The sequence below is a fragment of the Nitrospirillum amazonense genome (assembly GCF_007828045.1).
GTDB lineage: Bacteria > Pseudomonadota > Alphaproteobacteria > Azospirillales > Azospirillaceae > Nitrospirillum > Nitrospirillum amazonense_C.
Genome location: NZ_VITN01000016.1, coordinates 1 through 56719, shown reverse-complemented (window position 1 = coordinate 56719; position 56719 = coordinate 1). Strand labels below are relative to the sequence as shown.

52 protein-coding genes and 1 rRNA gene (1 of these 53 cut by a window edge) are annotated in these 56719 nt (G+C 68.4%); 33 read left to right on the top strand and 20 right to left on the bottom strand.

From position 1 onward, the window contains the following. Window positions 1–203: the 3' end of an energy transducer TonB family protein gene (locus FBZ89_RS21580; RefSeq protein ID WP_145752066.1), read on the top strand. The gene continues 520 nt to the left of window position 1, outside the view; 203 of the gene's 723 nt are visible here — the last part of the coding sequence; its start codon lies off the left edge, out of view; the stop codon is at window positions 201–203. Window positions 204–237: 34 nt separating this feature from the next. On the opposite strand, the gene FBZ89_RS21575 is transcribed toward FBZ89_RS21580, so the two are convergent. Together FBZ89_RS21575 and FBZ89_RS21570 are read right to left on the bottom strand one after the other, a co-directional pair. Then, the gene (locus FBZ89_RS21575; protein WP_145752064.1) at window positions 238–468 is read right to left on the bottom strand and encodes a hypothetical protein; all 231 of its coding nucleotides are present in this window, start codon (window positions 466–468) and stop codon (window positions 238–240) included. 63 nt (window positions 469–531) lie between these two features. Further along, a complete protein-coding gene (locus tag FBZ89_RS21570; protein WP_145752062.1) occupies window positions 532–1065 on the bottom strand; it encodes a hypothetical protein in 534 nt (177 codons plus the stop codon). Window positions 1066–1275: 210 nt separating this feature from the next. On the opposite strand from FBZ89_RS21570, the gene FBZ89_RS21565 reads away from it, so the two are divergent. Continuing rightward, on the top strand, window positions 1276–2088 hold the full coding sequence (locus FBZ89_RS21565; RefSeq protein ID WP_145752060.1) for a DUF2987 domain-containing protein: 813 nt from the start codon (window positions 1276–1278) through the stop codon (window positions 2086–2088). Between the two features lie 90 nt (window positions 2089–2178). On the opposite strand, the gene FBZ89_RS21560 is transcribed toward FBZ89_RS21565, so the two are convergent. After that, on the bottom strand, window positions 2179–3639 hold the full coding sequence (locus FBZ89_RS21560; protein ID WP_246172429.1) for a GH1 family beta-glucosidase: 1461 nt from the start codon (window positions 3637–3639) through the stop codon (window positions 2179–2181). 488 nt (window positions 3640–4127) lie between these two features. Here FBZ89_RS21560 and cysT point away from each other — a divergent pair, with 488 nt between their 5' ends. From cysT to FBZ89_RS21510, 10 genes are all read left to right on the top strand, one after another. Next, a complete protein-coding gene (gene cysT, locus FBZ89_RS21555) occupies window positions 4128–5003 on the top strand; it encodes a sulfate ABC transporter permease subunit CysT (RefSeq protein WP_145752057.1) in 876 nt (291 codons plus the stop codon). After that, window positions 4993–5850, top strand: a complete 858-nt coding sequence (gene cysW, locus FBZ89_RS21550; RefSeq protein ID WP_145752055.1) for a sulfate ABC transporter permease subunit CysW — start codon at window positions 4993–4995, stop codon at window positions 5848–5850. Before cysT ends, cysW begins: the two co-directional genes overlap by 11 nt. A 42-nt stretch (window positions 5851–5892) precedes the next feature. After that, complete coding sequence (locus FBZ89_RS21545; protein ID WP_145752053.1) at window positions 5893–6957, top strand: sulfate/molybdate ABC transporter ATP-binding protein; 1065 nt, start codon at window positions 5893–5895, stop codon at window positions 6955–6957. Between the two features lie 45 nt (window positions 6958–7002). Continuing rightward, complete coding sequence (locus FBZ89_RS21540) at window positions 7003–8274, top strand: glutamate-5-semialdehyde dehydrogenase (protein ID WP_145752051.1); 1272 nt, start codon at window positions 7003–7005, stop codon at window positions 8272–8274. A 20-nt stretch (window positions 8275–8294) separates the two neighbouring features. Continuing rightward, the gene (locus tag FBZ89_RS21535) at window positions 8295–8939 is read left to right on the top strand and encodes a nicotinate-nucleotide adenylyltransferase (RefSeq protein ID WP_040845919.1); all 645 of its coding nucleotides are present in this window, start codon (window positions 8295–8297) and stop codon (window positions 8937–8939) included. A gap of 264 nt (window positions 8940–9203) precedes the next feature. After that, window positions 9204–9593 carry a ribosome silencing factor gene (gene rsfS, locus FBZ89_RS21530; protein ID WP_145752049.1) on the top strand — a complete coding sequence of 130 codons (390 nt, stop codon included), beginning with the start codon at window positions 9204–9206 and terminating at the stop codon, window positions 9591–9593. A 118-nt stretch (window positions 9594–9711) separates the two neighbouring features. After that, window positions 9712–10170, top strand: coding sequence for a 23S rRNA (pseudouridine(1915)-N(3))-methyltransferase RlmH (gene rlmH, locus FBZ89_RS21525; protein WP_145752047.1), 459 nt, complete (start codon window positions 9712–9714; stop codon window positions 10168–10170). 106 nt (window positions 10171–10276) lie between these two features. Further along, on the top strand, window positions 10277–10795 hold the full coding sequence (locus tag FBZ89_RS21520) for a flavodoxin family protein (protein ID WP_145752045.1): 519 nt from the start codon (window positions 10277–10279) through the stop codon (window positions 10793–10795). A 48-nt stretch (window positions 10796–10843) separates the two neighbouring features. Then, window positions 10844–12109 (top strand): MgtC/SapB family protein, encoded by a 1266-nt coding sequence (locus FBZ89_RS21515; protein WP_145752044.1) that lies wholly within the window; start codon window positions 10844–10846, stop codon window positions 12107–12109. Window positions 12110–12241: 132 nt separating this feature from the next. Then, window positions 12242–12424, top strand: a complete 183-nt coding sequence (locus FBZ89_RS21510) for a YodC family protein (RefSeq protein WP_145752041.1) — start codon at window positions 12242–12244, stop codon at window positions 12422–12424. Window positions 12425–12624: 200 nt separating this feature from the next. Here FBZ89_RS21510 and FBZ89_RS21505 read toward each other — a convergent pair whose 3' ends face one another. From FBZ89_RS21505 to rocD, 5 genes are all read right to left on the bottom strand, one after another. Next, complete coding sequence (locus tag FBZ89_RS21505; RefSeq protein WP_145752040.1) at window positions 12625–12915, bottom strand: type II toxin-antitoxin system RelE/ParE family toxin; 291 nt, start codon at window positions 12913–12915, stop codon at window positions 12625–12627. Continuing rightward, a complete protein-coding gene (locus tag FBZ89_RS21500; RefSeq protein WP_145752038.1) occupies window positions 12912–13160 on the bottom strand; it encodes a CopG family ribbon-helix-helix protein in 249 nt (82 codons plus the stop codon). The genes FBZ89_RS21505 and FBZ89_RS21500 overlap by 4 nt, the downstream gene beginning before the upstream one ends. 81 nt (window positions 13161–13241) lie before the next feature. Further along, on the bottom strand, window positions 13242–13727 hold the full coding sequence (locus FBZ89_RS21495) for an Lrp/AsnC family transcriptional regulator (RefSeq protein ID WP_145752036.1): 486 nt from the start codon (window positions 13725–13727) through the stop codon (window positions 13242–13244). A 198-nt stretch (window positions 13728–13925) separates the two neighbouring features. Further along, entirely contained in the window at window positions 13926–14825 is a 900-nt protein-coding gene (locus FBZ89_RS21490; RefSeq protein WP_211115306.1) for a dimethylarginine dimethylaminohydrolase family protein, read from the bottom strand. Between the two features lie 36 nt (window positions 14826–14861). Continuing rightward, window positions 14862–16100 (bottom strand): ornithine--oxo-acid transaminase, encoded by a 1239-nt coding sequence (rocD, locus tag FBZ89_RS21485; RefSeq protein ID WP_145752035.1) that lies wholly within the window; start codon window positions 16098–16100, stop codon window positions 14862–14864. Window positions 16101–16406: 306 nt separating this feature from the next. Here rocD and gpmI point away from each other — a divergent pair, with 306 nt between their 5' ends. The 5 genes from gpmI to FBZ89_RS21460 all read left to right on the top strand — a co-directional run bounded on the left by gpmI (window position 16407) and on the right by FBZ89_RS21460 (window position 23012). Continuing rightward, entirely contained in the window at window positions 16407–17996 is a 1590-nt protein-coding gene (gpmI, locus tag FBZ89_RS21480; protein WP_145752033.1) for a 2,3-bisphosphoglycerate-independent phosphoglycerate mutase, read from the top strand. Window positions 17997–18025: 29 nt separating this feature from the next. Beyond that, complete coding sequence (locus tag FBZ89_RS21475) at window positions 18026–19336, top strand: murein hydrolase activator EnvC family protein (RefSeq protein ID WP_145752031.1); 1311 nt, start codon at window positions 18026–18028, stop codon at window positions 19334–19336. Window position 19337: 1 nt separating this feature from the next. Beyond that, window positions 19338–20807 carry a S41 family peptidase gene (locus FBZ89_RS21470; protein WP_145752029.1) on the top strand — a complete coding sequence of 490 codons (1470 nt, stop codon included), beginning with the start codon at window positions 19338–19340 and terminating at the stop codon, window positions 20805–20807. Between the two features lie 130 nt (window positions 20808–20937). Continuing rightward, window positions 20938–22257, top strand: coding sequence for a divergent polysaccharide deacetylase family protein (locus tag FBZ89_RS21465; RefSeq protein ID WP_145752028.1), 1320 nt, complete (start codon window positions 20938–20940; stop codon window positions 22255–22257). Between the two features lie 173 nt (window positions 22258–22430). Next, window positions 22431–23012, top strand: coding sequence for a DJ-1/PfpI family protein (locus FBZ89_RS21460; RefSeq protein ID WP_145752026.1), 582 nt, complete (start codon window positions 22431–22433; stop codon window positions 23010–23012). 67 nt (window positions 23013–23079) lie between these two features. Here the strand turns inward: FBZ89_RS21460 and FBZ89_RS21455 are convergent, their stop codons facing one another. Together FBZ89_RS21455 and phaR are read right to left on the bottom strand one after the other, a co-directional pair. Continuing rightward, window positions 23080–24090 carry an NADP-dependent oxidoreductase gene (locus FBZ89_RS21455; RefSeq protein WP_145752025.1) on the bottom strand — a complete coding sequence of 337 codons (1011 nt, stop codon included), beginning with the start codon at window positions 24088–24090 and terminating at the stop codon, window positions 23080–23082. 310 nt (window positions 24091–24400) lie between these two features. Further along, entirely contained in the window at window positions 24401–25015 is a 615-nt protein-coding gene (gene phaR, locus FBZ89_RS21450; RefSeq protein ID WP_145752023.1) for a polyhydroxyalkanoate synthesis repressor PhaR, read from the bottom strand. 499 nt (window positions 25016–25514) lie between these two features. Between phaR and FBZ89_RS21445 the strand changes: the two genes are divergently transcribed. Further along, a complete protein-coding gene (locus FBZ89_RS21445; protein ID WP_145752021.1) occupies window positions 25515–26804 on the top strand; it encodes an alpha/beta fold hydrolase in 1290 nt (429 codons plus the stop codon). Here FBZ89_RS21445 and FBZ89_RS21440 read toward each other — a convergent pair. Together FBZ89_RS21440 and FBZ89_RS21435 are read right to left on the bottom strand one after the other, a co-directional pair. After that, window positions 26789–27424, bottom strand: coding sequence for a glutathione S-transferase family protein (locus FBZ89_RS21440; protein ID WP_145752019.1), 636 nt, complete (start codon window positions 27422–27424; stop codon window positions 26789–26791). The genes FBZ89_RS21445 and FBZ89_RS21440 overlap by 16 nt on opposite strands. A 48-nt stretch (window positions 27425–27472) precedes the next feature. Further along, window positions 27473–27892 carry an HIT domain-containing protein gene (locus FBZ89_RS21435; protein ID WP_145752017.1) on the bottom strand — a complete coding sequence of 140 codons (420 nt, stop codon included), beginning with the start codon at window positions 27890–27892 and terminating at the stop codon, window positions 27473–27475. A 453-nt stretch (window positions 27893–28345) separates the two neighbouring features. Between FBZ89_RS21435 and FBZ89_RS21430 the strand changes: the two genes are divergently transcribed. From FBZ89_RS21430 to FBZ89_RS21420, 3 genes are all read left to right on the top strand, one after another. Continuing rightward, window positions 28346–30934 (top strand): glycosyltransferase, encoded by a 2589-nt coding sequence (locus FBZ89_RS21430; protein ID WP_246172427.1) that lies wholly within the window; start codon window positions 28346–28348, stop codon window positions 30932–30934. A 294-nt stretch (window positions 30935–31228) separates the two neighbouring features. Next, entirely contained in the window at window positions 31229–31735 is a 507-nt protein-coding gene (locus tag FBZ89_RS21425) for a nuclear transport factor 2 family protein (protein ID WP_145752014.1), read from the top strand. 116 nt (window positions 31736–31851) lie between these two features. Beyond that, on the top strand, window positions 31852–33240 hold the full coding sequence (locus FBZ89_RS21420) for a glycoside hydrolase family 27 protein (RefSeq protein WP_246172425.1): 1389 nt from the start codon (window positions 31852–31854) through the stop codon (window positions 33238–33240). Window positions 33241–33438: 198 nt separating this feature from the next. Here the strand turns inward: FBZ89_RS21420 and FBZ89_RS21415 are convergent, their stop codons facing one another. After that, on the bottom strand, window positions 33439–34221 hold the full coding sequence (locus FBZ89_RS21415) for a protein tyrosine phosphatase family protein (protein ID WP_246172423.1): 783 nt from the start codon (window positions 34219–34221) through the stop codon (window positions 33439–33441). A gap of 189 nt (window positions 34222–34410) precedes the next feature. Next, window positions 34411–34869 (bottom strand): hypothetical protein, encoded by a 459-nt coding sequence (locus FBZ89_RS21410; RefSeq protein ID WP_145752012.1) that lies wholly within the window; start codon window positions 34867–34869, stop codon window positions 34411–34413. A 298-nt stretch (window positions 34870–35167) separates the two neighbouring features. On the opposite strand from FBZ89_RS21410, the gene FBZ89_RS30965 reads away from it, so the two are divergent. Then, window positions 35168–36556 carry a hypothetical protein gene (locus tag FBZ89_RS30965; protein WP_186457496.1) on the top strand — a complete coding sequence of 463 codons (1389 nt, stop codon included), beginning with the start codon at window positions 35168–35170 and terminating at the stop codon, window positions 36554–36556. Between the two features lie 117 nt (window positions 36557–36673). On the opposite strand, the gene FBZ89_RS21400 is transcribed toward FBZ89_RS30965, so the two are convergent. Further along, window positions 36674–37420, bottom strand: a complete 747-nt coding sequence (locus FBZ89_RS21400) for a DUF1194 domain-containing protein (protein ID WP_145752010.1) — start codon at window positions 37418–37420, stop codon at window positions 36674–36676. Between the two features lie 45 nt (window positions 37421–37465). Then, complete coding sequence (mutY, locus tag FBZ89_RS21395; protein WP_145752008.1) at window positions 37466–38575, bottom strand: A/G-specific adenine glycosylase; 1110 nt, start codon at window positions 38573–38575, stop codon at window positions 37466–37468. A 135-nt stretch (window positions 38576–38710) separates the two neighbouring features. Here mutY and FBZ89_RS21390 point away from each other — a divergent pair, with 135 nt between their 5' ends. The 10 genes from FBZ89_RS21390 to FBZ89_RS21345 all read left to right on the top strand — a co-directional run bounded on the left by FBZ89_RS21390 (window position 38711) and on the right by FBZ89_RS21345 (window position 53224). After that, a complete protein-coding gene (locus FBZ89_RS21390) occupies window positions 38711–39202 on the top strand; it encodes a DUF721 domain-containing protein (RefSeq protein WP_088870846.1) in 492 nt (163 codons plus the stop codon). 73 nt (window positions 39203–39275) lie between these two features. Continuing rightward, entirely contained in the window at window positions 39276–40169 is an 894-nt protein-coding gene (locus tag FBZ89_RS21385; protein WP_145752007.1) for a thioredoxin domain-containing protein, read from the top strand. 128 nt (window positions 40170–40297) lie between these two features. Continuing rightward, window positions 40298–40984: a thioredoxin domain-containing protein gene (locus FBZ89_RS21380; protein WP_186457495.1), complete on the top strand. Its 687-nt coding sequence runs from the start codon at window positions 40298–40300 to the stop codon at window positions 40982–40984. A gap of 6 nt (window positions 40985–40990) precedes the next feature. Beyond that, window positions 40991–44530 (top strand): chromosome segregation protein SMC, encoded by a 3540-nt coding sequence (gene smc / locus FBZ89_RS21375; RefSeq protein ID WP_145752003.1) that lies wholly within the window; start codon window positions 40991–40993, stop codon window positions 44528–44530. 197 nt (window positions 44531–44727) lie between these two features. Beyond that, window positions 44728–45228 carry a hypothetical protein gene (locus FBZ89_RS21370; protein WP_145752001.1) on the top strand — a complete coding sequence of 167 codons (501 nt, stop codon included), beginning with the start codon at window positions 44728–44730 and terminating at the stop codon, window positions 45226–45228. Window positions 45229–45588: 360 nt separating this feature from the next. Next, entirely contained in the window at window positions 45589–46026 is a 438-nt protein-coding gene (locus FBZ89_RS21365) for a CBS domain-containing protein (RefSeq protein WP_145751999.1), read from the top strand. Between the two features lie 195 nt (window positions 46027–46221). Next, window positions 46222–46929, top strand: a complete 708-nt coding sequence (locus FBZ89_RS21360; protein ID WP_145751997.1) for a glutathione S-transferase N-terminal domain-containing protein — start codon at window positions 46222–46224, stop codon at window positions 46927–46929. Between the two features lie 1214 nt (window positions 46930–48143). Beyond that, entirely contained in the window at window positions 48144–50090 is a 1947-nt protein-coding gene (locus tag FBZ89_RS21355) for a PrkA family serine protein kinase (RefSeq protein ID WP_088870837.1), read from the top strand. 210 nt (window positions 50091–50300) lie between these two features. Further along, complete coding sequence (locus FBZ89_RS21350; protein ID WP_088870836.1) at window positions 50301–51626, top strand: YeaH/YhbH family protein; 1326 nt, start codon at window positions 50301–50303, stop codon at window positions 51624–51626. Between the two features lie 80 nt (window positions 51627–51706). Continuing rightward, the gene (locus FBZ89_RS21345) at window positions 51707–53224 is read left to right on the top strand and encodes a SpoVR family protein (protein WP_246172447.1); all 1518 of its coding nucleotides are present in this window, start codon (window positions 51707–51709) and stop codon (window positions 53222–53224) included. A gap of 49 nt (window positions 53225–53273) precedes the next feature. Here FBZ89_RS21345 and FBZ89_RS21340 read toward each other — a convergent pair whose 3' ends face one another. Beyond that, entirely contained in the window at window positions 53274–53789 is a 516-nt protein-coding gene (locus FBZ89_RS21340) for a hypothetical protein (protein WP_145751995.1), read from the bottom strand. A gap of 159 nt (window positions 53790–53948) precedes the next feature. Between FBZ89_RS21340 and FBZ89_RS21335 the strand changes: the two genes are divergently transcribed. Next, window positions 53949–54143, top strand: a complete 195-nt coding sequence (locus FBZ89_RS21335; protein WP_040842430.1) for a hypothetical protein — start codon at window positions 53949–53951, stop codon at window positions 54141–54143. 58 nt (window positions 54144–54201) lie between these two features. On the opposite strand, the gene FBZ89_RS21330 is transcribed toward FBZ89_RS21335, so the two are convergent. The 3 genes from FBZ89_RS21330 to FBZ89_RS21320 form a co-directional block, all read right to left on the bottom strand. Continuing rightward, complete coding sequence (locus tag FBZ89_RS21330; protein ID WP_186457494.1) at window positions 54202–55821, bottom strand: tetratricopeptide repeat protein; 1620 nt, start codon at window positions 55819–55821, stop codon at window positions 54202–54204. Window positions 55822–55956: 135 nt separating this feature from the next. Further along, window positions 55957–56394: a VOC family protein gene (locus tag FBZ89_RS21325; protein WP_145751992.1), complete on the bottom strand. Its 438-nt coding sequence runs from the start codon at window positions 56392–56394 to the stop codon at window positions 55957–55959. A gap of 226 nt (window positions 56395–56620) precedes the next feature. Beyond that, window positions 56621–56719 (bottom strand): 23S ribosomal RNA (locus tag FBZ89_RS21320); the annotation flags it as partial.

Below are 56719 nucleotides of genomic sequence, written 5' to 3'. Positions count from 1 at the left end.
CGGCGGGAACGGTGGTGCTGTCCATCTCGGTGGGCGCCGACGGTCACGTGCGCGACGCCACGATCCTGACCTCCAGCGGCAGCGCCGTGCTGGACGACATCGCGTTGCGCGCCGTCAGCCAAGCGGCGCCCCTGCCAGCACCGCCGGAGACGCTGCTGACGGACGGGCGGTTCAGCTTCACGGTGCCATTCCGCTTCCGCTAATGGGGCAAATGGGGAGGGCCGCCCAAAGGGGCGGTCAGGCCATGATATCCAGCAGGCGCTTGCTGTTGTCGTCCACCGTCTGGGCAACCTTGGTTAGGGCCTTGAAGGTCAAGGCGTCGCTGCTGAGGCTGACCACGTCGGTGGGATTGATGTCTCCGCCCCTGGACGCCGCGATGGCCGTGGCGTCCCGGTCCACGCGCGCGCTGCTGGACTGCAGGCCGGCGGCCACGGCGGCGTAGGGGTTGGGGGCAGAGATGCTGGTCATACCCCGGAATATAGCACCGCCACCAGCCTTGGCACAGGGGGCCGCGTCGGAAAGGCGCGGGGTTCAGCTTTGCGGCGGCACCACCAGCACGGTGACGGTGGCCGCCGGGCTGTTGGTCAGTTGCAACTGATAGGTGCCGGCAGCCAGGCCGAAATCCACCACCTTATGGATGCCGGAGCAGTTGGGGCCGTGCTTGTGGCTGGTGCTGTCCAGCGACTTGCCGTCCGCCACCACGTCGACCCAGGCTCCCCCATCGATGGCGATGCGGTAGGGACCAGCAGCGGGCACGGTGAAGGCCACGGTGCCGGCGTAGGTCTTCTCCCCCGCCGGCTTGGGCGGGGTAACGGCCAGGGTAACGCCTTCCTTCGCCGCCAGGGTCACCCGCGCCGGCGTGCCGGGCGTCAGGGCGGGGGCGCCGCCCGGGGCGATCGCGGCCGTCACCGGCACGGCGGCAAGGCCCCAGCCCTTGAGGTCCGCCGGCCATTCCACCGCGACACCCTTGCAGGACGGGTCGGCCGGGCCACCCATCTGGGCCCAGGCCGGCGCCACCAGTGCCATCATCACCGCCACCACCCCACTCGCAGTTCCCCGCAGCATGACCGATCCCTTCCCTGACGCGGCGCTATATTCAATCTGATATAGCGCCCATGTGTCCCCGCCTGACAAGGAAATCGCGCGGCGGCCCGCAGCGGCAAGTCGGCGCGACCACTAAAATTGACCGCCAACCGGTCCTATACTCGCCCCAATCACAACCCCTAGTAAGAGGGTGGCCGATGGGGGCCCGTGATGGACAGGATGGGGATATTCTTGAAAGCCATACTTTATGGGCGGGCGGCGCTGATCGCCCTGGCCTTGGGGTGCGCCGGCGCAGCCGGTGCCCAGACGACGGGGCAACCGACGCCAGGGCAGCCGGCGGTGGATCAAGCAGCGACGGCGCGGGCCGAACCCCCGGCGGAAGCGGTGCCGGAAATGGTGGTTACCTCGCGGGAGCAGTTCGGCAAGACCTCTTACGCCAAGCTGGCGGAAGCCTTGAAAGTGCTGGATCGCATGGAGAATTCCAGCGGCCGCCACCTGCGCATGATCTTCAAGGTCGAACTGGCCAAGGACAAGTCCGGTCCCCTGCCCATCCAGTTGTGGGCGGTCTACAGCGGCAAGGAAGAGCCCATCGAGTCCACGCCCGACGGCTATTTCTACGTTCCCTACCGCGCCGACTGGGAGGCTGCCGACGCTAAGCTGGTCAGCAACCAGGCCAAAGGCGCGCTGCGCGCCACGGTGATGCTGGAGGTGTTGTCCGACGGGAAGCAACCCATCGCCTATGGCGAGTTGCGCCAAGGCGCCAAGGTCTTGGACCAGGCGATCGAGGAATTCGTGGGGCCCGTCATGGGCTTCTTCGTCCCCAGCATCGACGAACTGGACTTCAGCTGCGAGCCGGATGCCCACTGCCACGTCCATGCGGCCCTCGACACGGGGGAGGCGCTGGAGACGAACGACAAGGGACGGCCCATGCTGGAATTCGGCCGCAAGCTGGACCGGCGCAACCCAACCCTGCAGCTCAGCGCCACGGCGGAGGATGGCACCCCCACGCGTCTCTACGCCCTGCCCCAGTTGCATGTGTTCTGACCGGAAAGGCGGGGCCGGCGGCATCATCGCCGGCCTGCATCCCAGAACGCCCAAAAGGGCGGACGGGGCGCGGGGCCCCGTCCACGGCAATCAGAAGCCGTTGTTCTTGGCGACCTTGGCGTACCAGAGGCCGCTGTCCTTGATCGTCCGCTTTTGGTCGTTCTTGTAATCGACATAGGTCAGGCCGAAGCGCTGGGTGTAGCCCTGGGCCCATTCGAAATTGTCCATCAGGCTCCAGGCGTGATAGGCGCGCACCGGCGCCCCATCCTGGATGGCGCGGGACAGGGCCGCGAAATAGGCCTTCATGTACGCGATGCGCTTTTCGTCCTTCACGTGGCCATCGACCAGCGGCGTGTTGTAGGCCGCACCGCTTTCCGTGATCTCGATGGGGCGGTTGCCGATGGCCTTGGCCATGCGCACCAGCGTGTCGTGGAAGCCGTCGGGGTCGATGTCCCAGCCGATGTCGGTCTTGGCGTGCGGGCCCTCGCCCCATTCATGCGCCGTGTTCAAACCGGGGACGCCGTTGCCCTCGGGCTTATCCGCCACCACCCAGCGGGTGTAGTAGTTCAGGCCCACCATGTCGTAGTCGGCGCGCATGATCTTCTCATCGCCCGGCTGGAAGCCCAGCAGGGCGTCGCGCTGGTCGGCCGGCAGCACATCGGGGTAGGTGCCGTCCAGCACCGGCTGCAGGAACCACAGGTTCAGGAAGCGGTGGTAGCGCTCGGCCGCGGCCTTGTCCGCCTCGCTGTCCGTGCGCGGCACCATGTTGGCCACGTCGCAGACGCTGCCCACCTGGAACTTGGGGTTGATGGCCTTCATCGCGCGGAAGGCCTTGCCCTGGCTGAGGTTCACCACGTGGGTGGCCTTCAGCATCTGCAGCGGATCCTTATGCCCCGGGGCGAAGATGCCTTCCCAATAGCCCAGGTGGGTGAAGGTCTTGGGCTCGTTCAGGATGGCCCAATGGTTGATGCGGTCGCCCAGGGCGCGGCCGACGATGTCGGCGTACTCGGCCAGCCGGTCGGACGTGTCGCGGTTGGTCCACCCGCCCTCATCGTCCAGGGCCTGCGGCAGGTCCCAGTGATAAAGCGTGACCAGGGGGCGGGCGCCCGCCTCCAGCACTGCGTCGGTCAGGCGCTTGTAATAGTCCAGGCCGGCCTGGTTGACCGCCCCCTTGCCCAACGGCTGCACCCGCGACCAGGCGATGGAATAACGGTAGCTCTTCAGGTTCATCCGCCGGATGAGGGCCGCGTCTTCCTTGTATTTGTGATAGCTGTCGCAGGCCACGTCGCCGGTGTCGTCGTTCTTGATGCGGCCCAGGCCCTTCTGATGGGTGAAGGTGTCCCAGATGGATGGCCCCTTGCCGTCGGCGTTCCAGCCGCCCTCGACCTGATAGGCGGCGGTGGCGGCCCCCCACAGGAAGTCCTTCGGGAACACGACCTTGCCCGCCGGCGTGGCGGCCAGCGCGGACCGCCAGGTCGCGGCCGTCCCCCCCAGGGCGCCCACACCGGCCAGGGCGGCGGCGCCCTGCAAAAGGGTGCGACGATTCATCATGCTCATTACACTCCGCTTCTTGGTAGCGCCTCATCCCCACGGAGGCCCCGCCGCGAACGCTCATCCCGCGGCAAGATCCGGTATCGGCTGTACGGCAAGGCCAGGGCGCGCGCCGGCAGTGTCGATCCAGCCGGATGAACCGGCCTGAAACGTCGCCAGCCTTGGTTTTTGTCATGCCCTTCCTCCCAGGACGACTTTTACCCCATCCCGGACAACGCTGTCACACGTCATGTGACCGCTACCGCGCCGGATTCTCATCCCCACCCCCGACTTACCCGATAGGATCAAATTTCACACTTTTGTGATGGTGATTTATTGGAAGATGCATGGCACCGTTGTGAAAGACGTGCCTGCCCCGCACGGCGTGAAGGTTGTACACGCTCCGGGGCTTATGCATTAATCTCGCGTCTCGAATTTGGGGAAAGGCCGCTCATGACCCGACCGGGTTCGCCTCACGTCGACTTATCCCTTTCGGGCGGGGTAGCCTCGTGACGGCCGCCGCGTCGACCACGGCGACCAAGCCGGCCAGGCGAGGGTGGGCCTTCCTGGCCCCGACCATCCTGCCCGGCTTCGGTACCGCCTTTGGCTTTACCCTGGCCTATCTCTGCCTGATCGTCCTGATCCCCCTGGGCCACATGGCCCTGCGGGCGGCGGATGTGGGCTGGGACCGGTTCTGGGCCATCACCCTGGCCCCCCGGGTGCTGCACGCCTTTTATGTCAGCTTCGGCTGCGCCCTGGCGGCCGCCCTGATCAACGCCGTGTTCGGCCTGGTCGTGGCATGGGTGCTGGTGCGCTACCGTTTTCCCGGCCGGCGCATCATCGACGCCATGGTCGACCTGCCCTTCGCCCTGCCCACCTCCGTCGCTGGCATCGCGCTGACGGCCATCTACGCCCCCAACGGCTGGATCGGTGCCCTGGCCAAGGCGGCCGGGTTCAAGATCGCCTTCACCCCGCTGGGCATCGTCATCGCCCTGGTGTTCGTGGGCATGCCCTTCATCGTGCGCACGGTGGAACCGGTGCTGCAGGATCTGGACGCCGAGGTGGAGGAGGCCGCCGCCTCGCTGGGCGCCACCCGCTGGCAGACCTTCACCAAGGTGCTGCTGCCCACCATCCTGCCGGCACTGATCACCGGCGTGGCCCTGGCCTTCGCCCGTGGCGTGGGCGAATACGGCTCCGTCATCTTCATCGCCGGCAACATCCCGGCGGTGTCGGAGATCGTGCCCCTGCTGATCGTCGCCCGGCTGGAGCAGTACGATTATGCCGGCGCCACCGTCATCGCCACGGCCATGATGGGAGTTTCCTTCCTCATGCTGCTGGGCATCAATTTCCTGCAGCGCTGGACCCGGTCGCGCCATGCCCGCTGATCCGCATTCCCGCCGCCCCGCCGTGGGCGAAGGCCCGATGATGCGCCTGGCGCTCATCGGCCTCGCCATCCTGTTCCTGGCGGCCTTCCTGGCCCTGCCGCTGGTGGCGGTGTTCAGCCAGGCCCTGGCCAAGGGTGTCGGCGCCTTCCTTAAGGGTCTGGCCGATCCCGACGCCCTGTCGGCCATCCGGCTGACCCTGACGATCGCCGCCATCGCCGTGCCGCTGAACCTGGTGTTCGGCGTGGCCGCCAGCTGGGCCATCGCCAAATTCAATTTCCGGGGCAAGAGCCTGCTGCTGGCCCTGATCGACCTGCCCTTCTCCGTCTCGCCCGTCATTTCCGGCCTGGTCTATGTGCTGCTGTTCGGCCTGCACGGCAGCTTCGGCCCCTGGCTGCGTGACCACGGGGTGCAGATCATCTTCGCCGTCCCGGGCGTGGTCATGGCCACCGTCTTCGTCACCTTCCCCTTCGTGGCGCGCGAACTGATCCCCCTGATGCAGGAGCAGGGCGTGGAGGACGAGGAGGCCGCGATCGTGCTGGGCGCCAGCGGCTGGCAGACCTTCCGCCTGGTGACCCTGCCCAACATCCGCTGGGGCCTGCTGTACGGCGTGCTGCTGTGCAACGCCCGCGCGATGGGCGAATTCGGGGCGGTGTCCGTCGTCTCCGGCCATATCCGGGGCAAGACCAACACCATGCCCCTGCATGTCGAGATTCTGTACAACGAATACAACTTCGTGGCCGCCTTCGCGGTGGCCTCGCTGCTGGCGCTGTTGGCGCTGGTGACCCTGGCGGCCAAGGCGGCCCTGGAATGGCGCTTCGCCGACCAGATCGCCGCCGCCAAGCGCTAAAAGGGGCAGCGACAATGACGACCAAGCAAACGGGCGGCGCGCATGGCCATTGAAATCCGCAACGTGGAAAAGACCTTCGGCGCCTTCACCGCCCTCGGCGGCGTCAGCCTGGACGTGCGCTCGGGCGAGCTCTTGGCCCTGCTGGGGCCCAGCGGTTCCGGCAAGACCACCCTGCTGCGCATCATCGCGGGGCTGGACCATGCCGACGCCGGCGAGGTCAGCTTCGACGGGCAGGACACCCGCGACCGCGCGGCGCGGGACCGCAAGGTGGGCTTCGTCTTCCAGCACTATGCCCTGTTCCGGCATATGACCGTCTTCGACAACGTGGCCTTCGGCCTGCGCGTCAAGAAGAAGGCGGAGCGGCCGGCCGAGATGGACATCCGCCGCCGCGTGGACCAGCTGCTGACCATGGTGCAGCTGTCGCACCTGGCCAGCCGCTATCCCAGCCAGCTGTCGGGCGGCCAGCGCCAGCGCGTGGCCCTGGCCCGCGCGCTGGCCATCGAGCCCAAGGTGCTGTTGCTGGACGAGCCCTTCGGCGCGCTGGACGCCAAGGTGCGCAAGGACTTGCGCAAGTGGCTGCGCCACCTGCACGACGACATGCACATCACCTCCATCTTCGTGACCCACGACCAGGAAGAGGCGCTGGAGCTGGCGGATCGCGTGGTGGTCATGAACCACGGCCAGATCATCCAGGTGGGCACCCCGGCGGAGGTGTACGACCACCCCGCCGACAGCTTCGTCTTCGACTTCCTGGGCGGGGTGAATCGCCTGAACGGCGTCATCGAGGCGGGCGTGGCGCGCCTGGACGGCAAGGCCGTGCGGGTGGATGGCGCCGTCGGCGCCGACGGCCCGGCCGTCATCTATGTCCGCCCCCACCAGGTGGAGCTGGGCGTGGCCCCGGCCGATGGCGTGCCCGACGGCAAGTGGAGCGCCCGGGTCAGCAGCCTGCACGCCGCCGGCCCCGTGGCCCGGCTGGAGCTGGACTTGGCCGGCCGCGCGCTGGAAGCGCAGCTGTCCCGCGACCGGCTGAGCGATCTGGCGCTGGAGGTGGGCAGCTGGTGTACTGTGGACTTCCGCCACGCCCGGGTGTTTCCCGCCAAAAGCTAGGGGGCGACGGCGTGACGGCGTAACGGATATCAGGGCGTTGGGATCATGGACGGGCAGACGGTCGACCTTACGGCATTGATGCGGGACATCGGGCAGCGGGCGCGCGCCGCCGGCGCCCAGCTGGCCGTGACCACGCCGGAGCAGCGCGTGGCGGGCCTGCGCGCCGCCGCATCCGCCCTGCGCGCCGCCGCCGACGCCATCCTGGACGCCAACGCGCGTGACATGGCGGCCGGCCAGGCCAAGGGCCTGACACCCGCCCTGCTGGACCGTCTGCGCCTGGACGAGAGCCGGCTGGAGGCCATCGCCAAGGGCCTGGAGGACGTGGCCGACCTGCCCGACCCCCTGGGTGCCGTCACGGCCGACTGGACCCGGCCCAACGGCCTGCGCATCCAGCGGGTGCGGGTCCCCCTGGGCGTCATTGGCATCATCTATGAAAGCCGGCCCAACGTGACGGCGGACGCTGGCGGCCTGTGCGTGAAGTCGGGCAACGCCGCCATCCTGCGCGGCGGTTCGGAGAGCCTGCATTCCTCATCCACCATTGTCGCGGCCATGCGCCGGGGCTTGGTGGAAGGCGGCCTGCCCGCCGACGCCGTGCAACTGGTGCCCACCACCGACCGGGCCGCCGTCGGCATCCTGCTGACCATGACCGACCATGTCGATGTCATCATCCCCCGGGGCGGCAAGTCCCTGACGGCGCGGGTGGCGGCGGAATCGCGCGTGCCGGTGATCAAGCATCTGGACGGCATCTGCCACGTCTACCTGGACCGGACGGCCGATCCGGCCAAGGGCCGCGCCATCGCCCTCAACGCCAAGATGCGCCGCACCGGCATCTGCGGCGCCATGGAGACGCTGCTGGTCCACCGCGATGTGGCGGCCGCCCAGTTGCCCGCCCTGATCGAGGATCTGGTCGGCGCCGGCTGCGAGGTGCGGGGCGACGCCGCCGTGCAGGCCCTGGACGCCCGGGTCCTGCCCGCCGACGATTCCGACTGGGATACCGAGTACCTGGACGCCATCCTGTCGGTGAAGGTGGTGGACGGCGTGGATGAGGCCATCGCCCATATCGAGCGCCACGGCAGCCACCATACCGACAGCATCGTGACCGAGGATGCCGCCACGGCCGAGCGGTTCCTGGCGCGGGTCGATAGCGGCATCGTGCTGTGGAACGCCTCCACCCAGTTCGCCGATGGCGGGGAGTTCGGCTTCGGTGCCGAGATCGGCATTTCCACCGGCAAGCTGCACGCCCGCGGCCCCGTGGGTGCCGAGCAGCTGACCAGCTACAAATACGTCGTGCGCGGCGACGGCCAGACGCGGCCGTAAGCGACCGGCCGGCTTCCCCCATGTCAACCTCCCCCCACGGCCGCTATTGGATTCGACCGCGGCCGCTGACCGGGGCCAGCTGGGCCGGCCGGCGCATCGGCATCCTGGGCGGGTCCTTCAACCCCGCCCACGCCGGCCACCGCCACGTCAGCCAATGGATGCTGCGCCGCCTGAACCTGGACCAGGTGTGGTGGCTGGTCAGCCCGCAGAACCCGCTGAAGCAGGCGCGGGGCATGGCCACGCTGGACGCGCGCCTGGACGCCGCCCGCGCCGCCGCCCGCGATCCGCGAATCCTGGTGACGGACCTGGAGACGCAGCTGGGCACGCGGTACACCGTGGACACGCTGGAAGCCCTGCGCCGTCGCTATCCCCGCACGCGCTTCGTCTGGATCATGGGTGCCGACAACCTGTTGCAGATTCCGCGCTGGCGGGGATGGACGCGCATCCTGGGCCGCATGCCGGTTGCCGTGTTTCCGCGCCGCCCCTATTCCCTAAAGGCGCTTGTCGGCAAGGCCGCGCGGCGTTATCTCCGCAATCGGGTTCCTCCACGGGACGCGGGCGGGCTGCCGGCACGATCGGCACCGGCCTGGACCTTCCTGGACGGGCCGCTGCATCCCGCCTCCGCCACCGAAATCCGGCGGAAGGGGTGGTGGGCCGGCCGGTGACGGGAAAAGCGGACTGCAAGGACTGAAGTGTGATCGCTTGGGATGGTCTCATCCGAAGCGTAAATCGCACGACGGAACAGAATCCCGTAGGCAAGCGTGCCCCGTGCGGCTTGCCCACGCACATCATCGGACTATCATCAGGGTGCGGGCCGGCCATGCCGGATCCTCAGCGCCCTTTTTTGCTTAGAGGTAACGATCATTTCCACCATCGCCCATTTCCCGACGCCGACCGCTGGGCGGACGGCGCCCCAGCCGCTTCCGGACATGGCGGCCCCCGACTTCCCCGAGCAGCTGCGCGACCTGATCGTCGCCAGTGTGGAGGATGACAAGGCCGAAGGCACCGTGGTGCTCGACCTCAAGGGCAAGTCCACCTTGGCCGACTACATCGTCATCACCTCGGGCCGTTCCGCCCGCCAGGTGGATGCCATGGCCGGCCACCTGCTGTCCAAGCTCAAGGAAGTCGGCCTCATCGGTCTCGACGCCGAAGGCACGCCCCAGTGCGACTGGGTGCTGATCGACGCCGGCGACGTGCTGGTCCACCTGTTCCGTCCCGAGGTGCGCGCCTTCTACAACCTGGAAAAGATGTGGGGCGTGGAACTGCCGCCCGACTTCGCCGGGTTCGGCGCGCCGGCCAGCGACTTTTTGTCTGTTTGATGCCCTCAGGCGGCGGGCGGCCACATCCGTGGCCTTGCCTTACGGGCCTGACCGGCCCGGGCCGGCAGTCGCTGGCCTGTAGTGGCATGATCTTGAACTCCTTAGCGGGATCGGGCCCATGCGCGTTTGGCTGATCGCCGTCGGCCGCAGCCGGCCGGGCCCCGCCCGGGACCTGTTCGAAGAGTACAAAGGCCGCATCACCTGGCCCTTCACCTTGCGAGAGGTCGAGTGCCGCAAGCGGGTGGAGGGCGATGAGCTGAAGCGGCTCGAGGCCCAGCTTCTGCTGGAAGCCATTCCCGCCGGCGCCACCCTGGTGGCCTTGGATGAACGCGGCAAGGCCCTGCCCAGCGAGGCCTTCGCCCGCCAGGTGGGCACCTGGCGCGACGGCGGCGTGGCCGACCTGGCCTTCGTCATCGGCGGCGCCGATGGCCTGGCCGAAGAGGTGCGCCGCCGCGCCTCCCTGCTCATCGCCTTCGGCCCCATGACCTGGCCGCATATGATGGTGCGCGGCATGCTGGCCGAGCAGTTGTACCGCGCCCAGCAAATCCTGGCGGGTCATCCCTACCACCGGGTGTAAGGGCGCACCCTCTTGCGGTGCGTCAATGCGCCCCCCGACCCCATCGGCCATTGTTCCTCCAGCGTGTGCGACCGCCCGGTGAGGGCGACCGGAAATGGAGGGGACCATGGCCGTGCTGATCGCCTTTTACTCGCTGACCGGAACGACCCGCACCGTGGTGACGGAGCTGGCCCGGCACCTGCAAGCCGATATCGAGGAAATCCGCTGCGAGCGGTACGGCGTCAGCTTCATGGGCTGGTGGCGGGCGGCGGCGGACAGCTGGCGCGGCCGGCTGCCCGGCATCGCCCCGGCCGCCCACACCGCCCGCAACTATGACCTGGTGGTGCTGGCCGGGCCCATCTGGGCCTGGCACCCCTGCCCGCCCCTGCGCGCGTATGTGCGGCGCGAGCGGGCGGACCTGCCGGAGACCGCCCTGCTGCTGACCCACGGCGGGTCCGCGGGCCAACAGTCGTTGGACGCGCTGCAAGCCATGCTGGCCAAGCCGCCCAAGGCGCGGCTGACCGTCACCGCCGCCGAGATGAAAAGCGGCACCTACGTCGAAACCGTGGCCCACTTCGCCCAGACCGTGCGCCCCAAGTCGGCGTTGGCGCCGGCCCCCTTTGCGGTGGATCAATGCGCCGGGTGAACGATTAGGGCCGACTGGACGGATCGTCACCCTTCCAGGACCGCCTTGATGGATCCCACCACCCTGCTCAGCCGTCTGGCGGTTTCCTTGGCCATCGGCCTGCTGGTGGGATTGGAACGGGGGTGGCACAGCCGCAGCGGCCAGGAATACCAGCGCGCGGTGGGGCTGCGCACCTTCGCCCTGTCGGGGCTGTTGGGCGGCATCGCCGGCGCCCTGGCGGGGGCGCAACAGCCCTACATCCTGGGCCTGGTGTTCCTGGGCTATGCCGCCGCCTTCACCGCCTTCCACTGGCTGGAGGCCAGGGCCGACACCGACCCCAACCCGGAGCGTGACCTCAGCATCACCTCGGTGGTGGCGGGGCTGGTGACCTTCCTGCTGGGCGCCCTGGCCATCCTGGCCGACGTGCGCGTCGCCATCGCCGCCGGCGTGGCCGTGACCGGCCTGCTGGCGCTGCGCGATCCCCTGCACCGCTGGGTGGCGGCGTTGAGCGGGGATGAGGTGCGGGCCATCCTGACCCTGTTGGCCATGTCCTTCCTGCTGCTGCCCGTCCTGCCCAACCGTCCGGTGGACCCGTGGGGGGCGCTGAACCCCCATTCCATCTGGCTGCTGGCGGTCATGGTCGCCGCCATTTCCTTCGGGGGCTATGTCGCCGTCCGCGGCCTGGGCGACCGGTTGGGGGTGTTGATGGCGGCGCTGGCCGGCGGCCTCGCCTCCTCCACCGCCACCACGCTGACGCTGGCGCGGCTGGGGCGGATGCACCCCGCCTCGTCCCGGCTGCTGGGCGCCGGGGTGCTGCTGGCGGGGGCGGTGATGATGGCGCGGGTGGGGGTGCTGGCCATGGTGCTGAACCCCGACCTGCTGCGGCCGTTGGCGCCCCCCTTGGCCGGCGCCGCGCTGGTCCAGGTGGCCGGCGCCGCCGCCCTGATCGTGCGCAACCGGCATTACCACGTGCCCAAGCTGAACATCGCCAACCCGCTGGAGGTGGGCATGGCCCTGAAGATGGCGGCCTTCATCGCGGCGGTGGCCCTGGCCAGCCAGTTGCTGGCGCAGTCCTTGGGCGCCCCCGGCGTGCTGGTCATGGCCGCGCTGTCCGGCGTGGCCGACGTGGACGCCGTCACCCTGTCCATGGCCCATCTGGGCGGGCACGGCCTGACCCTGAAGGTGGCCATGGAGGGCGTGCTGATCGTCACCGCCGTCAACACCGTGACCAAGGCCGCCATGGCCGGCTGGGTGGGTGGCGCCCGCCTGGGCCTGGTGGTGGGCGGGATCAGCGCCCTGGCGCTGGGCGCCGGCGCGCTAATGATAGTGAACTAAGGCCACCACGGTTGAATCCGTTACCGTCGTTCCTCGAATCTCGCCCTGGGCAAATCAACACAGGGAAGATTTGCGAGAAAATGACCATTAAGTTACAATCTGTGATCTAGATTTCAGGACAGGGACTTCAAAATGGAAGACAATTTTAATTTAGGTGACGTGGTCCGCTTAAAATCAGGCGGCCCCGTGATGACGGTTATTTCTGCAGGGACAATGTACAGTGGCGAAAAATACACAAGTACCGTCTGGTTCTTGGATGGCACAGTGCAGAAATACGATTTCCATCCGGCCGTCTTAGAGCTTGCAATTCTCTGATTATTTATGAATCCACAAACGCGTATTCTATATTTGAAATAAGGCAAAAATACGCCGAGCGCCCTCATCCGCTCGCAATCGAACTCTGACCTCCTCAAATGTTGAATTTGGGATCGCGGCTCCTTCTCGCTGACTAGTTCCAGGCCGTGAGGGAGATATTTTCGTGTCGCGGTGGGGAGGTTCGCGACGACGCGGGACCGCTATCGATCCAGCCGTGCCGGCCAATCGCGAGCGGTATGGCGGATCGCCAGGATGTCCACGGAGTTTTCCGTAATCTGATAAGCGATGATGAAATCCGCGCCCGAAATGACCAGCTCGCGCGTACCGTTGATGCGACCCTGCCGCCCTTTTTGAGGATGAGAACCCAACCCTTGCGCCTGCGCGCGGAGGGACTTGACCAGCTTGAGCGCGGCCGCCGAATTGAACTGGCTCAGATAATCGTGGATATCCATCAAGTTTCGTGTCGCCGGCCTGGTCCACCGCACCTTCATCGGTCGGCTTCCGCCTCGAATTTCTCAAACAAGGCATCCATCTCGGCGTCGGTGGCGAAGTCGCCTGCCGCCGCTGCCGCCAAGCCGGCCTGCACCTGGGCAGTCCACTGACGCTCCTCGGCGAGATAGCGTTCAATGGCCTCATTGACCACGAAATTGCGGGACCTGTTCTGTGACTCGGCCAACTTGTCCAACTCCGCCAGAATGGCGGGTTCGGTCCTTATGGAAAAGTTTTGGCTGGCCATATCCGTGCCCTCCAATCTCGATGATTACAGGTGATTACGTTGTAATCATGTGATGCTAAATCCACTGATCGTCAACACCGCTCACGCATCTTCCTCGAACACCGGGTACGTCCCGAAGTCGCGGATGGGGCGCAGGACGACGTTGCTGACGACGCGGGCGACGCCCATCTCGGCGTCGTCGATCCAGCTGTCGGTCAGTTCCTGGTAGGTCTCAAGGTCGCGGCAGACCAGCTTGGCGATGTAGTCGTAGGGGCCGCTGACCTCGAAGCACTCGATGACCTCGGGCACCTCGCGCAGGCGGCGCTCAAAGGCGCTGGTGCGCTGGCGGCCTTGTTTTTCCAGGGAAATCTGGGCCAGGACGAAGACGCAGGACTGGATGCGGCGCACGTCCACCTGGGCCTGGTAGCGCACGATGATGCCCTCCCGCTCCAACCGGCGCACCCGTTCCAGGCAGGGACGGGCGGACAGGCCCACCCGTTCCGACAGGGCCTGGTTGGTGATGCGGCCGTCCGCCTGCAATTCCGTCAGGATCTTGATGTCGATGGCGTCGAGCTTGCGCGGCTTCAAGGCGGGGTCCGATGGGGCGGGAGATAGGGCATCAGCTTAAGCGCCAAACCTCCCGCCCCCAAAGACTTTGCTAAACCACCGGCATGAACAGCTCATGCCGGTGTAGGCCCCGACCGGGGCCGCCGGAACGCGATAGCGGACTGGAAAGTGAGGACAAGGCAAGCGGCCGGATGGCCGCGCCCGCCGTTTGAGGGAGCCTTAAACCGACACCCGGTCCAATTTCAGGATCAGGCAGAAGGCCGAGCCGCCGGACAGACCGAAGTCGCTGACCGGCGTCTCATGCACGCGATAGCCGCGTTCCGTCAGCATGCCGCGCAGGGCGGGGCTGGCGGTGGCCAGCACGATGTCGCGTCCCAGGTTCACGGCGTTGACGGCCAGGGTGCAGGTGTCGGGTTCCGGCGCCACGATCAGGTTTTCGGCGCCGAAGCGCTCCAGGATGCGGGCGTTGCCCTCGGCGGAAAAGGCGCCGGGGAAGTACAGCACCTCGCCCCCGGTCAGAGGGCAGAGGCAGGTGTCCATGTGATAGAAGCGCGGATCGACCAGTTCCAGCGCCTCAACCTCCAAGCCGAACAGGTCCCGCACCACAGGCGCGGCCGCCTTGTCGGAGCGTTGGCCATAGCCCAGCCAGAAGGTGCGGCGCACGGGGTCCCACACGCAGTCACCCGCCCCTTCCAGCACCACGCCCTCCGGCATGTCATGCACCTCGGTCAGCAGGCCCCGGTCCTTCAGCGCGTCGAAGGTGCGGCGGAACACCGGCGTCTCGCCCTGGCGCTGGGGATGGCGGAAGGTGGCGACCAGGGCCTTGCCGTCCAGCACCACGGCGGCGTTGGCGGTGAACACCATGTCGGGAAGGCCGGCATGGGGCACGGCGAACTCCAGCTCAACCCCCAGGCCACGCAGGGTGGCCACCAGCCGTTCCCACCCGCTGGAAGAGCGGGCCCCCAGCAGGGCGCCCTCCTCCTGCCAGCGATCGGGCCGCATCCAGGGATTGATGGCGTAGCTGACCTCGAAATGGTCGGGCGCGCACATCAGGATGCGGCCGCCGGGCAGGGCGTCGGTGACGGCAGCGGCGGCGGTGGCCAGGCGGGTGTCGGGCATGGGTGGGGTTCCCCGGATGTTGTTGTGGGTTGGGTGTCAGGCGAACGCCGAAAGCGTCTCGGCCAGGCGGTCCACCGCCCAGTCCAGATCCTCCGGCGCGATCATCAGCGGCGGCGCCAGGCGCACCACCGTGTCGTGGGTTTCCTTGGACAGGACGCCGCGGCGCATCCAGTCCTCCACCACCTGGCGGGCGGTGGCGCGGGCGGGGTCGATCTCCAGCCCCACCCACAGGCCCAGGCCCCGGATATCGCGGATGAGCGGGCTGTTCAGGCCGCGCAGACGGTCCATGAGATGGGCGCCCAGCGCGGCACTGCGCTGGACCAGGCCTTCGTCCTCGATCACCGCCAAGGCCTCCAGACCGACCGCGGCGGCCAGCGGGTTGCCGCCGAAGGTGGAGCCGTGGCTGCCGGGATCGAACACGTCGATGACATCCCGGCGGGCGACGAAGGCGGAAACGGGCAGCACGCCGCCGCCCAACGCCTTGCCCAGGCACAGGCCGTCAGGGACGATCCCTTCATGCTGGTGGGCGAACCACCGGCCGGTGCGGCCCAGGCCGGACTGGATTTCATCCAGGATCATCAGGATGCCGGCGCGGTCGCAGGCGGCGCGCACGTCTTTGAGATAGCCGGCCGGCGGCAGGACGATGCCGGCCTCCCCCTGGATGGGCTCCAGCAGCACGGCCGCCGTGTTGGGCCCTATGGCGGCCGTCAGCGCGTCCAGATCACCGAAGGGCACGACGCGGAAGCCGGGGGTGTAGGGGCCGAAGCCCTCACGGTAGGCCTCCTCGGAGGAGAAGCTGATGATGGTGGTGGTGCGGCCGTGGAAATTGCCGCTGGCCACGATGATCTCCGCCTGGTTGGCGGGAATGCCGCGATGGCGGTAGCCCCAGCGGCGGGCGGCCTTCACCGCCGTCTCCACCGCCTCCGCCCCGCTGTTCATGGGGCAGGCGCCGTCCAGGCCCGTCAGGGCGCACAGACGCTCCAGGAAGGGGCCCAGCTTGTCGGTGTGGAAGGCGCGGGAGACGACGGCCACCTTGGACGCCTGCTCCGTCAGGGCCTTCAGGATGCGGGGATGGCTGTGGCCGACGTTGACGGCGGAATAGGCGCTCATCATGTCCAGGTAGCGGCGCCCGGCTTCGTCGTGAACCCAGGCGCCCTGGGCGCGGGTGATGACCACGGGCAGCGGCTTGTAGGTGTGGGCGCACCACCGGTCTTCCAGGGCGATGGGCCCAGGGGACGGGGCTTTGCCGATATCGCCATTCAGCCGCTGGTCCATGATGTCCTCCACCTTATCCCGGTCTCGTTGCCTGGATGGTGGCATGGGCGCCGCAGCCGAAACGGTCGAAGTTCGCGAGCGGCGCGACAGAACCGGGCGGCGGGTGGTGCGCCCGGCACACCGTTTCTGTCCTGCCGCCTTTGCGCCCGCGGCATGGGAAAGGGGCGGGACGGGCGAACCGCTGGCGCCTATAACGGTTTATCAGGTCGGAAATTCGGATGCGCCGCTTGCCATCGCGCGCGGAAATCCCGATTTTCCCAATAGGTTCGCACCTCCTACCCCACCAGGATCAGGGAACAGACAGCCATGGCCGCCACCGACAAGACCAGCAAAGCCCCCCGCCCCGTGGTGCTGTGCATCATGGACGGCTGGGGCTATCGGGAAGAGGTGGCGGACAACGCCGTCGCCCAGGGCAACACCCCCAACTATGACCGCCTGTGGAAGGACTGCCCGCACGGCCTGCTGTCGGCCAGCGAGGAGGATGTGGGCCTGCCCGCCGGCCAGATGGGCAATTCCGAGGTGGGACACATGAACCTGGGCGCCGGCCGCGTGGTGTTCCAGGATCTGCCCATGATCGACCGCGCCATCGCCCAGGGCGAGTTCGAAACCAACGGGGCGCTGACCGCGTTCAAGGCCGCGCTGAAGAAGTCCGGCGGCACCGCCCACATCCTGGGCCTGGCCTCCCCCGGCGGCGTGCACAGCCACCAGGACCACATGGTCGCCCTGGCCCGCACCCTGGCCCAGGCCGGCATCCCCGTGGCCCTGCACGCCTTCACCGACGGCCGCGACGTGCCGCCGCAGAGCGCCTTGGAGCAGCTGGCCGCCATCGAGGCCGGCCTGAAGGACGCCCCCGGCGCCCAAATCCCGCCTAGGATCGCCACGGTGGACGGCCGCTATTACGCCATGGACCGCGACAAGCGCTGGGACCGGGTGGAGAAGGCCTATCGCGCCCTGGTGTCGGCTGAAGGTGAGAAGGCCACCAGCGCCGAGGCGGCGGTGAAGCAGAGTTATGACGCCGGCAAGCATGACGAGTTCATCCTGCCCACCGTCATCGGCGATTACGCCGGCATGAAGGACGGCGACGGCGTGCTGATGGCCAACTTCCGCGCCGACCGCGCCCGCGAGATCCTGTCCGCCCTGGTGGAGCCGGAGTTCAGCGGCTTCGACCGCGGCACGCCGGTCAAGTTCGCCGCCCAGCTGGGCATGGTGGAATATTCCTCCACCCTGGCGAAGGTCTTGCCGGCCATCTTCCCGCCCAAGGAAATCCGCCACACCCTGGGCGAGATCGTGTCGCAGAAGGGCCTGAAGCAGCTGCGCATCGCCGAGACGGAGAAGTACCCCCACGTCACCTTCTTCTTCAATGGGGGCGAGGAGAAAGTCTACGAGGGGGAGGAGCGCATCCTGGTCCCCTCACCCAAGGTGGCCACATACGACCTGCAGCCGGAAATGTCGGCCGACGAGCTGACGGACAAGCTGGTGGCGGCGGTGGACAGCGGCGCCTTCGACCTGGTGGTGGTGAACTACGCCAACCCGGACATGGTGGGCCATTCCGGCATCCTGGCCGCCGCCGTCAAGGCGGTGGAGGCGGTGGACCGCAGCATCGGCCGGCTGGAGGCCGCGGTGAAGCGCCAGGGCGGCGCCCTGCTGATCACCGCCGACCACGGCAATTGCGAGCTGATGAAGGACCCGGAGACGGGTGGCCCGCACACCGCCCACACCCTGGACCTGGTCCCCGCCATCCTGGTGAACGCTCCGGCCGACGTGGTGCGGCTGGAGCGGGGCAAGCTGGCCGATGTCGCCCCCACCCTGCTGGAGCTGATGGACCTGCCGCAGCCGGAGGAGATGACCGGCCATTCCCTGCTGGTCCGCGACGCGGCGCGCGCGGCGGCCGAATAAGCCGACACCCGAGTGAGCGCAGCCCCGGCGTGATCCCGCACACGGCCCCGTACCGACTGTTGCCCCTGGCGCTGGCCCTGCTGGCGCCGGGACCGGCGTGGGCTGAGCACGCCCTGCCGGTGGTGCTGACCCCCATCGCGCAGACGACACCCCCGCAAGGCGGCGCTGTCCCCCGGGATGCCCAGCGCCAACTGGACAAGGTGGAAAAGGATCTGAAGGCCGACCAGGCCCGCAAGGCCGAGCTGGACGCCAAGAACGACGCCCTGGAACGCGAGCTGGCCGACCTGCGCGCCAAGTCCGTGGCCGTGGCGGAGGACCAGCGCCGCCAGGATGACGCCCTGCGCGCGGTGGAGCAGTCGCTGGCCGGACTGGCGGCCAACGAGCAGGATCAGGTGGCCCGTATCGATGCCGACCGCGCCGCCCTGGCCGACCTGCTGGGCGCCCTGCAGCGCCTGTCCCGCCTGCCGCCGGAGGCCATGGTGGCCCGGCCGGAGGCGCCGGGGGAGATGGTGAAGAGCGCCCTGCTGTTGCGCGAGGCCATTCCCCAGCTGAAGAAGCGGGCGGACGCCCTGGCCGCCCAGCTGCGCGATCTGGCTGCCCTGCGCCAGAAGCTGGCGGACAAGCGCGCCCAGGCCCTGGCGGCGAAGAAGGACCTGGAAAAGCGCGAGGGGGAGTTGCGCGACCTGGTGTCGCGCCGCGAGGCCCTGTCGCAGGCCAACGACGCCGAGCTGCAGGACGTGGCGGGCCACATGGCGGTGTTGGCCACCCAGGCCGGCGACCTGCGGGACCTGGTGGAAAAGCTGGAGGCGGAACGCAAGGCCGCCGCCGAACGCGCCCGCCAGGCGGAGGCGCAGAAGCGCCAGCTGGCCGAGGAGGCGCGGCAGAAAAAGGCGCAGGAGCGGCTGGCCGCCATGGGCCGCACGCCCAAGGACGTGCCGGGCGGCACGGCGCTGGGCGGCATGACCCTGCCGGTGGCCGGCCCCGTGGCCCAGCGCTATGGCGAGCAGGACGCCGTGGGCACCACCAGCCGCGGCGTGCGCATCAGCGCCCGCGCCGGGTCGCCGGTGGTGGCGCCGTATGAGGGATCGGTGGTCTTCGCCGGCCCCTTCAAGGGGTATGGCCTTATCTTGATCGTCGAGCACCCCAATGGCTATCATAGCCTGATCGCGGGATTGGGTCGGATCGATACGCGGGTGGGACAACGTGTGTTGACCGGCGAGCCCATGGGCGCCATGGCCAGCGACGGAACCCCCACATTGTATTTCGAGTTGCGGCGGGGCGGTCAGCCGATCAATCCCCTGCGCGGCTTCGCGGGCACCGAGGGTAAAGGACAAGGGTGAGATGAAGAAACTGCTGACCTCCGTGGCCGTCGTGGCCCTGGTCTATCTGGCAAGCCCCCTGTCCCGGCCGCTGGACGCCAAGCCGCCGATCAAGGCGGAAACCTACAAGCAGCTGGAACTGTTCACCGAAGCGTTCGAGCGGGTGAAGTCCGACTATGTCGAGGAGGTGCCGGACGACCAGTTGGTCGAGGCCGCCATCAACGGCATGCTGGCCTCCCTCGACCCGCACTCGAACTTCATGAACAAGAAGAATTGGGAGGACATGCAGGTCCAGACCAAGGGCGAGTTCGGTGGCCTGGGCCTGGAGGTCACGGAAGAGAACGGCGTGGTCAAGGTGATCTCGCCCATCGACGACACCCCGGCCTCCCGCGCCGGCGTGCAGCCCGGCGACTACATCACCCACCTGAACGACGAGGCCATCGTCGGCCTGGGCCTGAACGAGGCGGTGGAGAAGATGCGCGGCGCCCCGGGCACCGACATCAAGGTGACCATCCACCGCAACAACGTGCCGCAGCCCCTGACCTTCACCCTGACCCGCGCCGTCATCAAGGTGCAGTCGGTGCGGTGGCGGGTGGAAGGCAATGTCGGCTACATCCGCCTGTCCGGCTTCACCGAGCAGACGCAGGTGGGCCTGGACAAGGCACTGGCCGGCATCCAGAAGGAACTGGGCGACAAGGTCGTGGGCTATGTGCTGGACCTGCGCAACAACCCCGGCGGCCTGCTGGACCAGGCCATCTCGGTCAGCGACACCTTCCTGGAGCGGGGCGAGATCGTCTCCACCCGCGGCCGCCGCCCGGACCAGGGCGAGCGCTACAACGCCAAGCCGGGCGACGCCATCCATGGCCTGCCCCTGGTGGTGCTGATCAACGGCGGTTCCGCCTCGGCCTCGGAAATCGTGGCCGGCGCCCTGCAGGACCACAAGCGCGCCATCCTCATGGGCACGCAGAGCTTCGGCAAGGGCTCCGTCCAGACCCTCATGCCCATGCCGGGTGGCAACGCCATGAAGCTGACCACGGCGCGCTACTACACGCCCTCCGGCCGGTCCATCCAACAGCTGGGCATCACCCCGGACATCGAGGTCCAGCAGGCCAAGGTGGAAGAGCTGGGCGCCCCCGCCGGCGCCATTCGCCGGCGCGAGGCCGACCTGCCGCACGCCCTGCGCAACACCGATCCGGGCGCCAAGCAGCCGGCCAAGCCGGACGACGCCAAGGACAAGACCTCGGAAAAGGCCCCGGACGCGAAGGCGCCCGACGGTAAGACCCCCGACAACAAGGGGGTTGGCGCCGACAAGGCCAAGGTCGATTCCAAGACCCAGGATCCGAAGGCGGGCACCAAGGGCCAGGACGCGCCCGGCACGCCGGTGCCGCCGGCCGCCACCGGCGACGCCACGCCCCAGGATTACCAGCTGACCCGCGCCCTGGACCTGCTGCGCGGCCTGTCGCTATTGCAGCAGTCCAAGGCCACCAACTGACGACGCCATAGAGCGGATCGCGGAAAAGCGGCATCGCTTTGCAGCGTGAGTCCGCTCGCTGAACAAGCATTTGGGGCCGAGTGCGTTTCTGATTGATCGCACTCGGCCCCAGCCAACCGACGGGGACCCCTTGGCCGCCCTACCCACCCGCCTGAAGGCCTTGGTCTCGCGCCAGAGCACGCCGCGCAAGACCAAGCCCGCCAAGGCGGCAAAGACAACAAAACGCAAGAAGGGCGGCGATGACGACGCCTTTGAGGCGCTGTTGGCCGGCGCGGACGAGGACGCGTCCGCCGACGTGCTGGCCGCACGCCTGGGCGTACCCAAGCGCGCCGGCCGCGCCGGGGTGGCCGCCACCGGACCGGCCGGGGACGACGCTGAAAAGCCCCGACGCCGGCTGAACCTGTTCGCCGTGGCCGTGGCCCTGACGGTGGTGGCCGTCGCGGGTACGGTCGCCTGGCTGGCCGCCACGGCGGAGGAGACGGCGGCGGCGCGGCGCAAGGCCTCCATCCTGGCCGACATCCCCGTCACCCTGCCCCAGGGCGGCGCCCGCCCGGTGGAGGCCCCGCACGCGGCCGCCCCGGCGGCGGAGAGTGCCGCCAAGCCTGCGGCCGCGCACGACCCCGATCCCATGGACGTGGCCGTCAAGCTGGCGCCCAGCCGCAACGAAGACCTGCTGGAAAAGACCCGCGCCGGCTATCTGCCGCGCATGCCGGCCAAGGGGCCCGCGCCCTGGCAGGCCTATAGCCGCCCCTTCCCCCAGGATGACAAGCGCCCGCGCATCGCCCTGGTGATGGCCGACCTGGGCTGGTCGCCAACCGCCCTGGAAAAGGTGCTGGCCCGCATGCCGGCCACCGTCACCCTGGCCTTCGCCGCCGGCGCCCCCAACCTGCAGAAGGCGGTGGACCAGGCGCGCAGCGATGGGCATGAGGTGCTGCTGCAGGTACCGATGGAGCCGCAGGGCTTCCCCCAGAACGACCCCGGCCCCGGCACCCTGCTGACCAGCCTGCCGGATGAGAAGAACGTGGACCGGCTGGAAACGGCCATGGCCAGCGCCACCGGCTATGTCGGCCTGACCAACCTGACCGGCACCAAGTTCCTGGCCAGCCACGACAGCCTGCAGACGGTGCTGCGCCAGGTGCAGCGGCGCGGCCTGATCTATATCGACAGCTGGCCCACCACCGCCAGCCAGGCCACCCGCATCGCCACCCAGCTGGGCCTGCCCCGCGCCGTGTCGGACGTGCAGGTGGACCGGTCCCCCTCCGACGCCGGCGTCGCCGCCCAGCTGGCGGAGCTGGAGCGCCTGGCCAAGCTCAACGGCGTCGCCGTGGGCTATGCCCAGCCCTATCCCGTGACCCTGGAAGGCATCGCCCGCTGGGCCGTGGGCCTGCGCGACCGGGGCATCGTATTGGCGCCGGTCACGGCGGTGGTCAACCGGCAGGCGGATCGGTAGTCCCTTGGCGGCAGATAGATCAAACCCAGTCCGCCGGTTTAATCGTGAGCGCCTGGCGGCCGGCCAGCCCTGACCTTTCGAAGCCCACGCCTACCCCCTTATGGCCCATAGGCGTGCGAGGCCCTGCCCGGCATCCTGGTGGGACATCCCCCGCCCACCAGGAGGAAAACCGCATGAGTGTCAAACGCATCCTGATGATCGTCGGCGACTTCGCCGAGGACTATGAGACCATGGTGCCCTTCCAGGCCCTGTCCATGGTGGGCTACCAGGTCGATGCCGTGGCGCCGGGCAAGCGGCCGGGCGACAAGATCGCCACCGCCATCCATGATTTCGAGGGCCATCAGACCTATACCGAGAAGCGCGGCCACGACTTCACGCTGAACGCCGATTTCGAGAGCGTGAAGGCCGACGACTACGTGGCCCTGGTCATTCCCGGCGGCCGCGCGCCGGAATTCCTGCGCCTGGACGGCCGCGTGCTGGCGCTGGTGAAGGCCTTCGCGGCCCAGGACAAGGCCATCGCCGCCGTCTGCCACGGCCCGCAGATCCTGGCCGCCGCCGGCGTGCTGTCCGGCCGCAAGGTCTCCGCCTACCCCGCCTGCCGGCCGGAGGTCACCCTGGCCGGCGGCGACTATGCCGACATCCCCGTGGACGGCGCCGTCACCGACGGCAAGCTGGTGACCGCCCCGGCCTGGCCCGCCCACGCCGCCTGGCTGGCGCAGTTGCTGAAAGTCTTGGGCGCCGAAATCCATCTGTAGAAAAGCGAAGCCCCCGCCCGTTGATCTCGAGCGGGGGCTTCGTCTTAAAGCTAACGCTGGACGGGCCTTACAGCTTCACCAGGGCCTTGCCCAGGTTCTTGCCCTGCAGCAGGCCGAGGAAGGCCGACACCGCGTTCTCCAGACCCTCGGTCACGTCCTCGCGATAGCGCAGCTGGCCCCCCTTCACCAGGGCGCCGACCTCTTCCAGGAAGGCGTCGTTGCGATGCCAGTGGTCGGAGACGATGAAGCCCTGCACATGCAGGCGGCGGGTCAGGATGGCCGACAGCAGGGCCGGCGTCCGATCGGGACCCGGCGGCAAGGCCGTGTCGTTCAGGTTGCCGATGCGGCCGCACAGCGGCACGCGGGCGAAGGTGTTCAGCAGGTCGAACACCGCGTCGGCCACCCGGCCGCCGACATTGTCGAAATAGACATCGACACCGTGGTCGCAGGCGGCGGCCAGCGCCTCCTTGAAATTCTCCGCCTTGTAGTCGATGCAGGCGTCGAAGCCCAGTTCCTCCACCACGAAGGCGCACTTCTCCGGCCCGCCGGCGATGCCGACAGCGCGGGCCCCCTTCAGCTTGGCCAACTGGCCGACGACGGAACCCACGGCGCCGGCGGCGGCGGACACCACCACCGTCTCCCCCGCCTTGGGCTGGCCGATGTCGTAGAGGCCGACATAGGCGGTCAGGCCCGGCATGCCCAGCACGCCCAGGGCCGTCGTCACCGGCAGGCCATCGGTATCCAGCTTGTGCACCGACTTCGGCCCCGCGACGGCGTATTCCTGCCAGCCGGAGTTGGACAGCACCAGGTCACCCGCCTGGAAGCCGGGGACGTTGCTTTCCACCACCTCGCCGATGGTGCCGCCCACCATCAGGCCCCCCACCTCGATGGGCGGGGTGTAGGACTTGGCGGCGCTCATGCGGGCGCGCATATAGGGGTCGAGAGAGAGCCACCGCGTCTTCAGCAGCATCTGGCCGGGGCCCGCCACGGGGATGGACGCTTGCTCCATCCCGAAGTTCTGTTCCGTCGGGAGCCCCTCGGGGCGCGAGGCCAGAACAATCCTGCGGTTCAGCGGCATGTCTTTCCTCTTTTTCCTTCAGAAGGGGCGTCACCCTCTGCCGGGCGGTCCCCGTTATTCGCTTGAGCCGGGCCTGTCGTCCGGGGCGCAAACCTTAGCCCAGGGTCCGGCACCCCGTGAAATGCCGTTGGCGCAACCCCCAGCCCCACCGCCGGGGCCGGGCCGCGCGCCACCTTTGGCTGTCTTTCCTTGGGTGAATGCCGGAACCGGCTTTATCGCAGGCGCACAAAAAATCCCGGCCGCGACGGGGCGGACCGGGATTTCTTCTGGCATGCGCCTGAGCTTCGAGTCGCCGCAAGCCGGATCAGGATCAGTCCGGCTTGCGGGTCAGGCTGGTGAGGGAAACCAGCTGCTGCTGCAGCTCGTCCAGCCGCTTCTGCAGTTCGTCGAACTGGCCGCCACCGCCGGCGGGCTTGGCCTTGGGCGTCTCGGCCCCCTCCGGCTTGGCACCTTCGGCACCCGCCAGGGGCGAGAACATGCGCATGGCCCGTTCGAACATGGCCATGTTCTGCTTGCCCACTTCCTCCAACGAACCGAAGGGGAAGATGCCGCCCAACGTGCCCTGGAAGTAATCCCGCATCTTTTCGTGATTACGGGTGAAGGACTGCATGCTGTATTCCAGATACTTCGGCACCATCCACTGCATGTTGTCGCCATAGAGGCTGATCAACTGCCGCAGGAAGCCGATGGGCAGCAGGTTCTGCCCGCCCTTGGATTCCTCTTCCACGATGATCTGGGTCAGCACCGAGCGCGTGATGTCGTCACCCGTCTTGGCGTCGTAGACGACGAAGTCGGTGCCGTCCTTCACCATCTGGCACAGATGGTCCAGGGTCACGTACGAGCTGGTGGCCGTATTGTAGAGACGCCGGTTGGCGTACTTCTTGATGGTGATCGGCGCGGGCTTGGGATCTTCTTTGTCGACCATAGGCGGCGTTTCCCGGCGATGTTTATCACCCGCACAACGGGTGCACTGCACATAGCTAATCCATGCAGTGCGGAACGTGCAAGCATCCTGCCAAAAACCAATGCGCGTATGACGTTCCGCCACCGCTTTGCCAGGCGGCGGCGAGGGGTGTAGATTGGACCCATGCCCCGCGAAACCGAAGCCCCACCGCCGCCATCCGGCGCCCCGGAAGACGAGGCCGCCCCCACCCCCGGCGAGCCGCCGAGCCTGGAGTCTCTGGCCCGCCGCTACCTGGACTTGTGGCAGGACCAGTGGGCCGCCATGGCCGCCGACCCCGACATGACCGGCGCTTTCGCCCGCCTGGTGCGCGCGCTGGGCCAAGCCACCGCCTGGACGGGAGGTGGAGGCCAGGCCACTTGGCCGGGCGGCAATCCTTTCGCCGCCAGCGGCACGAATCCTGGGGCCGGCGCCTGGATGGGCGCGCCCTTCTTCACCCCCACCGCCTTCCCCTGGGGGCCCCATGCCAACACACCAAGCACCACCGGCCGGACCGGCCACGACACCCCCGCCGAAGCCCCGCCAGGGCCCCCGCCCCCTGGCGACGCACCTGACGGCGGCGATGGCCGTCTTGCTGAACTCGCAGGCCGGATTGCCGCTCTTGAACGGCAGCTCGCCGATCTGGCGCAAGGAGCTGGAGCCGAGGTGCCGCCAACTGCGCGCCGACCTCGCCGGCATCGACCCGGAAGCGCTGAAAGCGGCGGTTGAGCGCGAAACCCGGCGCCGACTCGATACGTTGCTGACCGGGCTGGAACGCTACCGCCGCAACCCCTATCAGCGCGACGTCGCCGACCCGCCGCCGGTGTGGACGGAGGGCAACAGCCGCCTGCTGGATTACAGCCGACCCGGTGCCAAGGGCCCCGTGCTGCTGTTCGTGCCCTCTCTGGTCAACCGCGGCTATGTGCTGGACCTGTCGGCGCGCAAAAGCCTGGTGCGCTGGCTGGCCGCCGGCCATGACGCCAAGGGGGCCTTCCGCCCCCTGCTGCTGGACTGGGGCACGGTGGGCACGGTGGAGCGGGGGTTCGACCTCACCGACTATGTCGCTGGCCGCCTGGCCCGCGCCGTGGACGCCACGCGCGACCTGATGGGCCGGGCGCCGGTCCTGGTGGGCTATTGCATGGGCGGCACGCTGGCCGCGGCGGCGGCGGCGCTGCGGCCCGAGGCGTTATCCGCCCTGGTGCTGCTGGCCGCCCCCTGGGACTTCCACGCCGATGACCCGGCCGCCGCCCTGCGCACGGCCGCCGTCCTGCCCCTGGTGGAGCCGGCGCTGACCTGGCTGGGCGAACTGCCGGTGGACATGATCCAGTTCCTGTTCGCCGGGCTGGATCCGCTGCTGGCCCTGCGCAAGTTCAGCCGCTACGCCGCCCTGGACCCGGACAGCCAGGACGCCCAGGACTTCGTGGCGCTGGAGGATTGGCTGAACGATGGCGTGCCGCTGGCGGCGGCCGTGGCCCGGGAATGCCTGGGCGGCTGGTACGGCCGCAACGACCCGGCGGAGGGCACCTGGCGGGTGGGCGGCCAAGCCATCGACGCCCGCGCCATCCGCCTGCCCACCCTGGCCATCATTCCCGCCCGCGACCGCATCGTGCCCCCGGGCGCCGCCCGCGCCCTGATCGACGCCATCCCCGGCGGCGACCGGCTGGAGCCCCACCTGGGCCATATCGGCATGGTGGTCAGCGCCGGCGCGCCGGACCAGGTGTGGGCGCCGTTGGCCGATTGGCTAAGGGCGCGCCTCGATCACCCCCGGTCATAGCGGTAGGGCCCGCCCTTCCTCACCGCCGCGCGATAGGCCGGGCGCGTCTGGATGCGGGTCACGAAGGCGGCCAGGTGGGCGAAGTGCTGGCCGGTGCCGGGCATCATCATGGCCGCCTCGATGGGGAAGCTCATCTGGATGTCGGCGGCGGTGAACTGGTCGCCCATGAACCACGGCGCCTGGGCCAGTTCCGCGTTCATGTAGCCCAGGTGGTTGGCGGTTTCGCTGGCGATGCGGGGCTGCAGGGGGGCCGCCGCCTCGCCCAGGCGGCTGGTGTAGAGATGCAGCAGCAGGGGCAGCATGGCCGACCCCTCGGCGAAGTGCATCCAGTGCAGGTAGCGCGCCTGGGCGGCCCGGTCGCCCGGCGCCGGGGCCAGGCGTCCCTCGCCGTAGGTGCGCACCAGATACTCGATGATGGCGCCCGATTCCGCCAGCACCAGGCCGCCATCCTCGATCACCGGCGACTTGCCCAGCGGATGGACGGCCTTCAGCGCCGGCGGCGCCAACTGGGTGGCGGGATCGCGCTCATAGCGCACCACCTGGTAGGGCAACTCCAGCTCCTCCAGCGCCCACAGCACGCGCTGGGAGCGGGAGTTGTTCAGGTGATGGACGATGATCATGGATGCGCCCTCCGGCTTTCTGGTTATGGAATATTCTTTACGGCCCGCTTACAGGCCCAGATCAACCGCCAGCCGCCGGGCCAGCGCCTCGGCCTCGCCGGCGGCATAGGCCCGCTCATGGCCCGAGCCCCAGATGGGGCCCGGCCAGGCGGCGTCCTCGCGCTTGCGGGCCACCACGTGGACATGCAGCTGCGGCACCATGTTGCCGATGGCGGCCACGTTCAGCTTGTCGGGCGCGAATGCCGCCTCCATGACCTGCGATGCCTGGGTGATCTCGGCCATCAGCTGAACCTGGTCGGCCGTGGTCAGCCTATGGATCTCAACAGCGCCGACACGGCGCGGCACCAGGATCAGCCAGGGCCAGCAGGCGTTGCGGGACAGCAGCGCACGGCAGAGGGGCAGGTCGCCCACCGCCACGGTGTCGGCGGTCAGGCGGGGGTGCAGCGTGAAGTCGTCGGCGCTTGTCATTGCAGGGAAATCCGTTCCTGGACCGGCGGCTGGGGCCCGGCGTCGCGATGCGGACGACGGTGTCCGCAATACCGCTGGACGCCGCCGCCGGGATGGCTATGTACTACTGCCCGACGCCGCCCGTCCAAAGGGTTCGGCTGTGGGGGTGGATGACGGGGCCTGACCCGGTAGCCCGGCCTGGTGGCCTGGTTTGGGTGGCCGGATTGACGCCGGACCGCCGGACGGCGGTCCTTCGTCCACAAAATTGCCCCATAGTCGTGCCCCCATAGTCGTGCCATTGAAAGGGGCGGGTCGCGCGGGGGGGGGCCTGGGGCAGGGAACCGTCCTGTTTGTTCACATGTTTCCGGTCCGCCGTTTTGCTATTCCGTCGCCATCATCCCGTTCATCGTTCTCCCGTTCATCGTTCTCCCGTTCCAGGGGCAGGGGTCGTTCATAATGCGTAAGATTTTGAGGATGCAGAAATCCGCCTGGGCGGTCCTGCTTCTTCTGGTGCTGGGCAACATCGGCGCGTGGGCGATCGTCAATCGCCCGGCCGTGGAGCGCCCATGGGCCGGCACCATCGCCGGCGTGGCCTTCGTGCCCTTCCAGGCCAACCAGACCCCGCAGAACGGCGACAGCCCCACCGCCGATGATATCAAGCACGACCTGGACGTGGTGGCGCCGCATGTGCAGTCCATCCGCACCTACCAGGTGGGCAACGGCATCGACCAGGTGGCGCCCATCGCCCTGGAGCGCTACCCCAACCTGACCATCACCCAGGGCGCCTGGCTGTCCAAGGACACCGCCGCCAACGAGGCGGAACTGGCGGGCCTGGTGCGCGTGGCGCGCGCCAACGCCAACGTGAAGCGGGTCATGGTCGGCAACGAGGTGCTGTTCCGTGACGATTTCAGCGTCGCTCAGCTGATCGACTACATCCAGCGCGTGAAGCGCCAGGTGAACGTGCCGGTGTCCACGGCGGAGCCGTCCTATGTCTGGCTGGACCATCCGGAACTGGCCGACGCCTGCGACTTCATCACCATCCATCTGCTGCCCTACTGGAACAAGGTGTCGGTGGACCGCGCGGTGGAGGACGCCATGGCGGCCTACCGCCAGGTGCAGGAACGCTTCCCCAACAAGCACATCCTGATCGGCGAGACCGGCTGGCCGTCCGACGGCGCCTATCGCGGGGCCGCCGAGGCTGGCCTGGTGAATGAGGCCAAGTACATCCGCAGCTTCCTGAACATCGCCGGCCAGCAGCGCCTGGATTTCTACATCATGGAGGCCTTCGACCAGCCGTGGAAGCGCACGCTGGGGGGCACGGCGGAGACGGCCTGGGGCATCTGGGACGCCCACCGCCACCAGAAGTTCCCGATGGTGGGTGGCATCCTGGAGGTGCCGTCGTGGCGGGTGCTGTGCGCCATCGCCACCGCCCTGGCCTTCCTGCCCATGTTCTTCTTCGTGCTGGCCCGTGACGACCTGAAATGGCGCGGCCAGCTGTTCTACGGCTTCCTGATCCAGACGGTGGCCTCGGTCCTGGTATGGACGGGCACCCAGGCCCTGACCGTGGGCATGGGCACCCTGTCCTTCACCGCCTTCATGGTGCTGATCCTCGCCCAGCTGATCCTGTTCGCCGTCATGCTGATCGACGGCCTGGAATTGACGGAGGTGGTATGGACCCAGCGCTGGAAGCGGCGCTACACGCCCGTGCGGGAGCCGCTGGGCGACTACACGCCCAAGGTTTCCATCCACGTGCCCTGCTATAACGAACCGGCACACATGGTGATCGAGACCCTGGATGCGCTGGCGGCCATGGACTACCCCAATTTCGAAGTCCTGGTGATCGACAACAACACCAAGGACGAGGCGGTGTGGCGCCCGCTGGAGGAATACTGCGCCAAGCTGGGGCCGCGTTTCCGCTTCTTCCACCTACCGCGCTGGCCGGGCTTCAAGGGCGGCGCCCTGAACTTCGGCCTGTCCGTCACCGCCCCCGATGTGGAGGTGGTGGGGGTCATCGATAGCGACTACCAGGTCACGCCCGACTGGCTGTCGGCCACCATCCCCTATTTCAGGCGGCCGGAGGTGGGCTTCGTCCAGTCGCCGCAGGACTACCGCGACTGGTCGGACGACGCCTTCAAGTCGATGATCAACTGGGAATACCAGGGCTTCTTTCACATCGGCATGATCCAGCGCAATGAGCGCAACGCCATCATCCAGCACGGCACCATGACCCTGGTGCGCAAGAGCGCGCTGGACGGCGTGGGCCGCTGGGCCGAATGGTGCATCTGCGAGGATTCGGAGCTGGGCCTGCGCCTGTTCGAGGAGAAGCTGGAGGCGGTCTACATGCCCGACAGCTTCGGCCAGGGCCTGGTTCCCGACAGCTTCGCCGGCTACAAGACTCAGCGCTTCCGTTGGGCCTATGGCGCCGTGCAGATCCTGAAGCGCCATTGGCGCGAGATGATGCCGGGCGGCACCAAGCTGACCGCCGGGCAGAAGTACCACTTCATCACCGGCTGGCTGCCCTGGTTCGCCGACGCCGCCCACATGGGCTTCGTCATCGGCGGCATCATCTGGTCGCTGGGCCTGCTGCTGCTGCCGCAGTGGATCGAGTTTCCGCCCACCGTCTTCATCCTGCCCACCCTCAGCGTCTTCTTCTTCAAGGTGCTGTGCGGCCTATGGCTGTATGGGGAGCGGGTGAAGTGCCGCTTCATCGACAAGCTGGGGGCGGCAATCGCCGGCATGGCGCTGACCCACACCGTGGGACGCGCCGTGTGGGTGGGCCTGTTCACCAGCGGCCGCCCCTTCGTGCGCACGCCCAAGTGCGAGGACCAGCCGGCCCTGATCCAGGGCTTCCTGCACGCGCGGGAAGAGGTGGCGCTGATGCTGGGCCTGTGGCTGGCGGCCGCCGCCATCGCCCTGCTGAAGGGCAGCGATAACCGCGACGCCTATGTCTGGGCCACCATGCTGGTCGTCCAGTCCTTCCCTTACATCGCCGCCCTCTTCCTCAGCACCCTGAACGCCCTGCCCAAGGGCGGCGGGGCCGAGGCCACCGCCCCGGCGGAATGAGGCGGAAGCCAAGCACCGGGGCCAAGCACCGGGATAAGGTCGGGGCGGCGGGGCAACCTGCCGCCCTTTCCTTTTCGGGCACAATTCCGTGACCAAGACCCCGAGTCGGAGACACACGGCGCGCGGCCACGCTAAGCTGACGGTGGATCGGCGCCCGAGCGCGATCGCTTCGGATGCCTTCGTCTGAGGCGTGAATCGCGCGACGGAACAAAAGCTTGGAGGTTTTCTGACACTTCGGCGAACGTCGGAAAACCTCTGAGAGAGCCGGCCGGAATGCCGCCAACAGGGGAGGCAATGGTGAAGACCCAAGCGCTTTCATGCCAGGCACCGGAAACCGAAACGGCGGAGGGTGACCCCCATCAACACGAACCCGGCGGCACGGACATCCAGGATGTGCTGGCCGCCAACCGCCGCTTCTACCAGGCCTTCGCGGACCGCGACGTGGCCGGCATGGAGGCTCTGTGGGCGCAGGATCGCGACGTGCGTTGCGTCCATCCCGGCTGGCCGGCGCTGTCGGGGCGCGAACCCGTGATGCGCAGCTGGCGCGAGCTGCTGGGCAATCCCCGGTCACCCGGCGTTCGTCACCAGGGTGAGCAGGCCACGGTGTGCGGCGACATCGGCTGGGTGGTGTGCGAGGAGTTCGTGGCCAACACGGCGCTGGTGGTCACCAACCTGTTCGCCCGATCGGGCGGCAACTGGCGGATGATTCATCACCAGGCGACACCCATCTCCTCCATCGCCGCGTTCGAGGACGCCAGCGGTTATGAGGATCTGAACGGCCGTCCGCCGACGCTGCATTAGGCCGGCCCCGCATTAGGCCGATGCCGTATTAGTACGACAAATTCGATCTGCGTCCTTGCGGCCGCCCCGCTTTTCCGTACTGTTATCGCTAACAATATGGAAAGGGAGAGGCCCCCATGCGGCGTTCCATGCGGCGTTGGCTGCGCATCGCGAGCTTGTTACCGACCTTACTGGCCGCCGGCACGGTGTTGGCGGCGCCGCCCGCGTCCAGATCGCCGGCCCCCACGCCCCCCATGGGGTGGAACAGCTGGGACGCCTACGGCTTCACCATCGACGAGGCCGACTTCAAGGCCAACGCGGGCGTCCTGGCGACGCTGAAGCCCTATGGCTGGACCTACGCCGTGGTGGATGAAGGCTGGTACATGGCCGACCCCTTCGGCAAGTCGCTGGCGGAGCGGCAGTACCTGCTGGACGGCAACGGCCTGCTGGTCCCCGTCCCCGCCCGCTTCCCCTCGGCCGCCGGCGGCCAGGGCTTCAAGCCGCTGGCCGACTGGCTGCATGCCCAGGGCCTGAAGTTCGGCCTGCATATCGTGCGCGGCATTCCCAAGCAGGCCGTGGAGCGGAACACGCCGGTGGCGGGATCGTCCTTCCACGCCGCCGACGCGGCGGACACCGCCGACACCTGCCCCTGGGACGATGGCAACTATGGCGTGCGCGACACGCCGGCGGGCCAGGCCTACTACGATTCGATGATGGCCCAGTACGCGCGGTGGGGGCTGGATTTCCTGAAGGTCGACTGCATCGCCGACCATCCCTACAAGATCAGCGAAATCCGGCAGATCAGCAGCGCCATCGCCAAGACGGGGCGGCCCATCGTGCTGAGCCTGTCCCCCGGCCCCACCAACCTGTCCCACGCGGATGAGATCAGCCGCTATGGCCAGATGTGGCGCATCACCAACGACGTCTGGGACGGCTGGACCTTCCCGCATGACAAGCCCACGGACGGCTTCCCCTATGGCTTGCGAGACCTGTTCGACGTGCTACCGGGCTGGGCGCCCCACGCCAAGCATGGCCGCTGGCCCGACGCCGACATGCTGCCCCTGGGCGCGCTGGAACCCCATCCCGGCTGGGGCGACCCGCGCACGTCGCGACTGACGGCGGACGAGCAGCGCACCCAGGTGACCCTGTGGGCCATCGCCCGGTCCCCCCTGATCCTGGGCGCCAACCTCACCAAGCTGGACGACGCCACGCGCGCCCTGATCACCAACCGCGCCGTCATCCAGGTGGACCAGACGGCCACGGAAAGCCACCCCGTGACCGACCTGCCCGCCGGCTTCGAGAACGCGCGCGTCTGGCTGGCCACGGGCGCCAAGGGCCAGCGCTACCTGGCCCTGTTCAACCTGGACGACAAGCCGTCGATGCTGTCGGCGCCCTGGGGGAGGCTGGGCCTGGCCAGCGGCAACCTCACCGCCCACGACCTGTGGACGGGCAAGGCCCTGCCGGCGGCGGACAGCCTGAGCGTCACGCTGCCCGCGCACGGCAGCGCGCTTTATGAAGTGAAGTAATACCCGGCATGAGATTTTGACTCGTGCCGCTGTAGGACGCGACCGCGTCCGCCGGAGCGTTTTGGGGAGCATCAGCGGACTGAAACGCGAGGAAGCCCAGGCCACGGATGTGGCCGCAGGGCGCTTGAGGGACGGCATTTGACCGGTCACGCTCAAATGCCGTTGGTATAAGTCCCGGAAGGAGAGCTGGCGCCGGGGTCACTCCCGGCGCAGCACCTTGTCCGCCAGCACGCTGGCCCACCAGCGCGTCATGAACGTCTTCTTGAACTCGGGCGGGTCATAGACGTCGTCCACCCAGCTGTAGAAGGCGTCGACACTGGGCTCGATCCCCTGGGCCTGGGCGTAGGCCAGGAAGGTCTCGAAGAAGTGGTCGAGGATGCCGGTCTTGGCATGGCGCAGGTGGCCGTACTTGGGGCTGAGCTGACCCAGCGCCGTTTTCAGCGGCACCCCCTCATGCACGAACTGGTACAGCACGCTCATGAAACCGACGCGGTCGGACCCGGCCTTGCAGTGCATCAGCACGGGGTATTGGGCGTCGCGCCAAATCTGCCGCGCCTGATGCAGGATGTGCTTCTTAGGCGCATCGCGGGAATTGACGGCGAAGTTCACCAGGGTCAGGCCGTGGCGGGTGCAGGCCTCATCCTCCAGCACCCAGGAGCCGCAATTGTCGCGGCGGCCGCGCAGGTTGATGACGGTGCGCACGCCCAGGCGGGCGGCTTGGGCGATGTGGCGCGGCGTCGGCTGGCTGGACCGGTACAGCCGCGGCGAAATCTTGAACATGTTCTTGTAGATCATGCGGATGAACGCGTGATCCTTGAAGAAGCTGTTCAGATAGCGCTTGAAACCGCGAATCTGGTTCGACGGCACGGCGGCGTGGGAGGGGGTGGGCTGCCCCCCGGGCGCGGGGTGGGAGGGCGGCGCCCCGGGGCCGGCCGCCGGCATCTTGTCCACCGTCGCGGCCTGCAGCCGATAGTCCGTCATCGCGTGCACTTATCCTAAAGCAAAGGCAGGAAACCACCGGCCCGCCATCCCAGGGGATCAGTCAGGCATACGGCCCCTATATAGGGTGTTTGCCCGCCGGGGGCGAGGGGCCTCGCGCGCATGGGCGCATCGACCGCAGGCCCGCGCGGGTGGATATTATGACGGATTAAGCGCGCCGGATACGGCCGGTCAGCGCCCCATGGGACGGACATGGCTGGCGTCCAGCCGGTCCAGCCGTTCAAAGAAGGGTGCCACCACCGACCGGTCCTGCTTGGTTTCCTGTTCCAGGGCGGCGCGATCATGCTCCGTCCAGCGGACCAGGGTGGCCATCTCCTGCCGCTCGAAGGCGCTGAGGTTGGAGGCGGACGCCAGCTTCTGCGCCGCCGCCCCTTTTTCCACCGGCTCCTCCGCCGCGCGGGCCGCCTGGCGGGCGGCCAGCACGCGCTGGGTCACCTGGCGCCAGCGCCGCTCGTCAAAGCCATACTTGGCCAGCAGAGCTTTCCCCTCCGGCCCCGGGTGGGCCAGCAGGACGAAAGCAGGTTGCCCATCGTCCGGCGCGGACGCGACCAGGGCCTCCGCCGCGGTGACGTAGCGGCCGACCTCGGTGGCGTCCAGACGCTCATGCGCCAACATCGGCGCGGATACCATCAGAACCACTAACGCGGCTGCGAAACGCATCGTTTGCCCCCAAACGTTCGCGCGCCAAATGTGATCGTTTCTTATATCGGGCACGCAACGACATTTCCAGCGGAAAGCCTGTAAGTAGAGAGTAGAATTGAAGAATTATGGCGGGGATATGGCCGCCGCGGCATCCGGTGCGAACTCTTCCGGAGAGCGCGCAAGGACAGGCCTGCGGCGCGATCGCGCATGCCCCTTGAATGATGCCATGACGTGCCCTAGGGTCCCGTCGCACCCATGGGTTTCATTTAGGATAAGACGTAGCCCCGTGTCCCGCTTCACCGCCCGTCTTCTTGCCGCCGGCACCGCTCTGGTCCTGGCCGGTTCCGCCCTTGCCCAGACCACTCCCCAGCCGGATCAGACCTCGGGAGGCCAAGCGCCGGCCGGTGGTGGCGACAGCGGCGGCCTGATCCTGCCGGGCGCCATCTCCTCCGGTTCCAGCGTGGCCGCGCCGCAGCAGGCGCCCATGCCGTCCGGTCCAGCCATGGGCCCGGCCGCCGGCCCCGCTGCGGGCCCGGCACTGGGCCCCAGCGCCGGCCCGCGCCAGGCCCCGGCCGCCCAGGCCCCGATCGCCGGCCCCGCCGTGGGCCCCAGCGCCGGCCCGGCCGCCCCCTCCGGCGCGCCGGCCGCCTCCAAGGTCGGCACTGTCACCGGCAACTGGCAGGTGGGCCCTCAGGTCTACACCGACGGCAGCTTCAAGCTATGCGAGGCGCAGGCCAGCTTCGACAACGGCCTGGCGCTGGTCTTCCTGGCCCTGCCCGTGCCGCAGGCCGAGCAGCAGGCGAAGAAGCTGCCGCCCAAGATCATCAACCTGGTGATCGGCGTGCCCGGCGCCAACATGCCGCCGGGCCAGGGCCCGGCCATCAAGCTGAAGCTGGACGGCAAGCTGGAGCAGACGCGCGGCTCGCAGGTCATCCAGCCGAACGCCATCATGACCGGCTTCGACCCCATGGACGCCAGCTTCATGAAGGCGCTGCCCGCGGCCAACAAGCTGGAGATCACCAGCCCCAACGACACCGCCACCTTCGTGCTGAAGGGCGGCACCAAGGCGTTCAAGGACCTGAACGCCTGCTTCGACCAAGCCATGGCCGGCAAACTGCAGCTGCCCGCCCCGCCGCCCGCCATTCCGCCGGCCTTCGCCCAGCTGCTGATGGATGCAGGCCTGAAGGACGCCCACCCCCTGCCCGTCGATAAGATGTCGCCGCAGGAACGGCCGGGCGACTTCGCCTGGGCCATTCAGAAGGACGTCATCGGCTCGCTGCGCTCGGTGGGCCTGAAACCCGAGGCCGGCGATCTGGAAAAGATCATGCAGAACTACCTGGACAGCCTGTCCAAGGGCTGCCAGGGCACCTACACCCCGACCAAGGGCAAGCTGGAGAAGCTGCTGCAGATCGACATGCAGACGGGTTCCGCCAGCTGCAAGACGGACAAGGGCGAGTTCTACGCCAACCTGATCCTGTATCTGACCAAGGACCGGCAGCTGTTCATCATCTCGCATGAGGCGCCGGTGGCGTCCAAGGCCGTGGCCGACAACGCCGGCAACGCCATCGCCGGTGTGCTGCGCAAGAAGGCCAACGAGCCGCCGCCCGCCCAGGGCGCGCAGCAGCAGCCGGCCCAGGGCCCCCGCCCGGCCGCCGGCCCGCGCAAGCAGCAGTGATCTTCGGCCATCAGGTTGAAGTGGAAACGGGAGGGGCCAACACCCCTCCCGTTTGTTTTTGTGCGGAACCAGAACCTAGGCCGCGACTGCGGCCGCTGGCGCCTGAGGAACAGAAAGCTACACCACCTCCCGCACCAGCTTGGACAGGAAGGCGTCGGCGAAGGCGTGGCGGTTGGCGGCCGTGATGACGAAGGCGTCCTCCCCCGCCACCACGTTCTCGCGATAGTAAGGCTCCAGCCAGTCGTATTCGTCCAGGATGACCAGGCCGTTCACGCCTACGCCGGCGGCCTGGGCATGCGCCCGGGCGGAACGGGGGTCGATGCCGCCGTTGTTGAAGCCGTTGCTGACCAGGTCGATGGTCCGCCGGTCGGGGCTGTAGGGGCAGATATCCAGTTGCCGCACCGCCTGGACGATGCAATCCCCCAGCGCCGTGTTGCCGCCCATGGCGACGCCAGGTGCGGCGTCGATGCGGTCGGCCAGGGCCAGCGCGTCCTGGGCCCCGGCCAGCAGGGTCCACGGCACCAGCGTTGTCAGGGTGCCGGGGCCGGAGAACAGGGCCAGTTGCACCGCCACCTTGCCCTTCGGCCCGCCGGCCAAGGCCTGGTGCACGGCCTTGTCGCGAAAGGCGGCGGCGTGGCCGCGCAGTTGGAAGTCCAGCATCACCTTGGAAATGCTGGCGGAGCTGTCGACCGCCATCACCAGGGCCAGATCCACCGGCGTGCCCCCGGCCCGCGCCCCACTGGCCCGCGCCCAGGCCCGGCCGGCCATAGCGGGAGCCGCCAGCGCCACCCCCATGCCCGCCAGCAGCGCGCGCCGCGTCGGCTTGGCCGGCCCTAGCCCACCCTCACTCACGTCTCGTCCCATCTACCCGTCAGTCCTATGGAGAAACGCGGCGGCACCTGGGCGGGATCAGTCATTGCCCCGCCCCGCGCCCCCGCCCCGCGCCCAGGCGACGACCTTGCGCATGACGGTGGGCAAGGCCTGGTCATGGAAATCGGCGGGGGCGCACCACACGCCCGCCACCGCCGCCCCATCGTCATCCAGGTGGCCGCGAACGACGGTAAGTTCCAGGTGAAAATGGGTGAATGTATGGCGGACGATACCGGGCAGGCGCTGCCAGTCGGCCACTGCCGGCGCCCAGCCCAGGGCCCGGGTGTAGGCCAGGTCCGCGCCCGGTTCCCACGCGCTGGACGGCACCTCCATCATCCCGCCCAACAGGCCCGATTCGGGGCGGCGGCGCAGCAGCACCAGCCCCTGGGCGTTGGTCAGCCAGAAGGCCACCCCCCGGCGGGTCGGCTTGGCGGCCTTTTCCGCCTTCAGCGGCAGCAGTTCCGCCAGGCCGTCGCGCCGGCCCCGGCAGGCCGCCATCCACGGGCACAGCACGCAGCGGGGGCTGCGGGGGCTGCACAGGGTGGCGCCCAGGTCGAACAGGGCCTGGGTGTAGTCGCCCGGCCGCTTTTCCGGCACCAGGGCGGCGGCCAACGCCTTCAGCTTGGGCTTGGAGCCTGGCAGCGGGTCGGTCACGGCATAGATACGGGACATCACCCGTTCCACATTGCCGTCCATGGCCGTGGCAGGCCGGTCGAAGGCGATGGCCGCGATGGCGGCGGCGGTGTAGGCGCCGATGCCGGGCAGGTCCAGCAACGCCGCCTCGTCCGCCGGGAAGCGGCCGCCGTGCCGTTCCACCACCGCCTTGGCGCAGGCGTGCAGGTTGCGGGCCCGGGCGTAATAGCCAAGGCCGGCCCACTCCTTCAGCACCTCATCCAGGTCCACCGCCGCCAGGTCGGCGACCGTGGGCCAACGGGCCAGGAAGCGCTGGAAATAAGGGCCAACGGTCGCCACCGTGGTCTGCTGCAGCATGATCTCCGACAGCCAGACGTGATAGGGATCGGCCTTGCCCCCGGGGGCGGTGCGCCAGGGCAGCACCCGGCGGTGGGCGTCGTACCAAGCCAGCAGGTCGGCGGGCCGGGGGGCCGGCAAATCGGCCCCGAGGGGAAGGGAGTCGCCTGCGACGATCATTATATGGTCAAAGCCCCTTGCGCCATGGTTCAACTGCCCCCAAACACTGTCCCAGCACCAAACACTGTCCCAAACAGGGGAGCCGGCGCTAGCGCATACGCCGCCCCCGAAACCGTTTCAAGGTCCACCACCCCCATGCCCGGCCCCCGCCCCATCGGCCGCCACCTGAACGCCATCGCCGGCAAGGCACTGGGCCCCCACGGCCCGGCCTTCGCCACCCTGTTGGCCGAGTGGGACGCCATCGTGGGGCCCCGCCTGGCCAGCGTGGCCCTGCCGCTGAAGCTGCAGTTCCCCAAGGGCCGGCAGGACGACGCCGTGCTGCACCTGGGCGTGGCCGGACCCGCCGCTTTGTTCATCCAACATGAGGAGCCGCAGATCCTGCAACGGTTGAACGGCTTCTTCGGTTTCCGCGCCGTGGCGCGGCTGAAGCTGCTGCAGGCGCCCCCGGCCACCAACCGGCGGCGCGACCGGCCGGCGCCGATTCCCCGCCGCCTGTCGGCGGGCGAGGCGGCGGCGCTGGAAACCCAGACGGCGGCCGTGGAAGACGGGGATTTGCGGGAGGCGCTGACCAGCCTGGGCCGCGCCATCCTGGCCACCGAAAAGCCGGCCGGGTCCCCGAAGCGATAGTCCCTCGGACGCGGCTTGCCGGCCCCCGGCGCCGCCCCCTATAGTCACTACAGTTGGTATCGGAGGAACTAAGGTGAACCTACATCTGCGTAATTCGCTGGCCGCCGCCCTGGTGGCCGCCGGTGCCCTGGCCGGTGTCCTGGCGGCCGGCGCGGCCCACGCCCAGACGGCCGATGCCCCGGTCACCATCGACGTCGCCAGCGCCACCAGCCCGCGCGTGCTGGGCGATGTCAAGGCGCCCATCGTGCTGGAGGAATACGCCTCGTTCACCTGCCCGCACTGCGCTCATTTCGAGGAAGCGTTCCTGCCGCAGCTGAAGGCCGACTTCATCGACACCGGCCAGGTGCAGCTGGTGTTCCACGACTTCCCGCTTGACCAGTTGGCCTTCGCCGCCGAAATGGCCGCCCGCTGCCTACCGCCTGATCGCTACACCGCCGCCAAGGGCCTGATCTTCAAGACGCAGGCGCAGTGGGAACACGCCGACGATCCGCTGAAGGCCCTGCAGCAGACCCTGCGCCTGGGCGGCATGTCCGACGCCACCTTCACCGCCTGCCTGAGCAACAAGCCGCTGCAGGACTTCATCACCCAGAGCCGGCTGGACGCGTCGGAAAAGCTGGGCGTGGACGGCACCCCGACCTTCTTCATCAAGAAGGGCGACGCCATGGTGGAGAAGATCGACAACCTGCGTGAATACAGCCAGCTGTCGGAAGCGCTGGTGAAGGCTGGCGCCAAGGCCCCGGCCAACCCGGCCCCGGCGCCGGCCGCTAATGGCGCGCCCGCCGACCAGGCGGCTACCCCGGCCAGCACGACCCCGGCCAGCACGACCCCGGCCAGCACCCCGGCCACCGGCGCTCCGGCGGCCCCCGCCGCGGCGACCGGCCCCAGCACCGGCCTGATCGCCGGCGGCATCGTCGCCGCCCTGGTCGTGCTGGGCGGCATCTTTATGCTGACCCGCCGCAAGAAGTGAGATCGGCGGCGCCCTGGGGACGGGGATCCCCAAGGGCGCCGTCTTCGTGACGGTCGCGTTTGACCTGGTTTCGTTTAAAGCGGCCGCGTTTTGAAAGTCGGATGGAGGGGGATATGGCAGGGCGTTGGATGCGCGATCGGGCCGGCATGGCCCAGGGCCTGGTCATGGCTATGGCGGCGCTGGCCGCCCCGCTGGCCCTGCCCGCCTCTGCCGTGGCCCAGGCGGCGACTGCCCCCACCCCCGCCACAGGGGGCGGCATCGACATCGCCGCCGCCACCAGCACCCGCGCCCTGGGCAGCGGCAACGCCCCGGTGGTGATCGAGGAATACGCCTCCCTCTCCTGTCCGCACTGTGCCCATTTCGAGGAGACGATGCTGCCCCGCCTGAAGGCGGACTTCATCGATCGCGGCCAGGTGCGCTTCGTCTTCCACGACACGCCCACCAACCGCGTGGGTTATCTGGCCCACATGGCCACGCGCTGCCTGCCCGTCGGCAGCTATAATGACGCCCGCAGCCTGCTGTTCAGCACCCAGGGCCAATGGCTGGGCGCCAAGGACCCGGAGGCGGGCCTGAAGGAGATGATGGGCATGGCCGGCCTGCCGGCCCCGGCCTATGACGCCTGCGTCGCCAGCAAACCCATCCAGGACTATATCGCCGCCAGCAGCCAGGAGGCCACCGAGGCGAAGGTCGAACAGACCCCCACGCTGATCATCCGCAAGGGCGGCAAGGAAGTGGACCGCATCGCCGGCCCCAACGACTATGACAAGCTGGCCGCCGCCCTGATCAAGGCCGGCGCCAAGGCACCGAAGAAGTAAGCCCCCGTGCAATTCACCAAGCTTCGCATCTCCGGCTTCAAATCCTTCGTGGACCACACCGAGCTCGTGATCGAGCCCGGGATGACCGGCATCGTCGGCCCCAACGGTTGCGGCAAGTCCAACCTGGTGGAGGCGTTGCGCTGGGCCATGGGCGAGACCTCGGCCAAGAAGATGCGCGGCGAGGACATGGACGACGTCATCTTTGGTGGCACGGCCACGCGGCCGGCGCGCAATTTGTGCGAAGTCGTCCTGCACCTGGACAGCCCCAACCTGACCGCCGGCACACCAGGCGTCAAAGCGGACGCCGTCCAGACGGAAATGGAGATCAGCCGCAAGCTGGAACGCGGCGCCGGCTCTGACTACCGCATCAACGGCCGGCCGGCGCGCGCGCGCGACGTGCAACTGCTGCTGGCTGACAACGCCTCGGGCGCCCATTCCCCGGCGCTGGTCAGCCAGGGCCGGGTCGGCGCCCTGATCAACGCCAAGCCGGGCGACCGCCGCCAGCTGCTGGAGGAGGCGGCGGGCATCACCGGCCTGCATTCCCGCCGGCATGAGGCGGAACTGAAGTTGAAGGCGGCGGAAACCAACCTGACGCGCCTGGACGACGTGGTCGTCACCATGGACGCGCAGCTGCAGAACCTGCGCAAGCAGGCCCGCCAGGCCGCGCGCTACCGCAACATCTCCGACCACATCCGCCGGGCAGAGGCGCTGCTGCTGCACTTGCGCTGGACCACCGCCACCGCCCAGGTCATGCAGGCCCGCGCCGGCTTCGACAAGGCCGAGGAGGCGGTGCGCGGCCTGATGCTGGCCGTCACGCAAGCCACCACCAGGCGCACCGATCTCGCCGCCAGCCTGCCGCCCAAGCGCCAGGCGGAGGCGGAAGCCGCCGCCGCCCTGCAGCGCCTGCTGGTGGCGCGGGAACAGCTGGACGCGGAGGAGCGGCGCGCGACCGAGGCCCTGGCCACGCTGCAGCGCCGCCTGGCCCAGATCGAGGGCGACCTGGCGCGCGAAAAGGACCTGGCCGCCGATGCCGACCGGGCGCTGTCCCGTTTGGCGGAGGAACGCCAAGCCATTGCCGACGCGCAAGGGGACGAGGCGGAAAACCAGGAGCTGGCCAAGGCCCGCCTGGAGGAAATCCGCGACACCGTGGCCAGCCTGGACGCCGAGCTGGCGGCCGCCACCGAGCGCCTGGCCGCGGACGAGGCCAAGCGCGCGCAGATCCAGCGCCAGGCGCAGGACCTGGAGCAGCGCGTCGCCACCCTGCGCCGCCGTGTCGAGGAGACTCAGGCGCAAAAGGCTGAGCTGGAACGCCAGCAGGCCGCCCGCGACGACGTGGCCGAGGCGGAGGAGGCCATCCACCTGGCCGAGGAACGGCTGGAACTGGCCAAGGGCGCGGCGGAGGAGGCGGAGGCCGCGAAGGCCGGGACCGAGCAGGCCGCCAACGCCGCCCGCGCCCTGGGCACGCAAGAGCAAGCCGTCGCCCGCGACGCCCTGCAGCGGGCCGAGGGCGACCGCGCCCGCCTGACGGCGGAGGCCGACGCCATCACCCGCCTGCTGAAAGCCGGGGCCGGCGACCTGTTCCCGCCCCTGGTGGACGCGCTGAGCGTGGCCAAGGGCTATGAGCAGGCCCTGGCCGCCGCCCTGGGCGACGCCCTGACGGCCCCCCTGGATGAGGCGGCGCCGGTGCACTGGCGCGCCCTGCCCGCCCTGGGCACGGTTGTCCCCCTGCCCGCCGGGGCGGAGCCGCTGGCCGCCAGGGTCAAGGCGCCGGGTGCGCTGGACCGTTGCCTGGCCCATGTCGGCATCGTCGCCGACACCGCCACCGGCACCCGCCTGGCGCCCGACCTGGTCCCCGGCCAGATCCTGGTGACCCGTGACGGCGCCGCCTGGCGCTGGGACGGGCACTGCATCGCCGCCGGCGCCCCCACCGCCGCCGCCGAGCGCCTGCGCCAGCGCAACCGCCTGACCGAGCTGACGCAGGAGATCGCCGAGGCCGACGCCGTGGTGGCCGAGGCCCGCACCGCCTATGAGGCGGTGAAGGACGCGGCGGAGGAGCGCGTGGCCCTGGCGCTGCGGGCCGTGGACCAGGCCGCCGCCAAGGACCGGGCCGCCCGCGATGCCGTCAGCGCCGCCTTCCGCGCCGTGGCCGACGCGCGCGGCACCCACGCCCGCGTGGCCCAGGCCGCCGCCGCCCTGGCCAGCCGCCTGGCCGCCCTGTCCGAGACCCTGGACCAGATGACGGCGGATGAGGAAGACCTGCGGGAACGCTGGGCCGAGGCCCGCGCCACGCTGGAGGAGCTGCCGCCCCCGGGCGAGGGTCGCGAGCAGATCGCCGAGGCCCGCCTGCGCCTGACCGAGGCGCGCGGCACCCAGGCGGAAGCGCAGAACGCCCTGGACCGCCTGCTGCGCGAGGCCGAGGACCGCCGCCGCCGGCTGGATGCCATCGTCGCCGAGGAAACCTCATGGCGGCAGCGCCGCGACGGCACCGGCGGCCGCCTGGCCGAACTGACCGAACGCGCCGAGGAGACACGCGAGGAGCAGGAGCGCCTGGCTGAACGCCCGGCGCAGATCGAGGAAGAGCGCCTGACCCTGGCCGACCTGATCCACGAGGCGGAACGGGTGCGCAGCCGCGCTGGCGACGATTTGGCGGGAGCCGAGGGCGCGCTGACCACGGCCGAGCGGACTTTGAAGGAGGCGGAGAACGGCCTGGCCGACGCGCGCGAGGCCCGCGCCCATGCCGAGGCCGCGGTGGGCTCCGCCCACCAGCATCTGGACACGGTGAAGGAACGCATCGCCGAACGGCTGGATTGCCCACCGGAACAGGTGCTGGCCCTGGCCGGCCTGGACGAGGGCGAGCCTCTGCCCGAGGCCCATGCCGTGGAGCAGCGCCTGGGCCGCCTGGAGGCCGAGCGCGACAACATGGGGCCCGTCAACCTGCGCGCCGAGCAGGAGGTGCAGGAGCTGGACGAGCAGATCGGCGTCATGAAGACGGAGCGGGAGGACCTGGTATCCGCCATCGCCCGCCTGCGCCAAGGCATCTCCGGCCTGAACAAGGAGGCGCGCGAACGGCTGCTGGCCGCCTTCCACAAGGTGGACGCCCATTTCCAGGAGATGTTCACCCAGCTGTTCGGCGGCGGCCGCGCCCAGCTGAAGCTGACCGACACCGAGGATCCGCTGGACGCCGGCCTGGAAATTTACGCCAGCCCCCCGGGCAAGAAGCTGCAGATCCTGTCGCTGCTGTCGGGTGGCGAGCAGGCCTTGACCGCCATCGCCCTGCTGTTCGCCGTCTTCCTGTGCAACCCGGCGCCCATCTGCGTGCTGGACGAGGTGGACGCGCCGCTGGACGAGGCCAACGTGGGCCGCTTCTGCGACCTGGTGGAGGAGATGGCGCGGGCGGGCCATACCCGCTTCCTCATCATCAGCCACCATCGCCTGACCATGTCGCGCATGGACCGCCTGTTCGGCGTCACCATGGCGGAAAGGGGCGTGTCGCAGTTGGTATCCGTCGACCTGGCTACCGCCGAAGAGCTTCAGGCCGCCGAATAGGCGCAAGGCGGAGTTGTGGTAGGCCGTTAACCCTGTTACCCGCGACAACTGGCGCGGCGATCCGCAACAGGCCGGCCCTGGCAGGAAAGCGCGCGCTGCATTATCTTAGCCAACAAGGGCCCTGGGGCAGGGCTCGGGCGGTTGGGGCTTGTTTATCCGGCGGCAGCGGCCGAACCGGAAGCGTGAGGGAGACTGAAATGCGGTACCGTTCCTTGGCACTCGCGGCGGTGGGCCTGTTGGCCGTTGCCGGTTGCGCCACCAGCCCCGACGCCGATCAGGCGGCGTTAGCCCAGCGTGCGCTGGTCGGCATGCCCAAGCAGACCCTGCTGTCCTGCGCCGGCGTGCCCACCCGCCAGACCTCGGTCGACAATGTGGAATACTTCACCTATTCCAGCGACAGCCTGCAGACCCGCATGGGCCCGTCCTACTGGGGCGGCTTCGGCGGCGGCCCGTGGCATCGCGGCTATTGGGGTGGCGCCGATTGGGGCTCGACGGAAGTGTCCGCCCGCAACTGCAACGCCACCTTCACCTTGAAGAACGGCGTCGTGCAGCAGCTGGTCTACGGCAGTTCCACCGACAGTCCCGCAGGCCGCCTGTCCCAGTGCTACGCCATCGTGCAGAACTGCCTGCCGCTGGTGCCACAGCAGCCCGGCCCGGCGGCTTCCGCCGCTGGCGGCGCGGGCAGCCGCGCCCGGTAAGGGACCAAACATTGCTCCGCCGAAACGACCCCCAAGTCGCCGGGGATCGTTGGACGCGGCGCGGTGCACCGGGTCCCCATAACCCCCGACCTATGCTTAAGGCCCGGCCCTCGGCCGGGCCTGTCGCCGTTTGGCCCATTGCGGACGCGGCGCAACATGACGTTTCATAGTCCCCTGGAAGGAGGGGCCGCCGGTTGCGGCCCGCTTCCGGAGGGGACCGTTACCGGTCGATAGAAACCGGCGCTGGTTTCCTTGGCACGAATCCACTGGGCACGCGGAAGACCGGCCCTTGGGAAGGCTGGGCCACCGGGCGCGAGACCGCCCCCGCCCGCGTCCCCGTGATGAACGGGAGAAGCGCCTATGCATGTTTCCGGTATCCTGAAGCATAAGGACAGCAGCAGCATCATCAGCGCCAAGCCGGGCGACACCATAGAAACGGTGGCGGCCCTGCTGGCGGCCCATCGCATCGGCGCCGTGCTGGTGCTGGACCCCGGCGGCGGCGTGGCCGGCATCATTTCGGAACGCGACATCGTACGCGGCCTGGCGACCCACGGCCCCGCCGTGCTGAACCAGAGCGTGTCGGAACTGATGACCCGCAAGGTCGTGGCCTGCGCCCCGGGCGACAGCGTCTCGTCCATCATGACCCGCATGACGGAAGGACGCTTCCGCCACATGCCGGTGATGGACAGCGGCCGGCTGGTGGGCTTCATCAGCATCGGCGACGTGGTGAAGCATCGCCTGGCGGAAGCCACCAGCGAGGTGGAGAGCATGCGCGTCTACGTGGCCGGCGGTTTCTGAGCGGCGCGTCCTCCGCCCCCGCGCCACCCCGGTGCCACGTGCCGGGGAATGGGGTGGGCTGCGCCGGTTGGAAGCGTCATCCGCAGGGATGGGCAGGCTGCAGGGATGGGCGGGCTGCTGTGACGACCATCGCAGCGGCCCGCCATCCGTTTCGGGAGGCTGCCATCCCTGCCCCCTTAGCGAAAGCCGCCCCCCATGGTGACCGACCCCAAAGCCATCGCGCTGTACGCCTGGCCCACGCCCAACGGCTACAAGATCTCCATCGCCCTGGAGGAAATGGGCCTGCCCTATACCGTGCATCCGGTGGACATCGGTGCCGGCGACCAGTTCAAGCCGGACTTTCTGGCGATCTCACCGAACAACCGCATGCCGGCCATTGTCGATCCCGACGGCCCCAACGGCCAACCGCTGTCACTGTTCGAGTCCGGCGCCATCCTGATCTACCTGGCGGAGAAGACGGGCCAATTCCGCCCCACGGACGCCGCGGTGTGGTACGGCCACGTGCAATGGCTGATGTGGCAGATGGGCGGCGTCGGCCCCATGTTCGGCCAAGCCGGCCATTTCCGTAATTATGCGCCCGAGCGCATCCAATATGGCATCGACCGCTACACCAATGAGGCGCGGCGCCTGATCCGTGTCGCCAACAGCCAGTTGGCCAAGACGGAATTCCTGGCCGGCGACTACGGCATCGCCGACATGGCGACCTTCCCCTGGCTGCGCCTGCATGAACGCTACGAGATCGACCTGGCCGACTTCCCCCATGTGAAACGCTGGATCGACACCGTCGCCGCCCGCCCCGCCGTGCAGCGCGGGCTGGAGCTGCTGAAGGACAAGAGCCGGCCGGCCGGCCAGGCCTTGGATGAGAAGACGCGGGAGAACCTGTTCGGCGCCCGGCAGCGCTGAAACCCAACGCCAACGGCCCCTTCCTCCAGTCCATCTTCCGCATAGTCGCGCCTTGACCACGCCGCCGCCCGTGCGGCGGGGCGCGGCATAGGGATGGTTCCCGGCCGGCGTAGGTATGGTCAAGGATGGGCATGGTGGGGTGTTTTAGGGGGTGTGGCGCCAGCGCCGAGTCGCGGTGTGGGCCGGCTGGCTCCTGCTGGCCACCGGGGTGCCCATCGCCCCGCCGGCCCCGGCGGCGGCTTGATGTGCCGGCTGTCATCGGCGACGGCATCAACCTTTACGCCAGCGCCACCAAGGTGGTGCTGGCACAAAGCCTGCCGCACCCCTGACCATGGCGCCCGACGCCGTGGTCCTGCCGGAGACGGTGCCGCCGGGCGAACCGCAAAATAAGCCGCCGCCCCGCTGACGCTGCCCCTTTTTGGGGCAGATGCCCAAGCGGCGGGCAACCGCCGTCCTTTGGACAGCATGGCCCGAAATCCTCAGCCTTACGGATAGAGGGACTAGCGCTAGGCCCGGATCGTGGTTTAGCATCTACCTATAGCCGGCCACCCCCCGCCATGGGATGGCAGGGGGGCTCCAGGGCCAGCCAGGACCTGCCGAACGGTCCCCTTCAGATGGGCCGCAGCGGCCAAAAACATGTATCCCGGGGCAAATCGTTAACATTTTGGTGAGGCCTTGGGGCTCACCCTGCCCATAGGGAATACGCATGAAATGCCGCCGGCGCGGTGGTCGCGGGAACAGCCCGGACCTAGGCCTTTTGGCGGAGGGACGCGTGGCACCGGGCGCCGCTGCATGGGCCCGATTATAAACGGACAAGGTTGCCCGGATCGCCGATCGGCGCCTGGGGATGGCCCGCGGGATAGGTGGAATGGATGAGGCCGGCGTCGGGCGAATCGGCACAACATTTGGTTTTCGCTGAAAAATTCCCCGACCTGCCTCTACTCCGTCGCAATCATCCACCAATATCTAAATCAAGACCCAAGGCATCCGGGTACAGGGAGACGAAGGACGACAGGTGAGTGGTTGAACAAGTGGAGTCCAAGGGTTCGATCCACGGGGATGGGCCATCTGGTACGGAACTTGCCTCTCCTGAAACGTCAGTCACGAGGTTGGTACCCCGTTGGCACGGGGAGAGTGGAGTCGTCGCGGTCTCGCGTGTTGGGACCGCCCGTCGAGTTGCCTGATAGGCGTGATCCTTCTGAAAGGGTGAACCCATGCCGAAGTCGACCGATTTATTCACAACCTTCGCCCAGAGCTACGAGGCGCGCCGCGAGGTGGCGATGTCGTTGCAGGAATACCTGGAAGGGTGCCGCGACGACCCGATGATGTACGCCAGCGCGCCGGAGCGTCTGCTGGCCGCCATCGGTGAGCCGGAGGTGGTGGACACCGCCAAGGACAGCCGTCTGTCCCGCGTTTTCATGAACCGCACCATCAAGATCTATCCCGCCTTCGCCGAGTTCTACGGCATGGAGGAGACGATAGAGCGCATCGTGGGCTTCTTCCGCCACGCCGCCCAGGGCCTGGAGGAGCGCAAGCAAATCCTCTACCTGCTGGGTCCGGTGGGCGGCGGCAAATCCTCGCTGGCCGAGCGCCTGAAGGCCTTGATGGAGGAACAGCCCATCTATGTCCTGAAAGCCGGCGACCAGCTGAGCCCGGTGTTCGAAAGCCCGCTCGGCCTGTTCGACCCCGGCACCATGGGCGAGGCGCTGGAGGAACGCTACGGCATTCCCCGCCGTCGCCTGACCGGCTTGGTCAGCCCCTGGGCCATCAAGCGCCTGGATGAGTTCGGCGGCGACATCACCCGCTTCAGGGTGGTGAAGCTACGCCCGTCGCGCCTGCGCCAGATCGCCGTGTCGAAGACCGAGCCGGGCGACGAGAACAACCAGGACATCTCCTCCTTGGTGGGCAAGGTGGACATCCGCAAGCTGGAGATGTTCCAGCAGAACGATCCCGACGCCTACAGCTATTCCGGCGGCCTGAACCGGGCGAACCAGGGCCTGCTGGAATTCGTCGAGATGTTCAAGGCCCCCATCAAGATGCTGCATCCCCTGCTGACCGCCACGCAGGAGGGCAACTACATCGGCACGGAGAACATCGGCGCCCTGCCCTTCACCGGCGTCATCATGGCGCACTCCAACGAGGCGGAGTGGCAGAGCTTCAAGAACAACAAGAACAACGAGGCCTTCATCGACCGCATCTGCGTGGTCAAGGTCCCGTACAGCCTGCGCGTCACCGAGGAACAGCGCATCTATGAGAAGCTGATCGGCGGATCGGAACTGGCCAAGTCCCCCTGCGCCCCCGGCACCATGGAGATGCTGGCCCGGTTCACCGTGCTGTCCCGTCTGCGGGAGCATGAGAATTCCAACCTCTTCTCCAAGATGCGCGTCTATGACGGCGAAAGCCTGAAGGAGACGGACCCCAAGGCCCGCACCCTGCAGGAATACAAGGACGCCGCCGGCATGGACGAGGGCATGAACGGCATCTCCACCCGTTTCGCCTTCAAGGTGCTGGCCAGCACCTTCAACTACGACACGGTGGAGGTGGCGGCCGACCCGGTGCACCTGATGTACGTGCTGGAGCAGGCCATCCGCCGCGAGCAGTTCCCGGACGAGACGGAGAAGCGCTACCTGGAGTTCATCAAGGCCGAGTTGGCGCCGCGCTATGCGGAGTTCATCGGCTATGAAATCCAAAAGGCCTACCTCGAGTCCTACCACGATTACGGTCAGAACCTGTTCGACCGGTATGTCGACTACGCCGACGCCTGGATCGAGGATCAGGACTTCAAGGATCCCGACACCGGGCAGCTGATGAACCGGGACCTGCTGAACCAGGAGCTGACCAAGATCGAGAAGCCGGCGGGCATCGCCAACCCGAAGGACTTCCGCAATGAGGTGGTGAAGTTCGTGCTGCGGACGCGGGCGGCCAACGCCGGCCGCAACCCCAGCTGGACCTCTTATGAGAAGCTGCGGCTGGTCATCGAACGGCGTATGTTCAGCCAGGTGGAAGAGCTGCTGCCGGTCATCAGCTTCGGCAGCAAGAAGGATGGCGAGACGGAGAAGAAGCACCACGAGTTCGTCGAGCGCATGGTGGATCGCGGCTATACCGAGCGCCAGGTGCGCCGGCTGGTCGAGTGGTACATGCGGGTGAAGCAGGCGGGCTGACGCGGGGCCTTTCCCACAGGAAAGGGGCCCGGCTTCACCGGCCGGGCCCGGTCCCACGGTTTTCCCCCAAGCGGTCACACGCGAAACGGACACCACCCCCGCCCGGCTTGACCGCCGGTGGCGCTTTCCCGCCCGGCCTCCGATGGCGCCGGGCCGGCGCCGCCGACTGGTTCCCGGGACGGGGTACCGGGGAGTAATGCCTTGTCGTCGATGATCATTGTCGATCGCCGCAGCAATCCCAAGGGTAAGAGCCTGGCCAACCGCCAGCGCTTCATACGGCGTGCCAAGGAACAGATCCTGCGCGCCGTGAATGGCGCCTCCAGCAACCGCCGCATCAAGGACGTGGAAAGCGGCGCCGACATCTCCATCCCCACCGGCGGCATTTCCGAACCCACCTTCCACCGCTCCGGCCAAGGCGGCATCCGCGACCACGTGGTGCCCGGCAACAAGGAGTTCATGGAGGGCGACACCATCGCCAAACCGCCCAGCGGCCAGAGCGGCGGCCGTGGCACGGATGGCAGCCCCGACGGCGGCGGCGAGGACGAATTCCGCTTTGTCCTGACGCGGGAGGAGTTCATGGACCTCTTCATGGAGGATCTGGAGCTGCCCGACCTCGCCAAGCGCAAGCTGAAGGCGGCCGACGCCGTGCTGTGGCAGCGCGCGGGCTATTCCTCCTCCGGTTCCCCCACCAACCTCAACCTGGTGCGCACCATGCGCAACAGCCTGTCGCGCCGCATCGCCCTGAAGCGCCCCAAGTCGGACGAGATGCTGGCGCTGGAGGCGGAGATCGCGGAACTGGAGGCCCAGCCGGGCAAGGACCCGGACCGGCTGATGGAACTGCGGGGCCTGCTGGAACGCCAGGTGATGCGGGCCAAGCGCATTCCCTACATCGACCCCATCGACGTCCGCTACAACCGCTTCACGCCCATTCCCAAGCCGGCGGCCCAGGCGGTGATGTTCTGCCTGATGGACGTCTCGGGCTCGATGACCGAGCACATGAAGGATTTGGCCAAGCGTTTCTTCATGCTGCTCTACCTCTTCCTCACCCGCCGCTACAAACAGGTGGAGGTGGTCTTCATCCGCCATACCCATGAGGCGGAAGAGGTGGACGAGGATACCTTCTTCCACTCCACCGAGACCGGCGGCACCATGGTGTCGACGGCGCTGGAGGAGATGAAGCGCATCATCAAGGAGCGCTACCCCGTCGCCGACTGGAACATCTACGGCGCCCAGGCCTCGGACGGCGACAACACCACCAGCGACGGCGGTCGTACAGCGGCCCTGTTGGAGCATGACCTGCTGCCCGCCTGCCAGTACTACGCCTATGTCGAGGTCGGGTCCGACCCGGACGCCATGCCGGCGGGCTTCGCCACCCACGCCCGCGAAACCGACCTGTGGCGCACCTACAAGCAGGTCACCGGCACCGAGACGCCCTTCGTCATGAAGAAGGTCCGCCATCGGCGCGAAATCTACCCGGTATTCCGTGAGCTGTTCGCCCGCGACGGCGCGAAACAGTCGGAGGAGGCGACACCTTGACCTTAGCCCCCGTTGAACGCCTGAAGCCTGTCAAGAGATCGGAACCCGGGGAGAAGGCGCCGCCGCCGGACGATGCCAATCTGCTCTACACCGGTGCCGACTGGGACTACGACACCATCAAGCGCTGCCACGACGCCATCCAGGAGATCGCGCTGGGCGAGCTGGGGCTGGATGTCTACCCCAACCAGATCGAGGTCATCACGTCCGAGCAGATGCTGGACGCCTATGCCTCCATCGGCATGCCCCTGCTGTACCGCCACTGGTCCTTCGGCAAGCATTTCGCCCGGGACGAGGCCATGTACCGCCGCGGCATGCGCGGCCTGGCCTATGAGATCGTCATCAACTCCAGCCCCTGCATCAGCTACATCATGGAGGAGAACTCCATCACCATGCAGGCGCTGGTCATCGCCCACGCGGCGTTCGGCCACAACCACTTCTTCAAGAACAACTACCTGTTCCAGCAGTGGACGGATGCCGAGGGCATCCTGGGCTATCTGGACTTCGCCAAGGCCTACATCGCCCGCTGCGAGGAGCGCTATGGCCAGCAGCTGGTGGAACGCACCCTGGACGCCGCCCACGCCCTGATGAACCAGGGCATCCACCGCTACCCCCGCCGCCGCCTGGACCTGCAGTCCGAAGCGCGGCGGGAGCAGGAGCGGCAGGAGATGCAGCGCCAGCTGTACAATGACCTGTGGCGCACGGTGCCCACCAAGAAGGGCCAGAAGGCGCCGTCGGACGAGGAGCGGCGCCGGGCCCTGCTGGACCTGCCGGAGGAGAACATCCTCTATTTCCTGGAGAAGAAGGCGCCGCGCCTGGCCAATTGGCAGCGCGAGGTGCTGCGCATCGTCCGCCATGTGGCGCAGTACTTCTCACCCCAGCGGCAGACCAAGGTGATGAACGAGGGGTGCGCCACCTACACGCACTACCGCATCATGACCCGCCTGCACGAAACGGGGCGCATCAGCGACGGCGCCTATATGGAGTTCCTGCACTCCCACACCGCCGTGGTGTTCCAGCCGGCCTTCGACGACCCGCGCTATTCCGGCATCAACCCCTATGCCCTGGGGTTCGCCATGATGCAGGACATCGAGCGCATCGCCACCAACCCCACGGAGGAGGATCGCGCCTGGTTCCCCGGCTATGCCGGCAGCGGCGACGCCATGGCCGCCCTGCGCGACGCCTGGGCCAACTATCGCGACGAGAGTTTCATCCTGCAGTATCTGAGCCCGCACCTGATGCGCAAGATGCGGATGTTCCACCTGCACGACGACAGTGATGAGAACGTCTACCGCGTCGCCGCCATCCATGACGAACGCGGCTATCGCCGGGTGCGCCAGCAGCTGGCGGCGCAGTATGACTTCTCCTCCCTGGACCCGGACATCCAAATCACCGACGTGGACCTGGCCGGCGACCGCCGCCTGATCCTGGAGCACAAGGTGCAGAACGGCGTGCTGCTGGCGGAGGAGGACGCCAAGTCCGTGCTGCAGCATGTCGCCAATCTCTGGGGCTACGACGTGCTGCTGTTCGAGAACGACGACGCCGGCAACACGCTGCGCAAGCTGACCGTGCCCGCCCGCACCATTTTATTGGCAGAATGAGGCCTGCTGGCGGAGTGAGGTAGCTGCCCCGAGGGCAGCAGGCCCAGCGTCAGAGGCAGCCTTCAATATAGTCCACGGCCGGGGGCAAGCCCGCGCGGAAGCGGGTGACCCGGCCGCCGGCTGTCTCGAACAGCAGGACCCGCCCCCGCTCCTCGATCCGGAGACAGTGCCCCTCCTCATAGGCGTGGGGCTGCACCACCACCGTGGAACCGTAGGCCTTCAGCACCGCCGCCTCCGTGGCGCCCACGCCGATCCCCTGGGCCGTCCGGACGGTCGCCTCCCCGCCCGGCGGGGCGAAGACGTCGATGCGGGTGATCCGGCCCTTTTCCACCATGTAGCTGATCTGCCTGTCCTTGCCGTCGCCACGGCCGGTCAGCCAGCAGTCCGCCGATTGGGTCTGGTCCATCGGGCGGAAGGAAACGTCCAGCGCCGACTCCGCCTGGACGACCGTCATGCCCAGGCGGACGGGCCCCAGGCCGTCAAAGGTCAAGGGCGGCGGTGACGGCTGGCAGGCGGCTGGAAGGACGGCCATCACGACCAGGAAGGGGTAGACCCAGGACCTCATCGGAACCTCCTCCCGCATGGCGGCTTGTTCCCGCGCGCTGGCCACCGATTTGTCATGCCGCAGATGCGAAATCGCCCTAGTTAAGCCATGCTGCATCGCGATATTATGAGCGTACCCCAAGCGGGTGCCCAACCGCCAACCTCCTAGAGAGCAATTCCGATGTCCACCCTGGAACTGGATCCCGCCTTCGTCGCCGCGTGCGAAGCGCACGGGCTGGACCCGCAGAAGACCAACATGTTCCTGCTGGAATGCGCCGTTCAGGGTCGCGAGCCGTCCAAGGTTTCCATGTTCGAGCTGGATCGCCAGCCGTCGGACCTGTGGGCCAAGGTGCGCAAGCTGAACCGCGCCGCCTGATCCCTATCGCGATCACGTTGGAGGAAGCCGCCGGGCCGCGAGGCCCAGGCGGCTTTTTTCATGGCCGCGCGGCGAAACCGTCGAGGGACGCCGCCACCCGGGCCAGCACGCCGTACCAATCGCCGGGCGCCTCCTGCCGGAACTGGCGCAGGGTGGGATACCAGGGGCTGTCGTCACGGTCGCGCAACCAGCGCCAGTCGGAATCGAAGCGGTTCAGCAGCCACACCGGCCGGCCCAGGGCCCCCGCCAGATGGACCACGGAGGTATCGACGCTGATCACCAGGTCCATGGCCTGGACCAGAGCGGCGGTGTCGGCGAAGTCGGCAACGTCCCCCATGCGGTCGATGACGCCGGCGGGCAGGCCGCCGGCCGTCTCCGGATCCTTCTGCAAACCGTGGAATTCCACCTCCGGGCAGGCGGCCACCAGGGACTCGACCTGCGCCCGGGTCAGGGAGCGGCGACGGTCCACCTTGTAGGTGGGGTTGCCGGCCCAGGCGATGCCCACACGGGGACGATCCCTGGCGGCGATTGGGGCGGCCGCCGCCGTCAGGTAGGGCGTGGCCGCCGGCACCGTCTCCAACCGCGTGTCCAGCGCCAGCGGCAGGCTCAGCATCGGGCAATGCCGGTCGAAATCCGGCAGGGGCCCGCCCCGGCCGACGAACCGCACGTCCCCCACGGCCGTCAGCGCTGGCGAGGCCCGCAGCAGGCGCAGCAGGGGTCGCGGCACCTCCACCACCACCCGGCGGCAGCGGGCGGCCACCAGGGGGATGTAGCGGCAGAACTGCAGGGTGTCGCCATAGCCTTGCTCGGCATGCAGCAGCAGCGTCCCCCCGGCCATGTCCTCGCCCCGCCAGGTCTTCTGGGCGAAGGGGCGGCGGTGGGGACGGAAATCGGGACTGGCCCAGCGCCATTCATATGCCGCCCAGCCCCGGGGGTAGTCGCCCAGGCCCAGCCAGGCAAGGCCCAGGTTGTAGCGAGCCTCGGCATAACGGGGATCGATCGCCAAGGCCGCCTGGTAGCAGGCGATGGCGCCGTCCATGTCGCCCAGCGCCTTCAACGCGCTGCCCAGGTTGTTGTGCGCCTCCACCAGGCGGGGGTTGAAGGCCAGGGCGGCGCGGTAGCACTCGATGGCTTCCGTGGTCCAACCCCGGTCCAGCAGCACGTTGCCCAGGTTGTAGTGGCCCTCGGGATAGGCGGGGCGCAAGGCCAGGGCCTGGCGGTAGGCCGCCTCCGCCCCATCGAGGTCCTGGCGCTGGCGCAGGGCGTTGCCCAGGTTGCTGTGCGCCTCGGCGAAGGTCGGCCGCAAGGACAGTGCCTGCCGGTACTCGGCCTCCGCCTCGTCCCAGCGGCCATGATGGCGCAGGACGTTGCCCAGGTTGCTGTGGGCATCGGCGTTGTCGGGCCGCAGGGCGATCGCCCGCCGGTAGGCGCCCTCGGCGGCCTCCAGCCGGCCCAGCTTGGCGAACGCGATGCCGAGGTTGCCCTGCATGGCGCTGTCGTCCGGCTTCAAGGCCACGGCCTCGCCGATCAGCTCGGCGGCGATGGCGGACTGGCCGCGCGCCTGGGCCACCAGGCCCAGCACATGCAGGAAGGCCGGCTGGCGCGGATTCTGGGCCAGGACGCGCCGGCAGGCGCTTTCCACCCCGGCCAGGTCGCCAGCATGGAAGCGGGCGACCACTTGGTTGTAATCAGCCTGGTTGGAGCTGGCCGGAGCGTGAGCGGTCGCGGTGATTTTGAAAGCCCTCTTTCCCACTGTCCCTCAGCTTTACACGGGGGGGCGGGGGGAAAGCGGGCGGCAAAAAAGGCGGGACCGTCAGGGCTCACCCCAATAATCGCCGAAGATCCAGACGTGGCCCTCCAGATCGCGGGCCACGTACTCTCGGGTGCCGTGGCCGGTGTCGTGCGGGTCGGTCAGGATGTCGGCGCCAGCGGCGCGCGCCCGGGCGTGGTGGGCATCGATGTCGTCCAGCGCCACCCAGACCCCCTGGTTCAGGCCGTTCAGCACCCGGGGGCTGTGCATGCCATAGCGGTCGACCGGGTTGTCCGGCCCCAGCATCAGCAGGGCGTCCCCCAGCTTCAGCTGGGCGTGGACCACCCGTCCCCGCTCATCCGTGATCACATGGTGACGGATCAGGCCGAAGGCGGCGCACAGCCAGTCAACGGCGGCGGCGGGGTCTTCATAACGCAGCAGGGGAAAGAATTTCGGGCTCCGCGGGCCAGTATCGGGCCCGCCATCCGGCGCCAGGGTCATGTAACCGTCCTTGCAGCGGCAGGACGGATACCGGTCCCGCGACAAGGACCATGGTAGCCCGGCCGCAAGGCCGCCGGAACAGGACCAAGGTTCATCATACCATAGCAATAAGGCCGCCCCGAACGGGAACGGCCTTATTTGCATTTGTGATGAGGTCTTGAATAACCCGTGTATCGCACCGGGCGTCAGCGCACGGGATTACCGTTGCGCGCGGCGCCGTTAAGGAGTGATCAAGCCGGACGAGCGATTAGTATGGCTTAGCTTCACGCGTTGCCGCGCTTCCACATGCCACCTATTGACGTGCTGGTCTAGCACGGCTCTTCAG

Bases quoted from the DNA above. Each gene is read 5' to 3' on its own strand.
- FBZ89_RS21570 (WP_145752062.1), bottom strand. From the start codon at position 1,065: ATGCTGCGGGGAACTGCGAGTGGGGTGGTGGCGGTGATGATGGCACTG.
- cysW (WP_145752055.1), top strand. From the start codon at position 4,993: ATGCCCGCTGATCCGCATTCCCGCCGCCCCGCCGTGGGCGAAGGCCCG.
- rsfS (WP_145752049.1), top strand. From the start codon at position 9,204: ATGGCGGCCCCCGACTTCCCCGAGCAGCTGCGCGACCTGATCGTCGCC.
- FBZ89_RS21515 (WP_145752044.1), top strand. From the start codon at position 10,844: ATGGATCCCACCACCCTGCTCAGCCGTCTGGCGGTTTCCTTGGCCATC.
- FBZ89_RS21380 (WP_186457495.1), top strand. From the start codon at position 40,298: ATGCGCGATCGGGCCGGCATGGCCCAGGGCCTGGTCATGGCTATGGCG.
- FBZ89_RS21435 (WP_145752017.1), bottom strand. From the start codon at position 27,892: ATGACAAGCGCCGACGACTTCACGCTGCACCCCCGCCTGACCGCCGAC.
- FBZ89_RS21370 (WP_145752001.1), top strand. From the start codon at position 44,728: ATGCGGTACCGTTCCTTGGCACTCGCGGCGGTGGGCCTGTTGGCCGTT.
- FBZ89_RS21560 (WP_246172429.1), bottom strand. From the start codon at position 3,639: ATGATGAATCGTCGCACCCTTTTGCAGGGCGCCGCCGCCCTGGCCGGT.
- FBZ89_RS21575 (WP_145752064.1), bottom strand. From the start codon at position 468: ATGACCAGCATCTCTGCCCCCAACCCCTACGCCGCCGTGGCCGCCGGC.
- FBZ89_RS21420 (WP_246172425.1), top strand. From the start codon at position 31,852: ATGCGGCGTTCCATGCGGCGTTGGCTGCGCATCGCGAGCTTGTTACCG.
- FBZ89_RS21425 (WP_145752014.1), top strand. From the start codon at position 31,229: ATGGTGAAGACCCAAGCGCTTTCATGCCAGGCACCGGAAACCGAAACG.
- FBZ89_RS21510 (WP_145752041.1), top strand. From the start codon at position 12,242: ATGGAAGACAATTTTAATTTAGGTGACGTGGTCCGCTTAAAATCAGGC.
- FBZ89_RS21445 (WP_145752021.1), top strand. From the start codon at position 25,515: ATGCCAACACACCAAGCACCACCGGCCGGACCGGCCACGACACCCCCG.
- FBZ89_RS21365 (WP_145751999.1), top strand. From the start codon at position 45,589: ATGCATGTTTCCGGTATCCTGAAGCATAAGGACAGCAGCAGCATCATC.
- FBZ89_RS21410 (WP_145752012.1), bottom strand. From the start codon at position 34,869: ATGGTATCCGCGCCGATGTTGGCGCATGAGCGTCTGGACGCCACCGAG.
- FBZ89_RS21460 (WP_145752026.1), top strand. From the start codon at position 22,431: ATGAGTGTCAAACGCATCCTGATGATCGTCGGCGACTTCGCCGAGGAC.
- FBZ89_RS21535 (WP_040845919.1), top strand. From the start codon at position 8,295: ATGTCAACCTCCCCCCACGGCCGCTATTGGATTCGACCGCGGCCGCTG.
- FBZ89_RS21505 (WP_145752040.1), bottom strand. From the start codon at position 12,915: ATGAAGGTGCGGTGGACCAGGCCGGCGACACGAAACTTGATGGATATC.
- FBZ89_RS21520 (WP_145752045.1), top strand. From the start codon at position 10,277: ATGGCCGTGCTGATCGCCTTTTACTCGCTGACCGGAACGACCCGCACC.
- FBZ89_RS21355 (WP_088870837.1), top strand. From the start codon at position 48,144: ATGCCGAAGTCGACCGATTTATTCACAACCTTCGCCCAGAGCTACGAG.
- FBZ89_RS21400 (WP_145752010.1), bottom strand. From the start codon at position 37,420: ATGGGACGAGACGTGAGTGAGGGTGGGCTAGGGCCGGCCAAGCCGACG.
- phaR (WP_145752023.1), bottom strand. From the start codon at position 25,015: ATGGTCGACAAAGAAGATCCCAAGCCCGCGCCGATCACCATCAAGAAG.
- FBZ89_RS21455 (WP_145752025.1), bottom strand. From the start codon at position 24,090: ATGCCGCTGAACCGCAGGATTGTTCTGGCCTCGCGCCCCGAGGGGCTC.
- FBZ89_RS21390 (WP_088870846.1), top strand. From the start codon at position 38,711: ATGCCCGGCCCCCGCCCCATCGGCCGCCACCTGAACGCCATCGCCGGC.
- FBZ89_RS21490 (WP_211115306.1), bottom strand. From the start codon at position 14,825: ATGCCCGACACCCGCCTGGCCACCGCCGCCGCTGCCGTCACCGACGCC.
- rocD (WP_145752035.1), bottom strand. From the start codon at position 16,100: ATGGACCAGCGGCTGAATGGCGATATCGGCAAAGCCCCGTCCCCTGGG.
- FBZ89_RS21335 (WP_040842430.1), top strand. From the start codon at position 53,949: ATGTCCACCCTGGAACTGGATCCCGCCTTCGTCGCCGCGTGCGAAGCG.
- mutY (WP_145752008.1), bottom strand. From the start codon at position 38,575: ATGATCGTCGCAGGCGACTCCCTTCCCCTCGGGGCCGATTTGCCGGCC.
- FBZ89_RS21350 (WP_088870836.1), top strand. From the start codon at position 50,301: ATGATCATTGTCGATCGCCGCAGCAATCCCAAGGGTAAGAGCCTGGCC.
- FBZ89_RS21340 (WP_145751995.1), bottom strand. From the start codon at position 53,789: ATGAGGTCCTGGGTCTACCCCTTCCTGGTCGTGATGGCCGTCCTTCCA.
- FBZ89_RS21470 (WP_145752029.1), top strand. From the start codon at position 19,338: ATGAAGAAACTGCTGACCTCCGTGGCCGTCGTGGCCCTGGTCTATCTG.
- FBZ89_RS21415 (WP_246172423.1), bottom strand. From the start codon at position 34,221: ATGACGGACTATCGGCTGCAGGCCGCGACGGTGGACAAGATGCCGGCG.
- FBZ89_RS21500 (WP_145752038.1), bottom strand. From the start codon at position 13,160: ATGGCCAGCCAAAACTTTTCCATAAGGACCGAACCCGCCATTCTGGCG.
- FBZ89_RS21325 (WP_145751992.1), bottom strand. From the start codon at position 56,394: ATGACCCTGGCGCCGGATGGCGGGCCCGATACTGGCCCGCGGAGCCCG.
- FBZ89_RS21430 (WP_246172427.1), top strand. From the start codon at position 28,346: ATGCAGAAATCCGCCTGGGCGGTCCTGCTTCTTCTGGTGCTGGGCAAC.
- FBZ89_RS21360 (WP_145751997.1), top strand. From the start codon at position 46,222: ATGGTGACCGACCCCAAAGCCATCGCGCTGTACGCCTGGCCCACGCCC.
- gpmI (WP_145752033.1), top strand. From the start codon at position 16,407: ATGGCCGCCACCGACAAGACCAGCAAAGCCCCCCGCCCCGTGGTGCTG.
- rlmH (WP_145752047.1), top strand. From the start codon at position 9,712: ATGCGCGTTTGGCTGATCGCCGTCGGCCGCAGCCGGCCGGGCCCCGCC.
- FBZ89_RS21440 (WP_145752019.1), bottom strand. From the start codon at position 27,424: ATGATCATCGTCCATCACCTGAACAACTCCCGCTCCCAGCGCGTGCTG.
- FBZ89_RS21540 (WP_145752051.1), top strand. From the start codon at position 7,003: ATGGACGGGCAGACGGTCGACCTTACGGCATTGATGCGGGACATCGGG.
- FBZ89_RS21545 (WP_145752053.1), top strand. From the start codon at position 5,893: ATGGCCATTGAAATCCGCAACGTGGAAAAGACCTTCGGCGCCTTCACC.